This is a genomic window from Streptomyces sp. NPDC051105 (assembly GCF_040682795.1).
Lineage (GTDB): Bacteria > Actinomycetota > Actinomycetes > Streptomycetales > Streptomycetaceae > Streptomyces.
On the sequence record NZ_JBFBBR010000028.1, the window covers coordinates 1 to 53,555 of the forward strand.

47 protein-coding genes, 1 rRNA gene, 2 pseudogenes and 1 riboswitch are annotated in these 53,555 nt (G+C 70.5%); of the genes and pseudogenes, 33 read left to right on the forward strand and 17 right to left on the reverse strand.

The features are described 5' to 3' along the window. From rrf to AB0N16_RS39880, 11 genes are all read left to right on the forward strand, one after another. Positions 1–95, forward strand: a 5S ribosomal RNA gene (rrf, locus tag AB0N16_RS39830); the annotation flags it as partial. A 112-nt stretch (positions 96–207) separates the two neighbouring features. Further along, complete coding sequence (locus AB0N16_RS39835) at positions 208–816, forward strand: CDP-alcohol phosphatidyltransferase family protein (RefSeq protein WP_365805646.1); 609 nt, start codon at positions 208–210, stop codon at positions 814–816. Positions 817–932: 116 nt separating this feature from the next. Continuing rightward, complete coding sequence (locus AB0N16_RS39840) at positions 933–3,428, forward strand: mannose-1-phosphate guanyltransferase (protein ID WP_365805648.1); 2,496 nt, start codon at positions 933–935, stop codon at positions 3,426–3,428. Positions 3,429–3,534: 106 nt separating this feature from the next. Then, positions 3,535–4,446: a DUF881 domain-containing protein gene (locus AB0N16_RS39845; protein ID WP_365805650.1), complete on the forward strand. Its 912-nt coding sequence runs from the start codon at positions 3,535–3,537 to the stop codon at positions 4,444–4,446. Further along, positions 4,443–4,775, forward strand: a complete 333-nt coding sequence (locus tag AB0N16_RS39850; RefSeq protein ID WP_046727248.1) for a small basic family protein — start codon at positions 4,443–4,445, stop codon at positions 4,773–4,775. The genes AB0N16_RS39845 and AB0N16_RS39850 overlap by 4 nt, the downstream gene beginning before the upstream one ends. A 5-nt stretch (positions 4,776–4,780) precedes the next feature. Further along, positions 4,781–5,617 carry a DUF881 domain-containing protein gene (locus AB0N16_RS39855; protein ID WP_365805652.1) on the forward strand — a complete coding sequence of 279 codons (837 nt, stop codon included), beginning with the start codon at positions 4,781–4,783 and terminating at the stop codon, positions 5,615–5,617. 190 nt (positions 5,618–5,807) lie between these two features. Beyond that, a complete protein-coding gene (locus AB0N16_RS39860; RefSeq protein WP_365805654.1) occupies positions 5,808–6,638 on the forward strand; it encodes an FHA domain-containing protein in 831 nt (276 codons plus the stop codon). A 39-nt stretch (positions 6,639–6,677) separates the two neighbouring features. After that, the gene (locus AB0N16_RS39865) at positions 6,678–7,415 is read left to right on the forward strand and encodes a MerR family transcriptional regulator (protein ID WP_365805656.1); all 738 of its coding nucleotides are present in this window, start codon (positions 6,678–6,680) and stop codon (positions 7,413–7,415) included. Between the two features lie 91 nt (positions 7,416–7,506). Beyond that, the gene (locus tag AB0N16_RS39870) at positions 7,507–7,980 is read left to right on the forward strand and encodes a bifunctional nuclease family protein (protein ID WP_026253112.1); all 474 of its coding nucleotides are present in this window, start codon (positions 7,507–7,509) and stop codon (positions 7,978–7,980) included. Between the two features lie 269 nt (positions 7,981–8,249). After that, positions 8,250–8,894 (forward strand): MerR family transcriptional regulator, encoded by a 645-nt coding sequence (locus tag AB0N16_RS39875; protein ID WP_351712443.1) that lies wholly within the window; start codon positions 8,250–8,252, stop codon positions 8,892–8,894. Between the two features lie 98 nt (positions 8,895–8,992). Continuing rightward, the gene (locus AB0N16_RS39880; RefSeq protein ID WP_365805658.1) at positions 8,993–10,351 is read left to right on the forward strand and encodes a DNA polymerase IV; all 1,359 of its coding nucleotides are present in this window, start codon (positions 8,993–8,995) and stop codon (positions 10,349–10,351) included. A 156-nt stretch (positions 10,352–10,507) separates the two neighbouring features. Here AB0N16_RS39880 and AB0N16_RS39885 read toward each other — a convergent pair whose 3' ends face one another. Beyond that, entirely contained in the window at positions 10,508–10,888 is a 381-nt protein-coding gene (locus tag AB0N16_RS39885; protein WP_365805660.1) for a PRC-barrel domain-containing protein, read from the reverse strand. Between the two features lie 114 nt (positions 10,889–11,002). Then, positions 11,003–11,097: riboswitch (glycine riboswitch) on the forward strand. A 174-nt stretch (positions 11,098–11,271) separates the two neighbouring features. Between AB0N16_RS39885 and gcvP the strand changes: the two genes are divergently transcribed. Beyond that, complete coding sequence (gcvP, locus tag AB0N16_RS39890) at positions 11,272–14,157, forward strand: aminomethyl-transferring glycine dehydrogenase (RefSeq protein WP_365805662.1); 2,886 nt, start codon at positions 11,272–11,274, stop codon at positions 14,155–14,157. Between the two features lie 85 nt (positions 14,158–14,242). Here the strand turns inward: gcvP and AB0N16_RS39895 are convergent, their stop codons facing one another. The 5 genes and pseudogenes from AB0N16_RS39895 to AB0N16_RS39915 form a co-directional block, all read right to left on the reverse strand. Next, positions 14,243–15,475 (reverse strand): ABC transporter ATP-binding protein, encoded by a 1,233-nt coding sequence (locus AB0N16_RS39895; protein WP_365805664.1) that lies wholly within the window; start codon positions 15,473–15,475, stop codon positions 14,243–14,245. Further along, entirely contained in the window at positions 15,472–16,320 is an 849-nt protein-coding gene (gene modB / locus AB0N16_RS39900) for a molybdate ABC transporter permease subunit (RefSeq protein ID WP_365805666.1), read from the reverse strand. Before modB ends, AB0N16_RS39895 begins: the two co-directional genes overlap by 4 nt. Continuing rightward, entirely contained in the window at positions 16,317–17,141 is an 825-nt protein-coding gene (gene modA, locus AB0N16_RS39905; RefSeq protein WP_365805668.1) for a molybdate ABC transporter substrate-binding protein, read from the reverse strand. Before modA ends, modB begins: the two co-directional genes overlap by 4 nt. A gap of 317 nt (positions 17,142–17,458) precedes the next feature. Next, positions 17,459–17,785, reverse strand: a pseudogene (locus AB0N16_RS39910) (molybdopterin cofactor-binding domain-containing protein); the annotation flags it as partial. A 180-nt stretch (positions 17,786–17,965) separates the two neighbouring features. Continuing rightward, on the reverse strand, positions 17,966–18,361 hold the full coding sequence (locus AB0N16_RS39915) for a helix-turn-helix transcriptional regulator (RefSeq protein WP_365805670.1): 396 nt from the start codon (positions 18,359–18,361) through the stop codon (positions 17,966–17,968). Positions 18,362–18,475: 114 nt separating this feature from the next. On the opposite strand from AB0N16_RS39915, the gene AB0N16_RS39920 reads away from it, so the two are divergent. After that, entirely contained in the window at positions 18,476–18,679 is a 204-nt protein-coding gene (locus tag AB0N16_RS39920; RefSeq protein WP_365805672.1) for a hypothetical protein, read from the forward strand. 24 nt (positions 18,680–18,703) lie between these two features. Here AB0N16_RS39920 and AB0N16_RS39925 read toward each other — a convergent pair whose 3' ends face one another. Further along, complete coding sequence (locus AB0N16_RS39925; protein ID WP_365805674.1) at positions 18,704–19,225, reverse strand: hypothetical protein; 522 nt, start codon at positions 19,223–19,225, stop codon at positions 18,704–18,706. Positions 19,226–19,338: 113 nt separating this feature from the next. Further along, complete coding sequence (locus AB0N16_RS39930) at positions 19,339–21,294, reverse strand: amino acid transporter (protein WP_365805676.1); 1,956 nt, start codon at positions 21,292–21,294, stop codon at positions 19,339–19,341. Between the two features lie 918 nt (positions 21,295–22,212). On the opposite strand from AB0N16_RS39930, the gene AB0N16_RS39935 reads away from it, so the two are divergent. Then, on the forward strand, positions 22,213–22,449 hold the full coding sequence (locus tag AB0N16_RS39935; protein WP_365805678.1) for a hypothetical protein: 237 nt from the start codon (positions 22,213–22,215) through the stop codon (positions 22,447–22,449). 7 nt (positions 22,450–22,456) lie between these two features. Here AB0N16_RS39935 and AB0N16_RS39940 read toward each other — a convergent pair whose 3' ends face one another. Further along, entirely contained in the window at positions 22,457–24,016 is a 1,560-nt protein-coding gene (locus AB0N16_RS39940) for a Na+/H+ antiporter (protein WP_365805720.1), read from the reverse strand. 182 nt (positions 24,017–24,198) lie between these two features. On the opposite strand from AB0N16_RS39940, the gene AB0N16_RS39945 reads away from it, so the two are divergent. Beyond that, positions 24,199–26,697 (forward strand): ATP-binding protein, encoded by a 2,499-nt coding sequence (locus AB0N16_RS39945; protein ID WP_365805680.1) that lies wholly within the window; start codon positions 24,199–24,201, stop codon positions 26,695–26,697. Beyond that, complete coding sequence (locus AB0N16_RS39950; protein ID WP_365805682.1) at positions 26,687–27,055, forward strand: hypothetical protein; 369 nt, start codon at positions 26,687–26,689, stop codon at positions 27,053–27,055. Before AB0N16_RS39945 ends, AB0N16_RS39950 begins: the two co-directional genes overlap by 11 nt. 6 nt (positions 27,056–27,061) lie before the next feature. Here AB0N16_RS39950 and AB0N16_RS39955 read toward each other — a convergent pair whose 3' ends face one another. Continuing rightward, positions 27,062–27,580 (reverse strand): hypothetical protein, encoded by a 519-nt coding sequence (locus AB0N16_RS39955; protein ID WP_365805684.1) that lies wholly within the window; start codon positions 27,578–27,580, stop codon positions 27,062–27,064. A gap of 319 nt (positions 27,581–27,899) precedes the next feature. Between AB0N16_RS39955 and AB0N16_RS39960 the strand changes: the two are divergent. The 11 genes and pseudogenes from AB0N16_RS39960 to AB0N16_RS40010 form a co-directional block, all read left to right on the forward strand. After that, a pseudogene (locus AB0N16_RS39960) lies at positions 27,900–28,975 on the forward strand (APC family permease); the annotation flags it as partial. Between the two features lie 284 nt (positions 28,976–29,259). Continuing rightward, entirely contained in the window at positions 29,260–29,349 is a 90-nt protein-coding gene (kdpF, locus tag AB0N16_RS39965) for a K(+)-transporting ATPase subunit F (protein ID WP_016434100.1), read from the forward strand. Positions 29,350–29,356: 7 nt separating this feature from the next. Continuing rightward, positions 29,357–31,072, forward strand: a complete 1,716-nt coding sequence (gene kdpA / locus AB0N16_RS39970) for a potassium-transporting ATPase subunit KdpA (RefSeq protein ID WP_365805686.1) — start codon at positions 29,357–29,359, stop codon at positions 31,070–31,072. Between the two features lie 29 nt (positions 31,073–31,101). Further along, positions 31,102–33,192: a potassium-transporting ATPase subunit KdpB gene (gene kdpB / locus AB0N16_RS39975; protein WP_365805722.1), complete on the forward strand. Its 2,091-nt coding sequence runs from the start codon at positions 31,102–31,104 to the stop codon at positions 33,190–33,192. A gap of 24 nt (positions 33,193–33,216) precedes the next feature. Next, positions 33,217–33,885 carry a potassium-transporting ATPase subunit C gene (locus tag AB0N16_RS39980; RefSeq protein ID WP_365805688.1) on the forward strand — a complete coding sequence of 223 codons (669 nt, stop codon included), beginning with the start codon at positions 33,217–33,219 and terminating at the stop codon, positions 33,883–33,885. 8 nt (positions 33,886–33,893) lie between these two features. Then, positions 33,894–34,544 (forward strand): response regulator, encoded by a 651-nt coding sequence (locus AB0N16_RS39985; RefSeq protein ID WP_365805690.1) that lies wholly within the window; start codon positions 33,894–33,896, stop codon positions 34,542–34,544. A gap of 107 nt (positions 34,545–34,651) precedes the next feature. Further along, entirely contained in the window at positions 34,652–36,118 is a 1,467-nt protein-coding gene (locus AB0N16_RS39990; protein ID WP_365805724.1) for a glycoside hydrolase family 43 protein, read from the forward strand. Positions 36,119–36,266: 148 nt separating this feature from the next. Beyond that, positions 36,267–37,562 (forward strand): extracellular solute-binding protein, encoded by a 1,296-nt coding sequence (locus AB0N16_RS39995; protein ID WP_365805692.1) that lies wholly within the window; start codon positions 36,267–36,269, stop codon positions 37,560–37,562. A gap of 8 nt (positions 37,563–37,570) precedes the next feature. After that, positions 37,571–38,566, forward strand: a complete 996-nt coding sequence (locus tag AB0N16_RS40000; RefSeq protein ID WP_365805694.1) for a sugar ABC transporter permease — start codon at positions 37,571–37,573, stop codon at positions 38,564–38,566. Beyond that, positions 38,563–39,396, forward strand: a complete 834-nt coding sequence (locus tag AB0N16_RS40005; protein WP_365805696.1) for a carbohydrate ABC transporter permease — start codon at positions 38,563–38,565, stop codon at positions 39,394–39,396. The genes AB0N16_RS40000 and AB0N16_RS40005 overlap by 4 nt, the downstream gene beginning before the upstream one ends. 31 nt (positions 39,397–39,427) lie before the next feature. Next, complete coding sequence (locus tag AB0N16_RS40010; protein WP_365805698.1) at positions 39,428–40,480, forward strand: endo-1,4-beta-xylanase; 1,053 nt, start codon at positions 39,428–39,430, stop codon at positions 40,478–40,480. Between the two features lie 108 nt (positions 40,481–40,588). Here AB0N16_RS40010 and AB0N16_RS40015 read toward each other — a convergent pair whose 3' ends face one another. Together AB0N16_RS40015 and AB0N16_RS40020 are read right to left on the reverse strand one after the other, a co-directional pair. After that, complete coding sequence (locus AB0N16_RS40015; protein ID WP_089105610.1) at positions 40,589–40,795, reverse strand: DUF5999 family protein; 207 nt, start codon at positions 40,793–40,795, stop codon at positions 40,589–40,591. A 350-nt stretch (positions 40,796–41,145) separates the two neighbouring features. After that, positions 41,146–41,730 carry a hypothetical protein gene (locus AB0N16_RS40020; RefSeq protein WP_365805700.1) on the reverse strand — a complete coding sequence of 195 codons (585 nt, stop codon included), beginning with the start codon at positions 41,728–41,730 and terminating at the stop codon, positions 41,146–41,148. Between the two features lie 558 nt (positions 41,731–42,288). On the opposite strand from AB0N16_RS40020, the gene AB0N16_RS40025 reads away from it, so the two are divergent. Further along, positions 42,289–43,809, forward strand: coding sequence for a glutamate--cysteine ligase (locus AB0N16_RS40025; RefSeq protein ID WP_365805702.1), 1,521 nt, complete (start codon positions 42,289–42,291; stop codon positions 43,807–43,809). A 508-nt stretch (positions 43,810–44,317) separates the two neighbouring features. Further along, positions 44,318–45,118, forward strand: a complete 801-nt coding sequence (locus tag AB0N16_RS40030; RefSeq protein WP_365805704.1) for a type II CAAX endopeptidase family protein — start codon at positions 44,318–44,320, stop codon at positions 45,116–45,118. Here the strand turns inward: AB0N16_RS40030 and AB0N16_RS40035 are convergent. Both AB0N16_RS40035 and argG read right to left on the reverse strand, forming a co-directional pair. Continuing rightward, positions 45,108–45,920, reverse strand: coding sequence for a PhzF family phenazine biosynthesis protein (locus tag AB0N16_RS40035; protein WP_365805706.1), 813 nt, complete (start codon positions 45,918–45,920; stop codon positions 45,108–45,110). The two genes, AB0N16_RS40030 and AB0N16_RS40035, sit on opposite strands and share 11 nt — an antisense overlap. 537 nt (positions 45,921–46,457) lie before the next feature. After that, positions 46,458–47,906, reverse strand: coding sequence for an argininosuccinate synthase (gene argG, locus AB0N16_RS40040; RefSeq protein ID WP_365805708.1), 1,449 nt, complete (start codon positions 47,904–47,906; stop codon positions 46,458–46,460). A gap of 159 nt (positions 47,907–48,065) precedes the next feature. Between argG and AB0N16_RS40045 the strand changes: the two genes are divergently transcribed. Continuing rightward, positions 48,066–48,662 carry a PadR family transcriptional regulator gene (locus AB0N16_RS40045; RefSeq protein ID WP_365805710.1) on the forward strand — a complete coding sequence of 199 codons (597 nt, stop codon included), beginning with the start codon at positions 48,066–48,068 and terminating at the stop codon, positions 48,660–48,662. A 76-nt stretch (positions 48,663–48,738) separates the two neighbouring features. On the opposite strand, the gene AB0N16_RS40050 is transcribed toward AB0N16_RS40045, so the two are convergent. Next, positions 48,739–49,167 carry an SRPBCC family protein gene (locus AB0N16_RS40050; RefSeq protein WP_365805712.1) on the reverse strand — a complete coding sequence of 143 codons (429 nt, stop codon included), beginning with the start codon at positions 49,165–49,167 and terminating at the stop codon, positions 48,739–48,741. A gap of 113 nt (positions 49,168–49,280) precedes the next feature. After that, the gene (locus AB0N16_RS40055) at positions 49,281–49,475 is read right to left on the reverse strand and encodes a hypothetical protein (RefSeq protein ID WP_351734115.1); all 195 of its coding nucleotides are present in this window, start codon (positions 49,473–49,475) and stop codon (positions 49,281–49,283) included. Between the two features lie 199 nt (positions 49,476–49,674). Here AB0N16_RS40055 and AB0N16_RS40060 point away from each other — a divergent pair, with 199 nt between their 5' ends. Both AB0N16_RS40060 and AB0N16_RS40065 read left to right on the forward strand, forming a co-directional pair. Next, positions 49,675–50,250 (forward strand): Clp protease N-terminal domain-containing protein, encoded by a 576-nt coding sequence (locus AB0N16_RS40060; RefSeq protein ID WP_365805714.1) that lies wholly within the window; start codon positions 49,675–49,677, stop codon positions 50,248–50,250. A gap of 46 nt (positions 50,251–50,296) precedes the next feature. Beyond that, positions 50,297–51,274: an EamA family transporter gene (locus AB0N16_RS40065; protein ID WP_365805716.1), complete on the forward strand. Its 978-nt coding sequence runs from the start codon at positions 50,297–50,299 to the stop codon at positions 51,272–51,274. Between the two features lie 116 nt (positions 51,275–51,390). On the opposite strand, the gene AB0N16_RS40070 is transcribed toward AB0N16_RS40065, so the two are convergent. Further along, positions 51,391–52,068: a pyridoxamine 5'-phosphate oxidase family protein gene (locus AB0N16_RS40070; protein WP_365805726.1), complete on the reverse strand. Its 678-nt coding sequence runs from the start codon at positions 52,066–52,068 to the stop codon at positions 51,391–51,393. A gap of 57 nt (positions 52,069–52,125) precedes the next feature. Here AB0N16_RS40070 and AB0N16_RS40075 point away from each other — a divergent pair, with 57 nt between their 5' ends. Beyond that, a complete protein-coding gene (locus AB0N16_RS40075) occupies positions 52,126–53,460 on the forward strand; it encodes an aminotransferase class I/II-fold pyridoxal phosphate-dependent enzyme (RefSeq protein ID WP_365805718.1) in 1,335 nt (444 codons plus the stop codon). Positions 53,461–53,555 lie beyond the last annotated feature (95 nt).

Here is a 53,555-nt window from a genome sequence, read left to right on the forward strand (position 1 = left end):
AAACGCCCGGTTACATTCCGAACCCGGAAGCTAAGCCTTACAGCGCCGATGGTACTGCAGGGGGGACCCTGTGGGAGAGTAGGACACCGCCGAACTCCTTTTAGAGCTCTGGCTCTTGGGCAACATGCCCAAGAGCCAGAGCTTTTTTGCGTTGAGGTAGGGTCAGGGAGCAAAGTTGGCTCGTTTCCCATCACAGGAGGCCCCCGGGTGGAGGTCCAGGAGACCCGTGTCCAGACGGACCGGGTCCTCACCATCCCGAACATCCTCAGCATGGCGCGTCTCGTCGGCGTACCCGTCTTCCTGTGGTTGATCCTCAGGCCCGAGTTCGGCGGGCCCCAGAGCGACGTCTGGGCCCTGCTGGTGCTCGCCTTCAGCGGCATCAGTGACTACCTGGACGGCAAGCTCGCCCGACGCTGGAACCAGATCAGCAGCCTCGGCCGGCTTCTGGACCCCGCGGCGGACCGGCTCTACATCCTGTCGACGCTGGTCGGACTCACCTGGCGCGAGATCCTGCCGCTCTGGTTGACGGCCGTACTACTGCTGCGCGAGCTGGTGCTGCTGGTGATGGTGGGGATTCTCCGGCGCCACGGCTATCCACCGCCGCAGGTGAACTTCCTTGGCAAGGCAGCCACGTTCAATCTGATGTACGCGTTCCCGCTCCTGCTGCTCAGTGACGGAAGCGGCTGGATCTCGTCACTCGCTGCTATTTTCGGATGGGCGTTCGCCGGATGGGGTACAACGCTCTACTGGTGGGCAGGAGTGCTTTACGTGGTGCAGGTCCGCCGGCTGGTTCGTGCGGACGCCACAGCCGATTGAGCTCGGCGATTGTCCGGACGTAGTGCCTCGCGATGGCCCGCGACGGAAAAGTGCGGGACAATCGGGACGGGTGAAGTCGGCTAGACCGTCATCTCTTAGAGGAGGACGCTTCCGACATGAAGGCCGTAGTGATGGCCGGTGGTGAAGGCACACGCCTTCGCCCCATGACCTCTAGCATGCCCAAGCCGCTCCTTCCGGTGGTAAATCGCCCGATCATGGAGCATGTGCTACGGCTGCTCAAAAAGCATGGGCTCACCGAGACCGTCGTCACTGTGCAGTTCCTGGCATCGCTGGTCAAGAACTACTTCGGGGACGGCGAAGAGCTCGGTATGGAGCTCACCTATGCCAATGAGGAGAAGCCACTCGGTACCGCCGGAAGCGTCAAGAACGCCGAAGAGGCGTTGAAGGACGATGCTTTCCTCGTCATCTCCGGCGATGCGCTGACCGACTTCGACCTCACCGAACTCATCAACTTCCACAAGGCAAAGGGCGCGCTGGTCACGGTCTGCCTGACCCGTGTGCCCAATCCGCTGGAATTCGGCATCACCATTGTCGACGAAGAGGGGAAGGTCGAGCGGTTCCTTGAGAAGCCGACCTGGGGGCAGGTCTTCTCCGACACGGTGAACACGGGCATCTATGTCATGGAGCCCGAGGTGTTCGACTATGTCGAGGCCGACGTTCCGGTCGACTGGTCCGGCGATGTCTTCCCGCAGTTGATGAAGGAAGGCAAGCCGATCTACGGCTACATCGCCGAGGGCTACTGGGAGGACGTCGGCACCCACGAGTCGTACGTCAAGGCGCAGGCCGACGTCCTGGAGGGCAAGGTCGACGTCGACATCGACGGCTTCGAGATATCGCCGGGCGTCTGGGTGGCCGAGGGCGCCGAGGTGCATCCCGACGCCGTCCTGCGCGGACCGCTGTACATCGGTGACTACGCCAAGGTCGAGGCCGGCACGGAAATCCGCGAGCACACCGTCGTGGGCTCCAACGTCGTCGTGAAGAGCGGTGCCTTCCTGCACCGGGCCGTGGTGCACGACAACGTCTACGTCGGCCAGCACAGCAATCTGCGGGGCTGTGTCGTCGGCAAGAACACCGACATCATGCGGGCCGCCCGGATCGAGGACGGTGCGGTCATCGGTGACGAGTGCCTGATCGGTGAAGAATCGATCGTGCAGGGCAACGTCCGGGTCTATCCGTTCAAGACCATCGAGGCCGGTGCGTTCGTCAACACGTCCGTGATCTGGGAGTCCCGCGGCCAGGCGCATCTCTTCGGCGCCCGTGGTGTCTCCGGAATCCTGAACGTGGAGATCACGCCGGAGCTGGCCGTACGGCTCGCCGGCGCGTACGCGACCACCCTGAAGAAGGGCTCCACGGTCACCACGGCCCGTGACCACTCCCGGGGTGCCCGTGCGCTCAAGCGGGCGGTCATCTCCGCGCTCCAGGCCAGCGCCATCGACGTACGCGACCTGGAGAACGTGCCCCTTCCGGTGGCACGGCAGCAGACCGGGCGCGGCAGCGCCGGCGGCATCATGATCCGGACCTCGCCCGGGGTGCCCGACTCCGTCGACATCATGTTCTTCGACGGGCAGGGCGCGGACCTCTCCCAGGCCAGCCAGCGCAAGCTGGACCGGATCTTCGCCCGGCAGGAGTACCGGCGTGCGTTCCCCGGTGAGATCGGCGACCTGTACTTCCCGGCCAGCGTCTTCGACTCGTACACGGGTTCGCTGCTGCGGAACGTCGACATCACCGGGATCGCCGAGGCCGAACTGAAGGTCGTCGTGGACGCCTCCAACGGCAGTGCCGGGCTCGTTCTGCCCAGCCTGCTCGGGAAGCTCGGCGTGGACTCGCTGACCATCAACCCCGGTCTCAACGAGGCCAGGCCCACGGAGACGGCGGATCAGCGGCGGTCGGGGCTGGTGCGCCTCGGCGAGATCGTGGCGTCCTCCCGGGCCGCGTTCGGTGTGCGATTCGACCCGGTGGGCGAGCGGCTGTCCCTGGTGGACGAGAAGGGCCGCATCATCGAGGACGACCGCGCGCTGCTGGTGATGCTCGACCTGGTGGCCGCCGAGCGGCGCAGCGGCCGTGTGGCGCTTCCGGTCACCACGACCCGGATCGCCGAGCAGGTGGCCGCGTACCACGGCACCCAGGTCGAGTGGACGACCACCTCGCCCGACGACCTCACGCGCGTGGGGCGTGAGGAAGGCACCATCTTCGGTGGCGACGGCAAGGGCGGATTCATCGTCCCCGAGTTCAGCAGCGTCTACGACGGTACGGCGGCCTTCGTGCGCCTGATCGGCCTGGTCGCGCGGACACAGCTCACGCTCAGCCAGATCGACGCCCGGATCCCGCGGGCGCATGTCCTCAAGCGGGACCTGGCGACCCCGTGGGCTGTCAAGGGCCTGGTCATGCGGCGTGTCGTCGAGGCGGCCGGTGATCGCTTCGTGGACACGACCGACGGGGTGCGGGTCGTCGAGACGGACGGGCGCTGGGTGATGGTGCTGCCCGACCCGGCCGAGGCGGTCACCCATCTGTGGGCCGAGGGACCCGACGACGCCTCCGCGCAGGCCCTGTTGGACGAATGGTCGGCGATCGTGGACAGCGCGGGACGCTAGATCCGCCGCACGCGCGCGTGCCGGACAAGTGTCCCCGAGGGGGCCTGTCCGGCACGCCGGTGGGGCCGTTCGGAGGTACCGGTCGCAACGTGCGACGATGTGCGGCATGCCGCAGCAACCCCCCGTTCGGAGCAGCGCCACCCGGCCGCAGCGCCCGGACGCCTCCATGTCGTTGATCACCAACGTCATGGACCACAGCCTCGACGACGGGTACGCCGAGGCGGCGGCACGTAAGCGGGCGCAGGGGGAGGCCGGCGGCATGCCGAAGACCCTCCGGGCCAGGCTGGGCCTCGCCGGCGGTCTGGTGCTCGCGGCCCTGGTGGTGACCGTGGGAGCGGCGCAGGCACGTGTGACGGCCCCTGTCGTGGCCAAGGAGCGCCAGGAGCTCATCGACCGCATCGACCGCGAGACGGCCGCAGCCGACAAGCTGGAGACCAATGTCGACAAGCTGCGGGACGACGTCAGCGCCCGCCAGCGTGCGGCGCTCAAGGAGAGTGGCGGCAGTGGTCAGGCGGACCTGGTGGGCATCCTGTCGGGTGCCACGGCGGTGCACGGTCCCGGCGTGAAGCTGGCCGTGAACGACGCCAAGGAGGCCTCCTCGGGCGGCGACGCCGGCAATCCGCGGGAGACCTCTGGGTTCTCCGACACCGGCCGGGTGCGTGACCACGACATGCAGCGCGTCGTGAACGGGCTGTGGGCCTCGGGCGCCGAGGCGATCTCCATCAACGGGCAGCGGCTCACCGCCCTGTCCGCGATCAGGGCCGCGGGAGACGCGATACTGGTCGACAACAGGCCGCTGGTACCGCCGTACACGGTGCTGGCGGTGGGGGACGGGGAGAGGCTCAGCTCCAGGTTCCAGGACAGCCCCGACGGGCTGTATCTGCATGCGCTGGAGGAGAACTTCGACATCCGGGCGACGATCTCCACGGAGAGTGACGTCCGGCTGCCCGCCGCACCCAGCGTGATCGTACGTACGGCCCAGCCGTACACCGAGAAGACGGAGAAGGGCACATCGTGATCGCCGTACTTGGCCTCGTCGTGGGCGTCGTGGCCGGACTGTTGGTCCGTCCTGAGGTTCCGGCGGTCGTCGAGCCGTATCTGCCGATCGCCGTCGTCGCGGCGCTCGACGCCGTCTTCGGCGGTCTGCGGGCCATGCTCGACGGGATCTTCGACGACAAGGTCTTCGTGGTGTCGTTCCTGTCCAACGTGGTGGTGGCCGCGCTGATCGTGTTCCTGGGCGACAAGTTGGGCGTCGGGTCCCAGCTGTCCACGGGGGTCGTGGTGGTCCTCGGTATCCGTATCTTCTCCAACGCCGCGGCGATCCGGCGACACGTCTTCCGGGCGTGAGCGGCATGAGCGAGCACGAGAAGCAGCCGGAACACCGGCTGCGCAGAGAACTGCCGGACGAGGTGCCCGCCGCGGCGCCGGAGACCGGATCCGCGGCCGAGCCGAAGCCGCAGGCCGGGCTGACCGGCCGTCGGCGGCTGATCGAGGGACTCTGGCCGCCGCGGGTCAGCCGGGCCCAACTGATCGTCGCCGTGCTGCTGTTCGGGCTCGGATTCGGGCTCGCCGTGCAGGTGGCGTCGAACAGCGACAGTGACAGCGCCTTGCGCGGGGCCCGCCAGGAGGATCTTGTTCGCATCCTCGATGAACTGGACGACCGTACTCAGCGTCTTGAGGACGAGAAGACAGGACTTGAAAAGCAGCGCCAGGAGTTGCAGAGCAGTTCCGACCAGGCGGCGGAGGCCCGCAGGCAGACGGCCGAGAAGGAGAGGCAACTCGGCATTCTGGCGGGCACCGTCGCGGCGCAGGGTCCTGGCATCACGATGACGGTCGACGACCCGAAGGGGACGGTACAGGCGGACATGCTGCTCGACGCGATCCAGGAGCTGCGCGCGGCCGGCGCGGAGGCGATCCAGGTCAACGGGGTGCGAGTGATCTCCGGCACCTACCTCACCGACTCCGGGAAGAGTGTGAGCGTCGACGGGAACAAGATCACCCAGCCCTACGTTTTCAAGGTGATCGGGAAGCCGCAGGATCTCGAACCGGCTCTCAACATCCCCGGAGGCGTGGTGCAGACCCTGGAGAAGGAACAGGCGACTGTGACCGTCGAGCGGTCGACCAAGATCGTGGTGGATGCCTTGCGACCGGCGAAGCAGCCTGACTACGCTCGGTCGTCCTCACAGTGAACCGGCGGTGCATGCGGGACGTCCGGCGAGGGCATGAGGATGCGGGGGGTCGGCGCACCGGTGAGCCGGTGCGTGGTGGAAACTGTCTGGTGGATACGGACGTTGTGAGGTTGTCCGGGTCGGCCGGTTTATTCAGTCAGGGTTCGTCCTGCCCCACGGGCGGGTCTGTTTCGGTCAAGGGGAATCGCCCGTGAAGTTGTTTTCGAAGTTGTTCGGCAAGAGCGCGCGAGAGGGTAGCGACAACGCGACCGCCCGTCATCGCGCACAGCCCGACGCGGACGGTCAGCGCCCGCTGTTCCGGGACCAGGTGGCTGGTCCGGGGGGTGACATTTCGGGAGGTCAGGGCGCGCGGTCAGTTGACCCGTCGCAGTCCGGCGGCATAGGTTTCGGGCAACCGTCAACCTCAGGTGCGGGTGGAGGGTTTACCTCCGACCCGTACGCGTCCAACGCCCCGGCGGGGCAGCCGCGGCAGGAGGATCCGTCCATGTCGGCCCTGGTTTGTACGAGGTGCGGTAACCGCAACGCGGAGAACGCCCGCTTCTGTTCCAACTGCGGTGCCCCGCTGCGCGCGGGCGCCGTCCCCGAGCGGGCGTCGGAGACGACGTCCACGATCTCGATCTCCGGCCTGGAGGCCTACGACGCCGAGGTCACCGGCCAGACCCAGGCGCCGGCGCTCTCGCCCGAGGCGCAGGCGGCCGTCGACGCGCTGCCGCTGGGCTCCGCGCTGCTGGTCGTGCGCCGCGGCCCGAACTCGGGCAGCCGCTTCCTGCTGGACAGCGACCTGACCACGGCCGGTCGCCACCCGCAGAGCGACATCTTCCTGGACGACGTGACGGTCTCGCGCCGCCATGTGGAGTTCCGCCGCCAGCCGGACGGCTCGTTCACGGTGGCCGACGTGGGCAGCCTCAACGGCACCTACGTCAACCGGGAGCGCATCGACCAGGTCGCTCTGTCGAACGGTGACGAGGTGCAGATCGGCAAGTACCGGCTGGTCTTCTACGCGAGCCGGCACGGCATCTGACCCTCCGGACCTCGTCCGGGGACCCAGGGAAGAAGGTCCATGCTGCACACACCGAGCGGCGGTACCGGTCACGGCACCGCCGCCACGGAAACCGGGCTGATGAGCATCGGCACGGTGCTGAACGTGCTGCGCGACGAGTTCCCCGAAGTCACCATCTCCAAGATCCGCTTCCTGGAGTCGGAGGGGCTGATCGAGCCGCGCCGGACCCCGTCCGGGTACCGCAAGTTCAGTGCCGGGGATGTGGAGCGGCTCGGACACGTTCTGAGGATGCAACGGGACCACTACCTGCCGCTGAAGGTCATCCGGGAGTACCTGGACGCCATGGAGCGCGGTGAGGCCGTCCAGCTGCCCGTGCTGGGACGGCAGCGGGACGGCGAGGCGGTGCCGATGGTCGCCGAGGTGCCCACGGTGGCGCGGATCGGCCGGGACGAGCTGCTCGCGGCCGCCGAGATCGACGAGAACTCCCTGGCGGAGTGGGAGTCGTACGGGCTGCTCGCTCCCCTGGAGGACGGCGTGTACGACGCCGAGGCGGTCACCGTGGCCGCGCTCGTGACCGAGCTGGGCCGGTTCGGGATCGAGCCGCGCCATCTGCGGGTCATGAAGGCCGCCGCCGACCGTGAGGCGGGTCTGGTGGACCAGGTGGTGGCCCCGCTCAAGCGGCACCGCAATCCGCAGACCAGGGCCCATGCCGAGGCCCGTACGAAGGAGCTGGCGGCGCTCACGGTGAGGTTGCACGCCGCACTGGTGCAGACCGCGCTCGGGGTGCGGCTGCCGTGACCATCGTGACAGGACCCGGGCGGAGGCCGGATCGGGCGCGCGTTCCGGGCCCGACTACCCAAACGTCCCGGGCACGGCCTAGGGTTGCTGTGTGAACGAGCTCGATGTCGTAGGTGTCCGGGTGGAAATGCCCTCCAACCAACCGATCGTGCTCCTGCGCGAAGTGGGAGGCGACCGTTACCTCCCCATCTGGATCGGGCCGGGGGAGGCGACGGCGATCGCGTTCGCCCAGCAGGGCATGGCCCCTGCGCGACCGCTGACCCACGACCTGTTCAAGGACGTGCTGGAGGCTGTCGGTCAGGAGCTCACCGAAGTACGCATCACGGACCTGCGTGAGGGTGTCTTCTACGCGGAGCTGGTCTTCGCCAGCGGTGTCGAGGTGAGCGCCCGTCCGTCCGACGCCATAGCGCTGGCGCTGCGCACCGGAACGCCGATCTACGGGAGCGACACGGTGCTGGACGACGCCGGCATCGCGATCCCGGACGAGCAGGAGGACGAGGTGGAGAAGTTCCGCGAGTTCCTCGACCAGATCTCGCCCGAGGACTTCGGCACCAGCAGCCAGTGAGGGACCCGAGCGGTCCGTCACCCACCCATCAGAGGCCGGTGACGGGCCGGTTCACGGCTGGTCGGGCTCGAATTCATGGGCAATTGCCAGCGGCCATTGAGAGCGTCCTACGCCTTCCCGCCAGAGCATTCGGCTAGCCTTTCCCCGCGGTGGGGCACGGGAAACCACTCCTAGGGTGATTATCACTCGGCGTGCCGAGTGTGGCGATCGTTGACGCACCCCTGGTGACTGCCTACCGTCGAGAGGGCAGGTCAAGGACGGAGGTCGGCGTGAGAAGCAGCGGCGACGGTACGGCTGGGGGTGCCCCGGGACGCGGTCTCGGGGAGAGTGGTCCGTATCGGCCTCACGGCAGCACTGCCGGTCACGCTCCGCAGCGGCCGACGGCAGTGCCGAGCGGCGGAGGGGCGGCGTCCATGACGACCGAGGAGATCGGCTACCGGGGGCCCACGGCCTGTGCGGCGGCCGGCATCACCTACCGGCAACTCGACTACTGGGCCCGCACCGGCCTGGTCGAGCCCAGTGTGCGGCCCGCCTACGGGTCGGGCACCCAGCGCCTGTACAGCTTCCGGGATGTCGTCGTCCTGAAGATCGTCAAGCGGTTCCTGGACACCGGGGTGTCCCTCCAGAACATCCGCACCGCCGTCCAGCACCTCAGGGAGCGCGGTTTCCGCGATCTGGAGCGCATGACCCTCATGAGCGACGGCGCCACGGTGTACGAGTGCACCTCGCCAGACGAGGTGCACGCCCTGCTCCAGGGCGGCCAGGGCATCTTCGGGATCGCGGTCGGCGTGGTCTGGCGGGACGTGGAAAGCGCGCTCTCCCAGCTGCACGGTGAGCGGGTCGACACCGGCGAGACCCTGATCGGGCCCAACCCCGCCGACGAGCTGGCCCGGCGCCGCAACCGGGCGGTCTAGGTCCCGGCCCGACCCCCTGAAACTCCTGAGCCCTTGGTGATGCCCCGGCACGGTTGCGTGCCGTGGCATTGTCAGTGGCGTGGTGCAGCATCGGAGATGTGAGAAACGCGCCCACGATCCTGCATCTCGACATGGATGCCTTCTACGCCTCGGTGGAGCAGGCATCCAAGCCGAGTCTGCGTGGGAAGGCCGTGGTCGTGGGCGGGCTCGGGCCGCGCGGTGTGGTGGCCACGGCGTCCTACGAGGCCCGGGTGTTCGGGGTGCACTCCGCGATGCCGATGGCACAGGCGCGCAGGCTGGCGCCGAATGCCGCGTATCTCGTACCGCGCTTCGGGCTGTACCGGTCGATCAGCGAGCAGGTGATGGCGCTGCTGCACGAGCTGTCGCCCCTGGTGGAGCCGCTGAGCCTGGACGAGGCGTTCGTGGACCTGGAGGCGGGTGAGGTGGCCTGGGACGCGGGCTCGGCTCGGCTGGTGGGGGAGAAGCTGCGCGCGGACATACGGGCCGCCACGGGGCTCGCCGGTTCGGTCGGGCTCGCCGCCTCCAAGATGCTCGCGAAGATCGCCTCCGAGCAGGCCAAGCCGGACGGGCTGGTGCTGATCGAACCGGGTACGGAGCGCGCGATGCTCGGGCCGATGACGGTGCGGACCCTGCCGGGCGTGGGGCCGGCGACCGGGGACCATCTGCGGCGGGCCGGGATCACCACGGTCGACGAGATCGCCGAGGCGGGCGAGGACGAGCTGGTACGGCTGCTCGGCAAGGCCCACGGGCACGCGCTGTACGCGATGGCGCTGGCGCACGACGAACGGCCCGTGGTCGCCGAGCGGGAGGCCAAGTCGGTCTCCGTCGAGGACACGTACGACGTGGACATCCATGACCGGATGCGGGTGGGGATGGAGGTGCAGCGGCTGGCCGACCGGTGTGTGCGCAGGCTTCGGGGGGCCGGGCTGTCGGGGCGGACGATCGTGCTGAAGGTCCGGCGGTACGACTTCTCGACGCTCACCCGGTCGGAGACGCTCAGAGGGCCGACCGACGATCCGGCGGTGGTGCGGGAGGCGGCCGCGCGGTTGCTGGACTCGGTGGACACGACGGGGGGCGTGCGGTTGCTGGGCGTGGGGGTGTCGGGGCTGGCCGACTACACCCAGGAGGATCTGTTCGCGCAGGCGGCGGGGGAGGCGGCGGAGATCCTCGCGGAGGAGGAGGCTGCCGAGCCGGTCGCCGTGCAGGAGGCGGTCGTGGAGCGGAGATGGCCCGCGGGGCATGACGTCCGGCATGCCGAGTACGGGCACGGATGGGTGCAGGGGAGTGGTCTGGGGCGGGTGACGGTGCGGTTCGAGACGCCGTGGGCCGTCGAGCCGGGGCGGGTGCGGACGTTCCGGGTCGATGACCCTGAGCTGGAGCCGGTGGAGCCGCTGCCGCTGGTGCCGACGATTCCGGTGGACGGGGTGGGTGCTTGACCCGGCGTGGGGCTGGGCGGAGGTGGGGTCGCCTAACGGCGCTTGCGGGGTGCCGCCCGCGCCCACCCGTGCCGCCCCGGGGGCACCTCCCAGGCTCTCAAGGCACTGGGGAAGGCACGACTGCCCGCGGCCGGAGAAAGCGCGCACCGTCGGCCGTCAGGCATCCGCGTCCTCCGTTCCCGCCAGTTTGCCGAAGTCGTGGTCCGGATGGTCGGGGGGTGGGGCGGTCGTGTCCAGGCCGTAGTGGTGGTAGAGCTGGAGTTCCTGCTCCGGGGACAGATGGCGGCCCACGCCGAAGTCGGGAGCGTCTTTGATCAGGGCGCGGTCGAAGGGGACCTGGAGGGTGCCCTCGACCAGTTCGCTGGGCTCCAGGGGCACGAAGGCGTCCCGGGAGAACAGGCCGGTGCGTATGGCCGCCCACTCCGGCACGCCGGTCGCGTCGTCGAGGTAGACCTCGTCGATCGTGCCGATCTTCGTGCCGTTGCGGTCGAACGCCTTGCGGCCGATCAGGTTGCGCGGATCGATGTCCGTCTGCACGGGCCCTCCACTTGGTCGCAACTCATCCGTAAGCACTACAAAAGAGCACATTGAGGGAGGCGGCCACTCGAAGGCCCGTGCGTTGCCCTCGCTGGTAGGCTGGCAAGCGGCTGCTGACCCCGTGCGGGAGAGTCCTCCGGACAGACCGGAGGCGCCGAAGGAGCAAATCCTCCCCGGAATCTCTCAGGCTCACGTACCGCACGGACGAGGTCACTCTGGAAAGCAGGGCGGGCGTCGACGACATCCGCCCTCACCGACGGTGCAAGCCGGATCCCCTGGGCGTCCGGCGAAGCTCTCAGGTTGAGATGACAGAGGGGGAGGCCGTCGGGGTGCCCGTGCCGGGGTACCCCTCGAAGGTCGCGTCAGACCAGGAGGCCTCCGCAATGACCGCCCAGCGTGTTCCGCTCTCCGAGCTCGAACAGGGAATCCCCTTCGAGCAGCGCCATATCGGGCCCGACCACGAGGCCCGGGCCAAGATGCTCGCCCAGGTCGGGTACGGCTCGCTAGACGAGCTGACCTCCGCCGCCGTGCCGGACGTCATCAAGAACGCCGACACCCTGGAACTGCCGGGCGCGCGCACCGAGGCCGAGGTACTGGCCGAGCTCCGGTCGCTGGCCGACCGGAACCAGGTGCTCGACTCGATGATCGGGCTGGGCTACTACGGCACCTTCACGCCGCCCGTCATCCTGCGCAACGTGATGGAGAACCCCGCCTGGTACACGGCCTACACGCCGTACCAGCCGGAGATCTCCCAGGGGCGGCTGGAAGCCCTGCTGAACTTCCAGACCATGGTCGCCGACCTCACCGGACTGCCCACCTCCGGCGCCTCGCTGCTGGACGAGGCCACGGCCGCCGCGGAGGCCGTGGCCCTGTCGCTGCGCATGGGCAAGAACAAGAAGGGCGTCTTCGTCGTCGACGCGGACGCGCTCCCGCAGACCGTCGCCGTGATCCGGACGCGGACCGAACCGACCGGGGTCGAGGTCGTCGTCGCGGACCTGAGCGACGGGATCCCGGCGGACCTCGCCGCCCGTGAGATCAACGGCGTGCTCGTCCAGTACCCCGGCGCCTCCGGTGCCGTACGCGACATCAAGCCGCTCGTGGAGCAGGCGCACGAGCTGGGCGCGCTGGTCACCGTCGCCGCCGACCTGCTCGCGCTGACCCTGCTGACCTCGCCGGGCGAGCTGGGCGCCGACATCGCCGTCGGGACGACCCAGCGGTTCGGGGTGCCGATGGGCTTCGGCGGGCCGCACGCGGGCTACATGGCGGTGCGGGAGAAGTTCGCGCGCAGCCTGCCCGGCCGGCTCGTGGGTGTCTCCGTGGACGCCGACGGGCACAAGGCCTACCGGCTGGCGCTGCAGACCCGGGAACAGCACATCCGCCGTGAGAAGGCCACCAGCAACATCTGCACCGCACAGGTGCTGCTCGCCGTGATGGCCGGCATGTACGCCGTCTACCACGGGCCCGAGGGGCTGCGGGCCATCGCTCAGCGGACCCACCGCTACGCCACGATCCTGGCCGCGGGGCTCAGGGCCGGCGGGGTCGAGCTCGTACACGGCGCCTACTTCGACACCCTCACCGCGCGCGTGCCCGGCAAGGCCGCCGAGATCGTCGCCACCGCCCGGCAGAGCGGCGTCAACCTGCGGCTCGTGGACGCCGACCACGTCTCGATGGCCTGCGACGAGACCACCACGCGGGCCCAGCTGGGTGCCGTGTGGACGGCGTTCGGGGTCGAGGGCGACGTCGAGGCGCTGGACGCGGTCGCCGCGGACACGCTGCCCGAGGGGCTGCTGCGCGGCGACGGCTACCTGGGCCACCCCGTCTTCCACGAGCACCGCTCCGAGACCGCGATGCTGCGCTATCTGCGCCGGCTCGCCGACCGGGACTACGCGCTGGACCGGGGCATGATCCCGCTGGGCTCCTGCACCATGAAGCTCAACGCGACCACCGAGATGGAGCCGGTCACCTGGCCCGAGTTCGGCCAGCTGCACCCCTTCGCGCCCGCCGAGCAGGCGCAGGGCTATCTGACGCTCATCCGTGAGCTGGAGGAGCGGCTCGCCGAGGTCACGGGCTACGACAAGGTGTCGCTCCAGCCCAACGCCGGGTCGCAGGGCGAGCTGGCCGGGCTGCTCGCCGTACGCGCCTACCACCGTGCCAACGGCGACGAGCAGCGCACCGTGTGCCTGATCCCGTCCTCCGCGCACGGCACCAACGCCGCCAGCGCCGTCATGGCCGGGATGAAGGTCGTCGTCGTGAAGACCGCCGAGGACGGCGAGGTCGACGTCGAGGACCTGCGGGCGAAGATCGAGCAGCATCGCGACCAGCTCGCCGTGCTGATGATCACCTACCCGTCCACGCACGGCGTGTTCGAGGAGCACGTCGCGGAGATCTGCGGTCAGGTGCACGAGGCCGGCGGCCAGGTGTACGTCGACGGGGCCAACCTCAACGCCCTGGTCGGGGTCGCCAAGCCCGGGCACTTCGGCGGCGACGTCTCGCACCTGAACCTGCACAAGACCTTCTGCATCCCGCACGGCGGCGGCGGTCCGGGTGTCGGTCCGGTGGCCGTACGGGCCCACCTGGCGCCGTACCTGCCCAACCATCCGCTCCAGCCGGCCGCCGGGCCGGCGACCGGAGTCGGGCCGATCTCGGCCGCGCCGTGGGGCTCCGCCGGGATCCTGCCGATCTCGTGGGCGTACGTCCGGCTGATGGGCGGCGAGGGGCTGAAGCGCGCCACGCAGGTGGCCGTGCTCAGCGCCAACTACATCGCCAAGCGGCTGGAGCCGCACTACCCCGTGCTCTACACGGGCCCCGGCGGGCTGGTCGCGCACGAGTGCATCATCGATCTGCGGCCGCTGACCAAGGCGACCGGAGTGAGCGTCGACGACGTCGCCAAGCGGCTCATCGACTACGGGTTCCACGCGCCGACGATGTCCTTCCCGGTGGCCGGCACGCTGATGATCGAGCCGACCGAGTCCGAGGACCTCGGTGAGCTGGACCGGTTCTGCGAGGCGATGATCGCCATTCGGGCGGAGATCGACAAGGTCGGGGCGGGGGAGTGGCCCGCCGAGGACAACCCGCTGCGGGGCGCGCCGCACACGGCCGCCACGCTCGGCGGGGAGTGGGAGCACGCGTACTCGCGTGCGGAGGCCGTCTTCCCGGCCGGGGTGTCCGCCGCCGACAAGTACTGGCCGCCGGTGCGCCGGATCGACCAGGCCTTCGGAGACCGGAACCTGGTGTGCTCGTGCCCGCCGCTGGACGTGTACGAGGACTGATCCGCGGTACGGCTAGGACAGCAGAGGCCCCGCTTCGGCGGGGTCTCTCGCGTGTGGCCTCGCGTGTGGTCCCTGGTGTGTGGCTTTACGCCGGGTACGCGTGGGTCCCCGTCGCCTTCACCGTCGCCCAGACCGGGGTGCCCGGGTGCAGGTCCAGTTCGGCGGCGGCGACCGTGGTGAGGTCGGCGGCGAGGGGGAGTTCTCCGGTCAGGTCGGCGCGGATCCGGTCGCCGTGGATCTCCAGGCCGGCGACCTCGCAGCGCCACAGGTTGCGGGCGCTGGTGCCGGTGGGGCGGTCCCGGAAGAGGGTCACGGCGCTCGGCGGGAAGGCGACGAACACGTCGCCGGCGAGGTTCTCCGTGGTGGCGATGGCGGGGCCGGTGTCCAGCCTGACCAGGTGGCCCTCGGCCGCGGCCCGGCCGCGGTAGAGGTTCAGGCCGACCAGGTGGGCGATGTAGTCGGTGCGCGGGTGGCGGGCGATGTCGGCGGGGGTGCCCTGCTGGACGATCCGGCCCTGCTCGATGACGATCAGACGGTCGGCCAGCACCATGGCGTCCAGCGGGTCGTGGGTGACCAGTACGGCGACGGCCTCGAACTCGGCCAGATGGCGGCGGAGTTGGGAACGTACGTCCAGGCGGGTGCGGGCGTCGAGGGCGGCGAGGGGCTCGTCCAAAAGCAGCAGGCGGGGGTGGGTGGCCAGGGCGCGGGCCAGTGCGACGCGCTGGGCCTGGCCGCCGGAGAGGCGGCGGGGTTTGGCGCCGGTCTGCTCCGTGAGGCCCATGCGGTCCAGCCAGGCGGCCGCCTGCGCGCGGGCCTCGGTCTTCGTCGCGCCGTGGCAGCGGGGGCCGAAGGCGACGTTGTCGAGGGCCGTGAGGTGGGGGAAGAGGAGGTAGTCCTGGAAGACGACGCCCACCGGGCGGGATTCGGGGGGCGTGCGGTCCAACTCCGTGCCGTCCAGGCGGAGATGGCCGGCGGTGAGGGGGGTGAGGCCGGCCAGGGCCCGGAGGGCGGTGGTCTTGCCGGCGCCGTTGGGGCCGAGGAGGGCGACGACCTCGCCGGGAGCGGCGGTGAGGGTGATGTCGAGGTGGAAGGCGGGTCGGGTGACGACGAGGTGGGCGTCGAGGCCGTCCGTGCGGTGCGGGTGCGGGTGCGGGTGCGGGTGCGTGGGGGCCGCCCGGCCTCCGGCCGGGTTGCTTTTCCCACCCGCACCACCCGTGCGGGCATCAGTGTCAGGTGCGGGCGGCCCCTGCGGGGGCTGTGCGCCGTCGGCGGCCGCGGGTGATGTGTGGGATCGAGGCGCGGGATCGTGGTGGGTCATGAGGCCGTCATCCAGCGGTCGCGGAGGGCCGCCAGTACCGCGATCGACACCGTCAGCAGTACCAGGCTGAGGGCGATCGCCGCGTCGGGGTCGTTCTGGAGGGCCAGGTAGACCGCGAGCGGCATGGTCTGGGTGCGGCCCGGGAAGTTGCCGGCGAACGTGATCGTCGCGCCGAACTCGCCGAGCGCGCGGGCCCAGGCCAGGACCGAGCCGGCCGCGATGCCCGGGGCGATGAGGGGGAGCGTGACCCTGCGGAACGCCGTGAAGCGGGACGCGCCCAGGGTCGTCGCCGCCTCCTCGTAGCGCGGGTCGGCGGCGCGCAGCGTGCCCTCGACGCTGATCACCAGGAAGGGCATGGCCACGAAGGACTCGGCGATCACCACGGCGGTCGTCGTGAACGGGAGCGTGATCCCGAACCAGGAGTCCAGCCACTGCCCGACGACCCCGTTGCGGCCCAGGGCGAGGAGCAGGGCCACACCGCCGACCACCGGGGGGAGCACCAGGGGGAGCGTCACCAGCGCTCGTACCAGGCCTCGGCCGGGGAACTGTGTGCGGGCCAGCAGCCACGCCAGCGGGACGCCGAGCACCAGGCTCACGGCCGTCGCCGCGGTCGCGCTGAGCAGCGAGAGCTGGAGGGCCTGCCACACCTCCGTGCTGGTCAGCAGCGACGGGAGGCTGCCCCAGGGGGCGCGCAGGAGCAGGGCGATCAGAGGCAGGAGGAGGAAGACCAGGGCTACCGCTCCGGGGAGGAGGAGCGGTAGCGGCACGGTCGACCGGACGCGCCGGCGCCGTGGGCCGCCCGTGACGGCGACGGTCCCGGCGTCCGGCTCGTCGATCTTCGTCACGGCTTGAGGAATCCGGCCTGGTTCAGGACCTGCCGGCCCTCGGTGGACTGCACCAGGGCGATGAACGCCTTGGCCAGCGTCGGGTTCGGGGCGTTCTTCAGCAGGGCGATCGGGTAGTCGTTGACGGCGTCGGCGGACTCGGGGAACTCCACGCCCTCCACCTTGTCACCCGCGGCCTTCACATCGGTCTTGTAGACGACCGCGGCGTCGGCCTCCTTGAGCACCACCTTGTTGAGGGCGGATTTCACGTCCTCCTCATAGGAGACCGGGGTCAGTTTGAGCTTGCTGGCGTCCAGGGCCTTCTGCGCGGCGGCGCCGCACGGCACCGTCTTGTCGCAGAGGACCACCTTCAGCGAGGACTTGGTCAGGTCCTTCAGCGAGGCGACCTTGTCGGGGTTGCCCGGCAGGGTGGCGATCTCCAGTTGGTTGCGGACGAAGGTGGCCGGCGTGGTGGCGGTGTCCTTCTTGTCCGTCACGATCGCCATCGTCTTGGGGCTGGCGGCGGCGAAGACGTCGGCGGGGGCCCCGCTGGTGATCTGCGCGGCGAGGGTGTCACTGCCGCCGAAGCTGAAGTTGACCTTCGTCCCCGGGTGGGCCTTCTCGAAGTCCGCCTTCAGGGTCGTGAAGCTCTCCTTGAGGGAGGCCGCCGCGAACACGGTGATCGAGCCCGACAGCTTGGGCGACGCCGACGACGAGGTGTCCGACTTCGTCGTCGAGGAGTCGTCGTCCGAGGAGGAGCAGGCGCTCAGGGCCAGCAGGGCCGCGACCGAGGCACCGGCCACCTGGAGCGTCCGCCGGGTCCGGCGCGCGGAACGGGTCATCACGAGTGAACTCCTCTGAAACCAGATGAAAAAGCTGTCGCGCCCTGTCGCGACCTGGATATCGGCCGCCAGGTGATGATACTGCCGCACTTGCCAGGCGGAAGTCTCCTGTCGCATCGCATGAGCTGCACGCTTATGGATCGAACCTGGCATGTGCGTTTGTACGGAGGTGCGTCGCGGGTACCGTCATCCGGGAGGGGACCGCACATGACGCTCGCCGAACTCGACCTCACCGGGAACCTGGCACGGCCGGCCCGGCTCACCGTGTCCGACCTGGGTGGACGGGGGCGTACGCTGGCTGGCCTCCAGCGCCCGCACACCCGGTCACGCGTCAGCGGCAACTCCGTGAACCGCACACAGGTCGCGTCCCGCACTGCGTTGGCCAGCGCCGGGCGATCGGTGGAACGGGCTCTGGCTCATCGACTCGGTGCCCAGCGGGCCGACGGCGTCGGCGGTCTCATGAAGTGCACCTCGGTACGCGGGATGTCCGCGTACTGCGGGAGCCGGTAGCGGCGGAAGGCCGCCGTCTCGGCCGCGCCACGCGCGTCCAGCCGTACGTTCTCGAAGAGCGTGGCGCCGAGCGCCTGTGCCACCCCGCCCTCCACCTGGCCACTACCCCGCACTTCACCGGGCGCGACCTGTCCCGGCTGAGCGACCGGCTGGACCTGTGGGCGGCGCTGATGTGCCGGTGACGGTGGCGGCGGGGGGCCGGTACGGGGGTCGGCCGGGGGGAGCCGGTACGGGGGTCGACCGGGGGCGCGCCGGGAACGGCGTCTGCCCGGGTGCGCCGGTGAGGCTCTCGGAGGCGGTCGCCGGTGACGGGGTCAGGCGCGGTCGATGTGCACGTTCGTCGACTTCACCCGGGCGGTGGCCTCCATGCCCACCTCCAGGCCCAGTTCCTCGACGGCCTCGCGGGTCAGCAGGGAGACCAGGCGGTGCGGGCCGGCCTGGATCTCGACCTGGGCGGCGACGTCACCGAGCTTGATCGCGGTGACGATACCGGGGAAGGCGTTGCGGACCGAGGTGTAGGAGGCGTCCTCCTCGACGGTGCCGGCCCTGGCCAGTTCGACGGAGAAGGCGGCGAGGTCCTTGCCGTCGATGAGCCGCCGACCGCCCTCGTCGCGATGGGTGGTCACCCGGCCCGCGTCGGCCCAGCGGCGGGCGGTGTCCGGGCTGACGCCGAGCAGCCGTGCCGCCTGGCCGATCGTGTAGGACTGCATGGGGTCACGATAGGGCCGGTCGGCGGGGCCGGCGGACCAGACATCCGCCGAAGTCGACCTGCCGAGGAACTTCGGCCTGGAGGTATGTCAGTCGCGGGTGGCAGCATCCGGCGTATGACGACCACAGGGGCGAGCCGGAGCCTGGACAAGCTCCGCTACCGGTACATTCCCCTCTGCACACTGACTGTCGTGCGGAACGTGTCACCTTCCGAACTGCTGACCCGCATGGGGGTGGACCCGGAGACCCTCACGTTGCGCGACGCCGGCACCGTCGACGACGGGCGCTGGAGCGGCAGGCTGCGCCCCCTGCCGGGGTGAACGGCGCGGCAGCGCCGGTGGCGGTCAGGTCAGGCCCGATGCCCTGAGGACCGCGAGCGCGTTGGTGTCGTCGATCTCGTGGCCGAGCTGTGCGAGTACCTCGGCGCCCCGGCGCAGGGTGCCGTGGGCAACGGAGCGACGGACGCCGGTGTCCAGTTCGTGCCAGAGCAGCGGATTCGCGTGCAGGACGTTCGGGTCGAGTTCCAGCCGGTTGCCGGCGGTGTCACGGAGCACCAGATGGGCGCAGACGTCACCGTTCCGGCCGACGTAGACGAGGGAGTCGGTACGGACGGTACGCCGGCGCAGGGGCCCGCGAACGGCCAGCCAGCCGGGGCCCGCCGTGACCCGGGCCGGCAGCAGCATGACGAGGATGGCGGCCGACAGGGTGACCCAGAGCAGGACGCGGACCGGGGTGAGGGTGCCGGCGTTCCAGTCCACCGCGAGCGTCAGGCCGCCGAAGCCGAGGGCACAGCCGACGGCCAGCCGTGCACTGCCGCGCCAGGTGCGGTCGTCGGCTGCCCGGCCCCTGCGTCCTCTGTCCTCCATGAGGCAGACGCTAGGGGCCGGTGGCGGCTCGGGGACGGCTGCTGACGGGGTTCTTATGCGGACCGAGCGGTAATTGACGGGATTCTTACGACCGGGTCGTTTCCGGTGGGCGGTCAGCCCGTGTGGACGCGTGGCCGTCGGGAGCGGTCCGGCTCCGCCTCACGCAGTACCTCCCGGGTGACCGGGGCGACCTCGCCCTGGCCGAAGAGGAAGAAGCGCAGGAAGTTGGCGAACGGGTTGCCCTCGGTCCACTCGAAGTAGATGTGCGGGATGCAGCCGGTGTCGTCGCGGACGTGCAGCAACAGCGCGGCCAGCGCGTTGGGGATGGAGGCCGACTCCAGGGTCAGGACGCGGTAGCGGTTGTGCAGCACCTCGCCGCGCACGGTCAGGCCCGCCTCGAACTCGGAGGGGTCGGTGACCGTGACCTCCACGAAGACGAAGTCCTCCTGCTCGGGCATGTCGTTGTCGGCCCGGATCTGCTCGATCTTGTCGCGGTACTCGGCCTTGTCGCGCCGGTCCGGCTCATTGGCGATGAACCGCATCCGGCGGCTCGCCATGTCCCGGATGAACCGCTCCGCCATCGGGTCGAGGCTCACGCTCGTCACGCGCAGTTCGAAGGCGCGGGCGAGGCGGGAGAGCAGCGATACGAGGATGATGCCGACGATGAAGCAGGCACCGATCTTCACACCGTCGGGCCGCTCGATGACGTTCACGACGGTCGTGTAGAGGAACACCGCCGAGATGACCCCGAACCCGATCGTCCACTTGCGCTGCCCGGCCTTGTGGGCGGCGATGGTCACCGCGACGGCGGCGGAGCTGATCAGCACCAGCACACCGGTGGCGTAGGCGCCCCCCTGCGCGTCGACGTCGGCGTCGAAGATCCAGGTGACCAGGAAGGCGATGAGGGTGAAGACGATGACCATCGGGCGCACCGCGCGGGCCCAGTGCGGGGCCATGCCGTAGCGGGGCAGGTAGCGCGGCATCAGGTTGAGCAGGCCGGCCATCGCGGAGGCGCCGGCGAACCACAGGATGCAGATGGTCGAGACGTCGTACACCGTGCCGAAGGCGTTGCCGAGGTACTCGTGTGCCAGATAGGCGAGTGCGCGGCCGTTGGCGTCGCCGCCGGACTTGAACTCCTGCTCCGGGATCAGCAGCGTGGTGATGAAGCTGGTCGCGATCAGGAAGCAGCTCATGATCAGTGCGGCCGTGGTGAGCAGCTTCCTGGTGTCCCGGATCCGGCCGGTGGGCCGCTCCTCGGTGTCGCCCGGGTCGCCCTGGACGTGCGGCATGACCGCGACGCCGGTCTCGAAGCCGGACAGGCCCAGCGCCAGCTTGGGGAAGACGATCAGGGCCACGCCGATCATGACGAAGACGTTGCCGTGTTCCGTGGTGAGGGCGCTGGTCCAGTCGGTGATGACGTGCTCGGCGGTGATGACGTGGTAGACGCCGACGATCACCACGACGACGTTCAGCGCGAGGTAGATGCCGACGAGGGCGACCGCGACGCCGATGGCCTCCAGGAAACCCTTGAGGAAGACCGCGCCCAGCAGCGCCACCATGATCAGCGTGATGATCATCTGCTTGCCCTGGAGGAAGTCCGTCAGATGCGGGTTCTCGACCAGGTGGGTGGAGGCGTCGGCGGCCGACAGGGTGATGGTGATGAGGAAGTCCGTGGCGGCGAAGCCCAGCAGGGTGAGCACGAAGAGCTTGCCCTGCCAGAAGGAGAGCAGCCTCTCCAGCATGGCGATGGAGCCCTCGCCGTGCGGGCTCTCCGCGGCGACGCGCCGGTAGACCGGCAGGGCGCCGGCCAGGGTGACGATGACCAGCACGATGGTCGCGATCGGCGACAGCAGTCCGGCCGCGAGGGCCGCGATGCCGGGCTGGTAGCCGAGGGTCGAGAAGTAGTCCACACCCGTCAGGCACATCACCCGCCACCAGCGCTGGCCCTTGTGCGCGGGCTCCGGCTGCGCGTGGGGCCCGGTGTGGCCGCCGCTCTTGCCCATGTCGGACAGCCCCTCCAGCATCCAGGCGCGCAGGCGACTGGGAGGGGGGTGTTCGGTCGTGGCCATCGGTCGGGCTCCTGGTGTCCGGCGCGCTGAGTACGGGGCAGTTCGATTCCGGCCATCACGCGGACGGCGGCACCAGCGTATGCAGAGAGTGACGCGTGGGCCCACGGATCAGCGGGTGCTGGGCGTCAAGCTTGCGTTAAGAATCGCCAGGCAGGGGGTGGTGCGGCAGCAAGAAGAGGGGGCCTGTAGGCCAGAGCAAGGCGTTCGGCTGTACGGGGGACGACGGGTGGGTGCGGGGGGCCGGACACCGAGCGTTATCCCGTTGGAGCGGGGGAGGGGCCTGATGCACGGAGACCGGGGACAGGGGCTTTTCCCTGTCCCCGGCCGTACCGGCAGCGGCGCTGGCGCTGACCGGCCTTCGAGCCGTGGTTGGCCTTCTTCTTGCGGCGGGCCTTCTTCTTGCGGGTTCGCTTGGACATGCCTGTCAACTCCGTTCCAGCGATGGGGCGTTCAAGCGGTGCGGCCGACCAGCAGGTCGGCGAGCCTGTTGGGTCGCCGGACCGTGCTGGTTCCATCCGGGGGTGCGGGCACGCGGCACCGTCCCCGGCGGGGGCGGCGGCGGGCGTGCAGGGTGTAAGGAAAGAAAGAGGGGGTGCCGGACCAGGTCAGGTCCCTTGGCGAGAGGGCGAGGGCCGGCGCCCCGTGGGGCACGGAAGCCGCGTCAGCGGGACGCGAGGGCTTCCGGGCAGCGCGACGGCCGACGCGACGGCCGAGCGGTACTCGGCGGCCGGTCGAAGAGGAGCCAGGCGCTGTTCACAGGTTTCATGGAAGCGGTTCCGGGGACCCCGGACAAGCCGAAGTGCCTTTCTCTGACACGCCTCTGACGTGCGCATACGGGCCTTTGACGGACCGTTCGGCCGAACGGGCGAGGCTCAGCCGAGGCCGGGCACCGCCGAGATCACAAGGTCGATCAGCTTGATGCCCGCGAACGGCAGCACCAGCCCGCCGAGCCCGTACAGCAGCAACGCGCACTTCGGCGCGTGGATGACGGCGCTGGACCAGGTGACCGACCTCAACCGCGCCCACTTCACCTCGTCCGTGGCGGCGGGCCGCGCCGAGCTGACCGGCCGGCTGCCCTGGGCCTGCGCCCTGCTGATGCTGGCCGTGGGACTGACCGGACTGGGGCTGCGGCCCAGGCTGGCGGAGTTCCGGTGACGGGACGTCACGCGTCCGTCAGCCGGGCCTCCTCCAGATCCAGGGACCGCTGGAGTCGCCTTCGGGTGGTGTCACTGATCGCGTGCTCGTCGTACAGCCGCCGCAGCTCCGCCGACTCGACCGCTATCAGGTCACGGCGCAGCTGCCGGTAGACCAGGTCGGCGGACTCGGCCGTGCTCTCGGCGAGGCGGTCCCGCGCGTCGTCGAGGCGGGCGTGGAGACCGCGCCGGAGCCGGTCGAGGACCACCTCGGGCACGGCCTCCAGCTCGGACAGCTCGTCCAGACGCCGGATGCCCGCGTCGGCCAGCCGGCAGCGGGCGGCGGCCTCCTCGCGCTCGGTGTGGTCGGGCTCCAGGGCTATGCCGGAGCGGCGCACGACGGAGGCAAGGGAGAAGCCCTGCACGACGAGGGTGACCACGACGACCGAGGTGGTCAGGACCAGGACCAGGGGGCGCTCGGTGAGGGGCGAGCCGTCCTTCGCCACCACCGGGATGGACAGCGCCGCCGCCAGCGGCACCACGCCCCGGGTGCCGGCCCAGGTCAGCACCACCGGCACCCGCCAGTTCGGCCGCTGGATGCCGCCCTTGCGCTGCACCACCGCCGACAGCGGCGCCAGCCACAGCAGCCGTACCGCGATCAGCGTGCCGGCCACCGCCAGCGCGTACAGCGGCCACGCCCGGTCGCCGTCGGACAGGGCCCGTACCTGGGCGGGCAGGGCCAGCCCTATCAGGCTGAACACCACGCTCTCCAGCAGGAAGACCACCGTGCCGTAGACGGCGTGCAGCTGGAGCCTGATGCGGGCGTTGGTGAGCCGGTCGCCTCGGCCGCCCAGGACCACCCCCGCCACCACGACCGAGGTCACCCCGGAGGTGTGGGCCGCCTCCGCGAGGACGTAGGCCGCGTAGGGGGTGACCAGGGAGATCACCGTCTCCAGGACCGGGTCCTCGGTGCGCCGCCGGATCAGTACGACGACACCGGCCAGGACCGCGCCGATCAGGGTGCCGCCGCCCGCCAGCACCAGGAACTCGCCGCCCGCCGCCCCCCAGTTCGCCGCCGCCGACGCCACCGCGACGCTCACCGCGACCCGGTAGAGCACCAGGGAGGTCGCGTCGTTGAAGAGGCTCTCCGCCTGGACCAGCATCTGCACCTTCGGCGGCAGCGCGAGCCGGCGGCCGAGCGCCGTCACCGCGACCGGGTCGGTGCTGGCCAGGATCGCGCCGAGGACCAGCGCCATCTGCCAGGACAGCGGGGTGACCATGGAGGCGACCATGCCGACGGCCGCGGCGGAGGCCAGCACCAGGCCCACCGCGAGCACCCCGACCGGCTTCCAGACGGCGCGCAGCTCCCGCCAGGACAATTCCTCCGCGCTGGCGTAGAGCAGCGGCGGCAGGACGACCAGGCCGATGACGTCCGGGCTGATCTGGATCGTCGGGGTGCCCGGCAGCAGGGCCACGGCAAGGCCCGCGACCACCAGGAGGGAGGGGGCGGGTATCCGCCACCGGCGGGCGAAGGTCGCCACCACCGTGGCCAGTACCACGAGTGAAAGAACCGTACCCACACTGCGCATGCCGTCCCCCTGGGGCTGTACAGGAGCCACGGTGGCTCCCCGCCGACCAGACTTCCCGGCACACCGCCTTCACCCTATCCGGCCCATGGCCGTCAAGACAGTGTCAACGTCCTCGTCAGCGGCGCCAGAGACGCGTCAAGACGCCGCTCCCCGGGCCGTCCGGCGCGCTTGTCTTTGAGGTGATGAACGACGTACCGCGTGGACGACTCAAGGTCTACCTCGGTGCCGCCCCAGGGGTCGGCAAGACCTACCGCATGCTCGACGAGGCTCAGCGCCGCGCGTCCCGGGGCGCGGACGTGGCCGTGGGGTTCGTGGAGTTCCACGGGCGCCCCCGGACCGCGGCCATGATCGACGGCCTGGAGGTGGTGGCACGCCTGCGCTGCGACTACCGGGGCGGCGAGTTCGAGGAGATGGACGTCGCGGCCGTGCTGGCGCGCAGCCCGAAGGTGGCGATCGTCGACGAGTTCGCCCACACCAACATCCCGGGCGGCGGCCGGCACCCCAAACGCTGGCAGGACGTCGAGGACCTGCTCGCCGCCGGCATCGACGTGATCACCGCCGTCAACATCCAGCATCTGGAATCCCTCAAGGACGTCGTCGAGAAGATCACCGGGGCGCCGCAGCACGAGACGGTGCCCGACGAGGTCGTCCGGCGGGCCGAGCAGATCGAGCTCGTGGACATCCCGCCGGAGGGCCTGCGCCGTCGCATGGCGCACGGCAACATCTACGCCCCCGAGAAGGTCGACGCGGCCCTCGCCAACTACTTCCGCCCCGGTAACCTCACCGCCCTGCGCCAGCTGGCCCTCCTCTGGGTCGCCGACCGGGTCGACGAGGCGCTCCAGTCGTACCGCGCCGAGCACGCCATCGGCGGGGTGTGGGAGACCCGGGAGCGGGTCGTGGTCGCGCTGACCGGCGGTCCGGAGGGCGACACGCTGGTACGACGGGCCGCCCGCATCGCCGACCGGTCGGCGGGCGGCGATCTGCTCGCCGTGCACGTGGCCCGCAGCGGCGGACTGGCCGCCGGTGTCTCCCATGCGTCGCTGGCCCGGCAGCGCCGGCTGGTCGAGGACCTCGGCGGCAGTTACCACTCGGTGGTGGGCGACGACGTGGCCACGGCCCTGGTCGAGTTCGCCCGCGCCGAGAACGCCACCCAGCTCGTCCTCGGCACCAGCCGCCGGGGCCGCCTCGAACGCTTCCTCACCGGACCGGGGACGGGCGAGACCGTCACCGCCCTCTCCGGCGACATCGACGTGCACCGCGTCACCCATGAGCGCGCGGGCCGCGGCACTCTGCTGCCCTCCCGCCGCCGCACCCTCTCCCCCCGCCGCCTGATCGCGGGACCGGTGGCAGGGCTGGTGCTCCCGGTGCTCCTGACCGTCGCCCTCGCCCAGGTCCGCGGCACCGTCAACCTGACCAGTGAGGCCCTGCTCTTCCTGCTCGCGGTGGTCGGCGTGGCCTGCATAGGCGGGGTCACCTCCGCCGTGATCGCCTCCGTCACCGCGTCCCTGCTGCTCAACTACTGGTTCATACCGCCCATCGGCCAGTTCACCCTCGACGATCCCAACGCCCTGCTGGCGCTGGGGGTGTTCGCGGTCGTGGCCGCCACCGTCGCAGGGGTCGTCGACCGCTCGCTGCGGCTGTCCCGGCGCGCGGCCCGGGCCGCCGCGGAGGCCGAGACCATGTCGTCGCTGGCCGGGAGCATCGTGCGCGGCGGCCAGACCATCCCGGCCCTGCTGGAACGCACCCGCGAGACCTTCGGCATGGATTCCGCCGTGCTCGTCGACGAGCCGCCCGACGGTGCCGACGTCACCACCGTGCCGGCCGGCCCCGGCAACTACCTGGTCCTGCGCGGTCGTACCCCCTCCGCGTCCGAGCGGCGGGTGCTCGGCGCCTTCGCCGCGCACGTCGGCTCGGCCGTGGAGAGGGCCCGGCTGGCGCAGGCCGCGGCCGAGGTCGAACCGGTACGCGCCGCCGACCGCATGCGCACCGCGTTGCTGCGGGCCGTCGGCCACGACCTGCGCACCCCGCTCGCGGCCGGCTGGGCGGCGGTCACCTCGCTGCGCAGCCGTGAGGTGGAGTTCTCCCCGGAGGACCGGGACGAACTCCTCGCCACCGCCGAGGAGTCCATGGCCCGGCTGAGCCGGCTCATCGACAACCTCCTCGACCTCAGCCGCCTGGAGGCCGGCGTCCTCACCCTCAACCTCCGGGCCACCGCCCTGGAGGAGGTGCTCCCGGCGGCCCTGGCGGACACGCCGACGGTCGACGTGCACGGCGAGCCGGAGAACATGCCACCGCTGCTGGCCGACCCGCCCCTGCTGGAGCGCGTGATCGCCAACCTGGTCGGCAACGCGGCCCGCTACAGCCCGCCCGGCAAACGGGTGCTGGTGACGGCGAGCGCGCTGGCCGGGCGCGCCGAACTCCGGATCATCGACCGGGGCCCCGGTCTGCCTGCCAACGGCCGCGACCGCCTCTTCGAGCCCTTCCAGCGGCTCGGCGACACCGACAACACCACCGGCCTCGGTCTCGGCCTCGCCCTCGCCCGCGGGCTGACCGAGGCGATGGACGGCACCCTGACCCCCGAGGAAACCCCGGGCGGCGGCCTGACCATGGTCGTCTCGCTGCCCCTGGCCGATCGGGCTCAACCTTCCCTGACACCGCAGCGCGTAGGAGGTGCCTCATGACCACCACAGCCGGTCCCGGACCGACACCGTCGTGGACCACGTGCGCGGCGAACTGACCGGCCTGCTCGGTCTGTCCGGGTGCCGCTTCGAGTACGGCACCCTGCTGGGCCGACCGTCCCGGCTGGGCAAGGACGGCGGGATCACCGTCGGACTCCGGGCCTGGGACGTGGACCGCGGCGGCTGGCCGGAGGGGGAGATCGAGCTGCGCGCGTACGGCAACGGGCACTGCCTCGGCCGGTTCATGCTCACCCCGGGATCCGGGCCGGTGCCTCCGTTGCAGGCGCGGCTGGTCGCGGTGACGCCGGCCGACCGGACCGGGGGCCGCGCTGGACAGGCGGGGCCGGTGCGCGGGGGCTGACCGGGGTTATTCGAGCCCCGAGGCCTTGAAGACACCCAGGGCGTTCTCGTGTTCGACGCGTTCGGCGAGGCGGCTCAGCGCGGTCGCGCCGCACAGCAGGGTGCCGGCCGCGGCCGACCTGCGGGCGCCCTCGTCGACGTAACGCCACAGGCCCGGGTTGTCGATCAGGACCTGTGGGTCGATGCGCAGCCGGTCGCCGGACGAGTCCCGCAGCAGCAGCCGGGGAGAGATGCCGTCGAGGCAGCGGACGGAGACCAGGAGGTCCGTGCGGACCCTGCGGGTGCGCAGCAGCCGGCGGGAGGTGAGCCAGCCGTCGCCGGCGCGGACCCTGGCGGGGCTCAGGGCGGCGAAGAGGAGCAGGGCGACGGTGGTCCAGAGAGTGCCGCGCCACCAGGAGACCGTCCCTGCCCCCCAGTCGATCAGGAGGAGCAGGGCGAGGAGGACGCCTGCGCAACGGGCAGACGCGTAGACGTCCTTGGACCAGCGGTGGTCCTCGGCGGGGCGGGCTTCTTCGCCGTGCTGCATGGGGTGAAGGTAGGGAGCGGTGGGGCACGGCGTCAGCAGGTGCGGCATGTCTTTGATGGGACTCTGACGGTCGTGGGTCCGTGCGGCCCGGTGGGGACTGGCCGCGCCCACGCGGCGGTGGCCGCACATCGATACAGCCGCGCGCCCCACGGGCGCGCCGCAGTCACGCCTGTCAAGAAGACATCAAAGTCGAACCCTCCCGCGCGAAGAACGCGCAAGGAATTGCCGGTCCTGGCTGAAACGGGACAGAACCTGGTCGCATCGCGCGCGGTACCACCGCGCGCGAAGGCATATCCCGTTCGTTAAGGAGCACCCTCGCATGTCCGTTCTGACCGCCGAACCGGGCGCCGTGCCCGCCGGTGAGGAGCCGCCCGATACCGGCGAGCGGCACCGGCTCACCGCCGTCACCGGCCTCGCCTCGCTGTCGCTGGACGCCATGGCGTGGGTGGCGTACGGGCCGGAGGCCATCGTGCTGGTGCTGGCCGCCGCCGGTGCGCACGGGCTCGGCTTCACGCTGCCGGTCACCCTCGCCATCGCCGCCCTGCGGGCGGTGCTCGTCGCCTCGTACCGGCAGGTCATCGCCGCCTTCCCGGACGGAGGAGGGTCGTACGCGGTGGCCCGGACGCATCTCGGTGCGCCGCCGCATCCCTGGTGCTCGATTACGTCCTCAACGTCGCCGTCGCGGTCACGGCCGGTGTCGCCGCGCTCACGTCCGCCTTCCCGGCGCTGTACGCCGACCGGCTGTGGCTGTGTCTGGCCGTGCTGGTGTTGATCACCGGTGTGAACCTGCGGGGCATCGTGGAGTCGGCCAAGGCGTTCATCGTGCCGACCGTGGTGTTCGTGGGGTCCGTCTTCGTGCTGATCGTCGTGGGGCTCTTCCGGTCCGCACCGGCCAGCACCGCCACCGCCGCCGGACATGCCTCGGTACTCGCCGACAACGCCTCCGGCGTCGCCGCCCTGCTCCTGCTGAAAGCCTTCGCCTCCGGTTGTGCCGCGCTCACCGGTGTCGAGGCCATCGACAACGCCGTGCCCTCCTTCCGGGCGCCGCGCGTCAGGCGGGCCCAGCACGCGGAGATCGCCCTCGGGGCCGTGCTCGGCGTGATGCTGACCGGGCTGTCGGTGCTGATCTCCCGCTTCCACCTCCAGCCGGTCGCGGGCGTGACCGTCCTCGCGCAGCTCGCCGACGCCTCGCTCGGCACAACTGGGGCTTCTACGTCATCCAGTTCGCCACGATGATCCTGCTCGCCCTGTCCGCCAACACGTTCGTTCGGCGGGCTTCCGGTGCTGCTCAAGCTGCTCGCCCGGGACAACTACCTGCCGCATGTCTTCGCGCTCAAGGCCGACCGGCAGGTGCACCGGCACGGGGTGCTCGCCCTGGCCCTGGTCTCGGCGGCGTCTGAGGCTCGCGTTCCCCCTGTTCAGGGGGTTTCTGAGGCTGAACGGCGGCTGCCGGTCGCGGGTTGGTCGAGGCCGCGTAAGAGTCCCGTCAAAGGCGCGAACACCGCCGTAAGGGACCCGTCAACGGCGGCTGGATCCGGCCAGAAAGACGCTTTCCTCTAACCGTCAGAGTCCTTTCCGAACCTCATCCAGGAGTTCACGATGGCCGATCTGGCCTTCGTCGTCACCGTGCTCGCGGGTTTCGCGCTGGTGGCCCTCATCGCCAAGGGGGTGACCAAGCTGTGACCGCCGAGAACATCGTCGGCCTCGTCGTGGCCGTCGCCCTGCTGGGCTATCTCGTCCTCGCCCTGATCTTCCCGGAGAGGTTCTGAGACACCCATGGGTCCCGTAACCGCCGCCGTGCTCCAGCTCGCCGCGCTCATAGGCGCGCTGGCGCTCTGCTACGTCCCCTTCGGCAACTACATGGCCAAGGTCTACTCCTCCGACAAGCACTGGCGCGTCGAGAAGTGGATCTACAAGGGCATCGGCGCCAACCCCGACACCGAGATGCGCTGGCCCGCCTATCTGCGCGGGGTCCTCGCCTTCTCCCTGGTCGGCGTCCTCTTCCTCTACCTGCTGCAGCGGCTCCAGGGCATCCTGCCCGGCTCGCTCGGCTTCTCCTCGGTCAACCCTGCGCAGTCGTTCAACACGGCCGTCTCCTTCGTGACCAACACGAACTGGCAGTCGTACTACGGCGAGCAGACCATGGGCCACGTCGTGCAGACCGCCGGTCTGGCCGTGCAGAACTTCGTCTCCGCGGCCGTCGGCATCGCCGTCGCCGTGGCGCTGGTGCGCGGGTTCGCGCTCCCCCACTCTCGGCTTCGCTCGAGCGGGGGGACCCCCATGCGCACCGGTGAGATCGGCAACTTCTGGTCCGACCTGGTGCGCGGTGTCATCCGCATCCTCGTGCCGTTCTCCGTGCTCGCCGCGATCATCCTGGTCGCCTGCGGTGCCATCCAGAACTTCTCCGGCATCCACGAGGTCGGCCAGTTTTTCAATGGGCACAGCATGGGCGGCTCGCAGCAGTGGAACGGCGGCGCGGTCGCCTCCCAGGAGGCCATCAAGGAGCTGGGCACCAACGGCGGTGGCTACTTCAACGCCAACTCCGCCCATCCCTTCGAGAACCCGACGCCCTTCACCAACTTTTTCGAGATCTTCCTGCTCCTGCTGATCCCGTTCGCGCTGACCCGCACCTTCGGTGTCATGGTCGGCTCGGTGAAGCAGGGTTACGCGATCCTCGCGACGATGTTCACCATCTGGCTGGGCTTCGTGGCCCTGATGATGTGGACCGAGTTCGCCCACCACGGCCCCGCGCTCCAGATCGCGGGCGGCGCGTACGAGGGCAAGGAGGTCCGCTTCGGGGTCGGCGGCTCGTCGATCTTCGCGGTGTCGACCACCCTGACCTCGACCGGCGCGGTGGACTCCTTCCACTCCTCGTTCACCGGCCTGGGCGGCGGTATCACCCTGCTCAGCATGATGCTGGGCGAGATCGCCCCCGGTGGTACCGGCTCCGGCCTCTACGGCATCCTGATCATGGCGATCATCGCGGTGTTCATCGCCGGTCTGATGGTGGGCCGCACGCCCGAGTACCTGGGCAAGAAGATCGGCGCCCGCGAGATCAAGCTGTCGGCGATCTACATCCTGATCACCCCGGCGCTGGCGCTCGTGTTCGCCGCGATCTCCATGGCCCTGCCGACCCCGCCGCACTCCATGCTCAACCCAGGAGCGCACGGCTTCTCAGAGGTGCTGTACGCCTTCACCTCGGCGGCCAACAACAACGGCTCGGCCTTCGCCGGCCTGAACGCGAACACCGACTGGTACAACACCATGACCGGACTCGCGATGCTGTTCGGCCGCTTCCTGCCCATGGTGTTCGTGCTGGCGCTGGCCGGCTCGCTCGCCGAGCAGCGGCCCGTCCCGGCCACGGCCGGCACTCTGCGCACCGAGAAGCCGCTCTTCACCGGCCTGCTCGTCGGCGCGATCCTGATCATCACCGGTCTGACCTACTTCCCGGCCCTGGCGCTGGGCCCGCTGGCCGAGGGGCTGGCGTCGTGAAAACCCGAACGGAAGCCCACGAGGACACCATGTCCACACCCACCCTTGCGCCCCACCAGGACGCGCCGACGGGGCACAAGCCCGCCGAAGGCCGCGTCGGCGCGGGCCTGTTCCACCCCAAGCAGCTGATCAGGTCCCTCCCCGAGGCCTGCCGCAAGCTGGACCCGCGGGTCATGATCAAGTCGCCCGTGATGTTCGTGGTGTGGGTCGGCTCGATCCTGACCACGGTCTTCTCCTTCAAGGACCCGGGTGACTGGTTCGGCTGGACCATCAGCGCCTGGCTGTGGCTGACCGTGATCTTCGCCAACCTCGCGGAGGCGGTCGCCGAGGGCCGTGGCAAGGCCCAGGCGGACACCCTGCGCAAGGCCAAGACCGACACCGTCGCCCGGCGACTGGTCGGTGACACCGAGGAGCAGGTGCCCGGCACCGAGCTGAAGATCGGTGACCTGGTGGTCTGCGAGGCCGGCGACATCATCCCCGGTGACGGTGACGTCATCGAGGGTGTCGCGTCGGTCGACGAGTCGGCGATCACCGGTGAGTCGGCTCCGGTCATCCGTGAGTCCGGCGGTGACCGGTCCGCGGTCACGGGCGGTACCAAGGTGCTGTCCGACCGGATCGTCATCAAGATCACGACGAAGCCGGGCGAGACCTTCATCGACCGGATGATCGCCCTGGTCGAGGGCGCCGCCCGGCAGAAGACGCCGAACGAGATCGCGCTGAACATCCTGCTCGCCTCGCTGACGATCGTCTTCCTGCTGGCCGTCGCCACCCTCCCGCCCTTCGCGGACTACGCGGGCACCCACCTGACGATGGTCGTGCTGGTCGCCCTCCTCGTCTGTCTCATCCCGACCACCATCGGCGCGCTGCTCTCCGCGATCGGCATCGCCGGCATGGACCGCCTGGTGCAGCGCAACGTGCTCGCCATGTCGGGCCGCGCCGTCGAGGCCGCCGGTGACGTCTCCACGCTGCTGCTGGACAAGACCGGCACCATCACCCTCGGCAACCGCCAGGCCTCCGAGTTCCTGCCGGTGCGCGGGGCCACCGAGCCCGAGGTCGCCGACGCCGCCCAGCTGTCGTCGCTGGCCGACGAGACCCCCGAGGGCCGCTCCATCGTCGTCCTGGCGAAGGAGAAGTACGGGCTGCGCGAGCGGCACCAGGGCGAGCTGGCGCACGCCGAGTGGATCGCCTTCACCGCCCAGACCCGCATGTCGGGTGTGGACGTCGACGGCAGGAAGATCCGCAAGGGTGCGGCCGGTTCGGTCATGGCCTGGGTCCGCGAGCAGGGCGGCACCGTCGCCGAGGGCGCCGACACCCTCGCAGGCCGCATCTCCGAGGCCGGTGGCACGCCGCTCCTGGTCGCGGTCGAGGACGCCGAGGGCGCCCGGATCCTGGGCGTCATCCACCTCAAGGACGTCGTCAAGGACGGCATGCGCGAGCGGTTCGAGGAACTGCGCCGCATGGGCATCAAGACCGTCATGATCACGGGTGACAACCCGCTGACCGCCAAGGCGATCGCCGACGAGGCGGGCGTGGACGACTTCCTCGCCGAGGCCACCCCCGAGGACAAGATGGCCCTCATCAAGCGGGAGCAGGCGGGCGGCAAGCTGGTCGCGATGACCGGTGACGGCACCAACGACGCCCCGGCGCTCGCGCAGGCGGACGTCGGCGTGGCGATGAACACGGGTACGTCGGCCGCGAAGGAGGCCGGCAACATGGTCGACCTCGACTCCAACCCGACCAAGCTCATCGAGATCGTCGAGATCGGCAAGCAGTTGCTGATCACCCGCGGTGCGCTGACCACGTTCTCCATCGCCAACGACGTCGCGAAGTACTTCGCGATCATCCCGGCCATGTTCGCCGTGGTCTACCCGGGCCTGGACAAGCTCAACATCATGCACCTGTCCTCGCCCAGCTCCGCGATCCTGTCCGCGGTCATCTTCAACGCGCTGATCATCATCGCGCTGGTGCCGCTCTCGCTGCGAGGCGTCCAGTACAAGCCGGTCAGCGCCGACAAGATGCTCCGCCGCAACCTCGGGATCTACGGCCTCGGCGGCCTGATCGCGCCCTTCATCGGCATCAAGATCATCGACCTGCTCATCTCCCTCATCCCCGGGCTGTAATTTCTTGAAAGCGTGCTGAAGGCCATGAACAACTCCGTAAGCAACACAGCCCGGTTGCTCTGGGCGGGCCTGCGCGCCCTCCTCGTGCTGACCCTGGTGACGGGCGTGATCTACCCCCTGGTCGTCACCGGCATCGCCCAGGCCGCGTTCAGCGACAAGGCGAACGGCTCCGAGGTCAAGGCGGACGGCAAGGTCGTCGGCTCGTCCCTGATCGGGCAGTCGTACAACCTGCCGCTGAAGAAGGGTCAGGAGACCCCGGATGCGGCCCTGCAGTGGTTCCAGGGCCGCCCGGCCAACGGGCTCGGCAGCAACAGCGTCAACACCCAGTACAAGCTGCTCCTTTCGGGTGCGACCAACCTCGCCGCCGACAACAAGGTCCTGATCCAGCAGGTGAAGGACGCCAAGGCCGCGGTCGTCAAGGACAACTCGGTGCCCGGCTACTCGGTCACGCCCGCCCAGGTGCCGGCCGACGCCGTCACCTCCTCGGGCTCCGGCCTGGACCCGGACATCTCCCCGGCCTACGCCGAGCTCCAGGTCCACCGGGTCGCGGCGAAGAACCACCTCTCCGTCGACCAGGTGGAGAAGCTGGTCAAGGACCACACCGACGGCCGCACCCTCGGCTTCATCGGTGAGCCCCGGGTGAACGTCCTCGAACTCAACATCGCGCTGAAGGACCTGACCAAGGGCAGTTGAGAGAGCCGATGACCCGAGTGCTGGTCGTGGAAGACGACCCACAGCTCGTACGGGCACTCGTGATCAACATGCAGGCACGCCAGTACGGAGTGGACGCGGCGCCCGACGGCGCCACGGCCCTCCGGCTGGCGGCCGCGCGTCAGCCGGACGTGGTGATGCTCGACCTCGGACTGCCCGACATGGACGGTGTCGACGTCATCAAGGCGCTGCGCGGCTGGACCCGTGTACCGATCCTGGTGCTGTCGGCGCGACAGGCCTCCGACGAGAAGGTCGCCGCGCTGGACGCGGGCGCCGACGACTACATCACCAAGCCGTTCAGCATGGACGAACTGCTCGCCCGGCTGCGGGCGGCCGTCCGCCGTACCGAGGAGGTCCCGCTCGCCCCCGAGACCACCCTGGTGGAGACGCCCGACTTCACCATCGACCTGCTCGCCAAGAAGGCCGTACGGGCCGGCCAGGACGTACGGCTCACCCCCACCGAGTGGCATCTGCTGGAGATCCTGGTCACCAACCGCGGCGCCCCGGTACTCCCCGGCTCCCGCAACGCCGAGCGCTGGCAGGACGTCGAGGAACTGCTGGCCGCCGGGATCGACGTCGTCTCCACGGTCAACAGACCACACCTGGAGTCGCTGTGGTCTGCCTGCTCCCGTACCGCCTGAAGCTCTGGCACACCGCCTTGTCGGGCCTCGGACAGCCCCTTACAGTGCGCCTCGTAATGTTCGCCGAGCTCGCCGAAACTTTCGGCGACGCCTGGGAGGGCACCCGCATGCGGACGTACGACAACCCGGTCATCCCCGGATTCCACCCCGACCCGAGCGTGTGCCGGGTGGGGGAGGACTACTACCTGGTGTGTTCCAGCTTCGAGTACTTCCCCGGTGTCCCGCTCTTCCACAGCCGGGACCTCGTGCACTGGCGGCAGCTCGGCAACGTGCTGGACCGGCCGACCCAGTTGACGCTGCCGGACGACACGCCGGCGTCGGGCGGTGTGTACGCCCCGACGATCCGGTACCACGACGGGCTCTTCCACGTCGTCACCACCAATGTCAGTGCGGGCGGCAACCTGCTGGTCACCGCCGAGCGTCCCGAGGGACCCTGGTCCGACCCGGTGTGGATCGACGTCCCCGGCATCGACCCCGACCTCGCCTGGGACGAGAACGGCGACTGCTGGTGTGCCGTGGCGGGGGTGGCGGTGGCCCGGATCGACACCCGGACCGGGAAGGTACTGGAGGGGCCGCTGCCGATGTGGTCCGGGACCGGGCTGCGCGACCCCGAGGCGCCGCACCTGTACCGGGTCGGGGAGTGGTGGTACCTGCTGGTGGCCGAGGGCGGCACCGCACTCGGGCACGGGGTGTCCGTGGCCCGCGCCCGCTCACCGCGCGGGCCCTGGGAGACCGCGCCGGCCAATCCGCTGGTCTCCCACCGGGGCACCGGGGAGCCGGTCCAGTGCACCGGCCACGCCGACCTGGTCCAGGCCGCCGACGGCAGTTGGTGGGCGGTGCTGCTGGGCACCCGCCCGCGCGGCTGGTTCCCGGAGTTCCACGTCCTCGGCCGCGAGACGTTCCTGGCGCCGGTGGAGTGGGCGGACGGCTGGCCGCGCATGGGGCGGGTGCGGGAGCGGGAGCAGGCCCCGGCGGTCTGGCATCCGGTCGAACGGCCGCCCGTGCGGGACGACTTCACGGGCACCGGCCTCGCACCGCACTGGATCTCCCCGCGCAGCCGGCCGGACGGCTGCTGGTCGCTGGCCCAACGGCCCGGGTGGCTGACGCTCACGGCCACCGGGGACAGCCTCGACCGGGCCGGGCACACCTTCGTCGGCCGCCGCCAGCAGCACCCGGACTGCCGCGCCGCCGCGCTGCTCGACCCCGGCACGGCACGCGCGGGTCTGTCGGTCCGTATCGACGAGGCCCACCACTACGACCTGGAGGTGAGCGGGGGAGCGGTGCGCGCGGTCGCCCGGATCGGGCCGCTGCGGCAGACGATTTCCGAACACCCCGTGCCAGCAGGGCCGGTGACCCTGGTCGTCGAGACCCACACGACCGGGGCCGGTCGCGGAGGGCCCGATGCCGTGGCCCTCTCGGTCGAAACGTCCGACGGGGTCGTTCGGCTGGCCGAACTCGACGGGCGGTATCTCTCCACGCAGGTGGCGGGCGGGTTCACCGGCCGGGTCATCGGCATGTACGTCACCGAGGGCCGGGCCGCCTTCGACTGGTTCGCATACGTGCCCATGAGCTGATGCGCGACACCTTGACGCTCCTGATGCGCCTTTCTAGAGTCGCCGTTCGGAACGTTCGGTGAAAACACCGAATGTTTCGAAAACGGCGACCCGAGAGCACCACCGAACCAGGACGGCGTCGGTCGTCCCGTACCCCAAGGAGCGCATCATGGGCGACCCGGCACTGTCCCGTCGCGGTTTTCTGGCGGCCACCGCGGCCGCCGGACTGGGCATGACCGCCCTCAGCGGCTGCGGCGGAGACTCGGACGGAGGCTCGTCGGGGGGAAACACCACCATCGAGTGGTGGAACATCTCCACGACCAGCCCGACGAAGGGCGTGTGGGCCGCTCTCGCCAAGAAGTTCGAGGCGCAGAACCCCAAGGTCAAGGTAAAGATCGTGCAGTTGGAGAACGACGCCTACAAGTCGAAGATGACCGCGCTGACCGCCTCCGGGAAGCTCCCCGACATCTTCCACACCTGGGGCGGCGGAGTCCTCCAGCAGCAGGTCGACGCCGGGCTCGTCAAGGACCTCACCGACCCCACCAAGTCCTGGGCCGAGGGGCTGCTCCCGGTCGCCAAGGAGCCGTACCTCCTGGACGGCAAGACGTACGGCATCCCCTTCGACATAGGCATGATCGGCTTCTGGTACAACAAGGCGCTCTTCAAGAAGGCCGGGGTCAGTACACCCCCCACCACCTGGAGCGCCTTCCTCGACGCCGTGAAGAAGCTGAAGGCCGCCGGTGTCACCCCGCTCGCGCTGGCCGGCAAGGAGAGCTGGACCGGCATGTACTACTGGGCGTACCTGGCGATGCGCACCGCCGGGATCGACGCCCTCAAGAAGGCCGACGACGACAAGGACTTCACCGGCGACGGGTTCGTCCAGGCCGGACAGCATCTGAAGGACCTGGTCGCCCTGGAGCCGTTCCAGAAGGGCTTCCTGGGCGCCGCCTACTCCAGCCCGACCGGGCAGGCCGCCACCGTCGGCAACGGCAAGGCCGCCATGGAGCTGATGGGCCAGTGGGCCCCGGTCGTCGAGGCCGACTCCGGCAAGGGCGTCGGGGCGAACCTGGGCTTCTTCCCGTTCCCGGCCGTCGACGGCGGAAAGGGCACCATCACCGAGGTGTTCGGAGGCGGCGGCGGACACGCGCTGCGCGTCGACGCCCCGCAGGCGGCCGTCGACTTCCTGAAGTTCTTTGCCTCCGAGACCACGGACGCGGAGCTGGTGAAGAAGACCGGCGTACTGCCCGTCGTGCCCGCCGCCGAGAGCGCGCTGACCGACGCCAACCTGAAGCTCGTACAGGCCCAGTTGAAGGCCGCCACCGGCTTCCAGCTCTACCTCGACCAGGCCTACGCGCCCGCCGTCGGCCAGCAGGTCAACGACAGCGTCGCCGGTCTGATCGCCGGATCCAAGTCGCCCGAGGACGTCACCCAGGCGATCACCAAGACCGCGAAGGAAGAGCAGTAGGCCGGCCGATGACCTCGACCTACCTGTCCGACAAGCGGTCCGGACCGGACGCCCCGCCCCAGCCGCCCCCGCCCTCCGGCCGGACCCGCTCCCGGCGCCGGCTGCTGCACTGGCTCACCGCGATGGGCTTCCAACTGCCCGCCCTGGTCCTGTTCGGCGTGCTCGTCCTGCTGCCGATCCTGTTCGCGATCTACGCCTCGTTCTTCCGCTGGGGCGGCTTCGGCATGCCGTCCGACTACACCGGCACCGACAACTTCACCCGGCTCTTCCAGGACGACGTCTTCCTGGGCGACCTGTGGCGCTGTCTGCTCCTGGTGCTGCTCTCGCTGGCGCTGCAACTGCCGTTCGCGCTGGCCATGGCGGTCCTGCTCAACCAGCGGATCCGGGGCCGGGCCGTCTACCGGATGCTGTTCTTCGCGCCCTACGTGCTGTCCGAGGCGATCACCGGTGTGCTGTTCGGCATGATCTTCGCGCCCGACCAGGGGCTCGCCGACCATGTGCTGGGCGCCGTCGGGCTCGACGGCCTCGGCGGGGAGTGGTTCTCCGACCCCTCCACCGTGATGGCCACCCTCTTCCTGGTCATGACCTGGAAGTACTTCGGCTTCCACATGATGCTTTACCTGGCCGGACTCCAGTCCATCCCGGCCGAGTTGACCGAGGCGGCGACCGTCGACGGCGCGAACCCCTGGCAGCGCTTCCGTCATGTCACCCTGCCGCTGCTCGCCCCGACCCTGCGCATCAGCGTCTTCCTGTCGGTCATCGGCTCCATCCAGCTCTTCGACCTGGTCTGGGTGATCACCGCGGGCGGCCCCGACCACCACTCCGAGACCATGGCCGTGACCATGTTCCAGTACGGCTTCAAGCGCTACCAGGTCGGCTACGCCAGCGCGATCAGCGTGGTCATGTTCGCCATCAGCCTCGTCTTCGCCCTCGCCTACCAGCGGTTCGTGCTCCGCCGCGACCTGGCGGGCGCCACCACGAACATGAGGGGAGACGGCGCATGAGCGGCCGTAGGACGACCGGACGGAACCTGCCCCTGCACCTGGTCCTCGTCGTGGTCGGCGCGATGATGGTCGTACCCCTGCTGTACGCCGTGCTGTCCGGGTTCAAGTCGACCGACGAGCTGTCCCGCAACCCGGTCGGGCTGCCCGGCTCCTGGATCGTCTCCAACTACACCGACATCCTCGGCTCCGGCGCGTTCTGGCGGCTGGTCGGCAACAGCACGCTGATCGCGGTGGGCACGACCGTGCTGGTGGTCGCGGTGTCGGCGCTCGCGGCCTTCTCCTTCGCGCGGTTCGCCTTCCGGGGCCGTGAGGTGCTGTTCACGGTGTTCACGATGGGGCTGATGTTCCCGTTCGCGGTGGCGGCGCTGCCGCTGTTCCTGCTGCTGCGCTCGATGAACCTGCTGGACAACCCGCTGGGCGTGATCCTCCCGCAGGCCGCGTTCGGACTGCCGATGACCATCATCATCCTGCGCGGCTTCTTCCGGGAGATCCCCGGCGAGCTGGAGGAGGCGGCCACCCTGGACGGCTGCGGCCCCTTCGCCTTCTTCTGGCGGATCCTGCTGCCCATGGCCCGGCCCGCCCTCGGCACGGTCTCCGTGCTCGCGGTGGTCACCAGCTGGAACAACTTCCTTCTGCCGCTGCTGGTCTTCACGGACTCCACGTGGTGGACCATCCCGATCGGCGTGCAGCAGTTCCAGGGCCAGTACTCCGCGGACACCGCCCGGGTCTTCGCCTATCTGGTCCTCGCCATGGTCCCGGCCCTGGCCTTCTACTCGGTCGCCGAGCGCCAGCTCGTCGGCGGCCTCACCGCCGGCGCCACCAAGGGCTGAATCCGCACTCCCTACTGATCGGAGTCGCACGATGTCCCGCACCCGTCTCAGACTCGCCGGTGCCCTCGCGGCCGTGCTCGTGGCGGCGGGGGTGGCCACCGGCCCCGCCGCCCAGGCCCACGGCCGGCCGGTCACCCTCGCCGAACTGGCCCAGCGCCACGGCCGCTACTTCGGCAGCGCCACCGACAACCCCGAACTCACCGACACCGCCTACACCAAGCTGCTCGGCAGCGAGTTCGACATGATCACACCCGGCAACGGCATGAAGTGGTACGCCACCGAGCCGCAACAGGGCGTCTTCGACTGGACGAACGGCGACCAGATCGTCGACTCGGCCCGCAGGAACCACCAGCGGGTCCGCGCCCACACCCTGGTCTGGCACAGCCAGCTGCCCGACTGGCTCACCTCCCGCGCGTGGACGGCCACCGAACTGCGGGCGGTGCTGAAGAAGCACATCCAGACCGAGGTGCGGCACTACCGGGGCAAGGTCTACTCCTGGGACGTCGTCAACGAGGCCTTCAACGAGGACGGCAGCTACCGCGAGACCCTCTGGTACAAGACGCTCGGCCCCGGTTACATCGCCGACGCGCTGCGCTGGGCCCACCAGGCCGACCCGCACGCCAGGCTCTACCTCAACGACTACAACATCGAGGCCACCGGCCCGAAGAGCGACGCCTACTACGCGCTCGCCCAGGAGCTGAAGGCGGAGCACGTGCCGCTGAACGGCATCGGCTTCCAGGCCCACCTCGCCCTCCAGTACGGCTATCCGGCCACCCTGGAGGAGAACCTCCGCCGCTTCTCCCGGCTGGGCCTGGACACCGCGCTCACCGAGGTGGACGTCCGGATGCAACTGCCCGCCACCGACGGGAAACTGGCCGAGCAGGCGACCTGGTACGCGGATCTGACCAAGGCGTGCCTCGCGGTACGGCGGTGCGTGGGCGTGACGATCTGGGACTACACGGACAAGTACTCGTGGATCCCGGCGTTCTTCCCGGGCGAGGGCGCGGCCCTGCCCTGGGACGAGCAACTCGCTCCCAAACCGGCCTACTTCGCACTGCGCCAAGCGCTCGGCTACAGGGGGTAGTCACCCCTGGACGCACGTCGGGGCCGGTGCGCACCAGGTGTGTGCGTCCGGCCCCTGCTGGTCACCGGGCGGAGCGGCGGGGCCGCCCGGGGGTGGTGCGGTGTTCTGTCAGGCGGCGGTCACCACGCGGCCGGCACCGAGCGGGCGGTGCGGCGCGATGATCTGGCCGTCGGGCAGAAGCTCACCGGTGTCCTCGAAGAGCAGGACGCCGTTGCACAGCAGGCTCCATCCCTGCTCCGGGTGGTGCGCCGTCAGGCGGGCGGACTCCCGGTCGGCGGATTCTGCTGTCGGGCACGGTGGCTGGTGCTGGCACATGAGTGGGGTCTCTCGCTCTGTGGTGGTCATCTCGGTCCCCCGTGGTGTCGAGTCGGTCGGAAACCAGTGTTGCCCTCCGGGCGGTGTTCCGCAGGGATTTGGCCGCACCGCTTCTCACAGGTTGGAGACGCGTCACTCGCGCGGACGGTTCATCTCGACCGGGCTGCCAATTCGGATGGTTTCGCGTGGCCGGATGGAGCTAGTCAGGTCGCCGGAGAAGGGTTATCGGGCTCTTAGGAGCAGTCAATTGCTCGTACGAGCGTCTCCCGGTGTCCCAGGTATTGACTTGTGGAAATACGAACGTACCCCGTCACTCGTTCAAGGGTGACGGGGTACGACGGGTGACGGTCTCAGGCGGGTGTGATGAGCAGGGGTGCCGGGGTGACCCGGTGGGTCAGCACGGGGAGCAGCTCGGCCACGGGGTGTGGCCGGTGGGCCGCGATGCCGGGCGGGGCCGGGGCGAGCGGGACGAGCAGGTCGTTGGCGGCCGGGTGGCCCTCGGCGCCGTCCGCGGTGCGGTCGCCGTGCAGCCACAGGGTGAGCATGTAGAGGCCGGGCAGGGACAACAGACGTGGCTGGTACGTCTGCTGCAAGGCCTCGGCCTGGTGCAGGGCCCGCTCCGTGGAGGAGATGTAGGGCCCCTCGAAGAAGTGTGAGAAGGCCCAGCCGTCCGGGGTGAGCATCGTCTCGGCCGCGGCCACCGCGCGGTCGCCGCAGCGGATCAGGAAGCGCCAGCCGGCCAGCCGGGTGGCGGACACGCCCTCCGGGGCGATCCGGTCCAGGACGTGCACGGGCAGGGGGAGTTCGGGGGTCGCGGGTCCCTGGGCGGTGCGCAGGGAGGGGGTACGGGCCTCGCTGACCGCGGTGGGGGAACCGAGGGCGGTGAGGACGGAACGCAGGGCGGGCGCGGGCGCAGGAGGGAATTGCAGCGGCATGGTGGGTCGCCTCTCATTCGACAGGCGCGGCGGCGCGAGGGCAGGGGCGGACGGCGCTGTCAGCTCACAGGGGGGTCAGAGAGGCGGGGGCCCGGCTCGGTGAAGAGAGGTGCGGGCGTTGTCGGCCGCACGTCATTCAGAGGGCAGGAACCAGACCGTGGGCGCCAGCCTTCTGCCTTGTTCGCGGAGTTTATACGACGCCTGTTCAGACGGTGTTTCACCGGGTCGTTTCACAGAAGTGAACAAGGCGCAATTCGGCCGTTGATACGTGCGGAATCCTCCCGATTTCCGGCCCGCCGCGCCCGTGCTGACCTCGGAATACGGGGTTCTCGCGGTCGGCCGAATGTCGTCGGCGTTTTTCACGAGGACATCGGGGAACCCGAAGTTGCATGATGCCCCATGCCCCGTGAATGTGCCGCAGGACACATTCCAACAGACTAGCGGCTACCAGTGCCGCGCGCGACGTTATCGATCGCTTCCGGTGGGCATCATCCCACCTGGACCCGGGACCACCGGCGGCCGGAACCCCGGTCCGCCCATTCGAGGAGGGACGCTTCGATGGGGGAGAAGGTCGTGGCGGGCCGGTTCGACCTGTCCGATCGCCAGCGCTACCGTGAAAAGCTCCGCGACTGTCTGTCGGGGCTGGAGCGACTGCTGGTGGAGAAGCGGTTCGACCGCCCCAAGAACCTCATGGGCGTCGAGATCGAATTGAATCTCGCCGGTGCGGACGGCATGCCGAGAATGCTGAACGGACAGGTCCTCGAACGTATCGCGAGCCGAGATTTCCAAACAGAACTCGCCATGTTCAATCTGGAAGTGAACATAGCTCCACACCGGCTGGGCGGCCGGGTATTCGACCAGCTCGACGAGGAACTCCGGACGTCCCTGGCGTACGCCGACCGCAAGGCGGGCGAGGTGGACGCCGGGATCGTGATGATCGGCATTCTGCCCACGCTGGAGCGGGACGACCTGGTCTCCGCGAACCTCTCCGAGGTCGACCGGTACACCCTGCTCAACGACCAGATCGTGGCCGCCCGGGGTGAGGACTTCGTGCTCGACATCGAGGGCGTCGAGCACCTCAGGTGCACGTCGAAGTCGATCGTCCCGGAGGCCGCCTGCACCTCCGTGCAACTGCACCTCCAGGTCACCCCGGCCCGCTTCGCCGACGTGTGGAACGCGGCGCAGGCGGCCTGCGCCGCGCAGATCGCCGTGGGCGCGAACTCCCCCTTCCTCTTCGGCCGCGAACTGTGGCGGGAGTCCCGGCCCCCGCTGTTCCTCCAGGCCACGGACACCCGGCCGCCGGAGCTCCAGGCCCAGGGCGTACGGCCGCGCATCTGGTTCGGCGAGCGCTGGATCAGCTCCGCCTACGAACTCTTCGACGAGAACCTGCGCTACTTCCCGCCGCTGCTGCCGATCTGCGACGAGGAGGACCCGCTGGCCGTGCTGGACGCGGGCGGGGTGCCGAAGCTCGCGGAACTCGTCCTGCACAACGGGACGGTGTACCGCTGGAACCGGCCGGTGTACGGCGTCGCCGACGGTGTCCCGCACCTGCGCGTCGAGAACCGTGTCCTGCCGGCCGGCCCGACCATCACCGACGTGATCGCCAACGCGGCGTTCTACTACGGCCTCGTCCGCGCACTCGCGGAGGAGTCACGACCGGTGTGGACGCGGCTGCCGTTCGCCGCGGCCGAGGCGAACTTCGACGCGGCGTGCCGGCATGGCATCGACGCGCGGCTGGTGTGGCCGAGGAGGGGCCGGTACGGCGGCGGTACGACCGAGGTGGACGCGGTCACCCTGGTCCGCGACGAGCTGCTGCCGCTGGCGGCGGCGGGACTGGACGCGTGGGGGGTGGAGGCCGCCGACCGGGACTTCTACCTGGGCGTGATCGAGGAACGGTGCCGACGACGGGTGAACGGGGCGTCCTGGCAGGCGGCGACGTTCCACCGGGCGGTGGAGCGGGGGCTGCCCAGGGACGAGGCGCTGGCCGCGATGACGCGGCGTTACGCGGAGCTGATGAATTCGGGGGAGCCGGTGCATACGTGGCCTGTGGGGTTATTGGAACCGGTGCTGATGGGGTGAGGGGCGCGGGGTGAGGAGAGGCGCCGAGGGGTGTTGCCGTGCGCCGATCTGGGACGGGTCGTCGACCTGGTGGTGAGCCACCCGCCGCCTCGGCTGTCGACCGGACGGCCTCCTCCGTCGAGGCGCCCGGGCCCGGGGCGATGACGTTCAGCGGGACCGGCCGTTCCGGGTTTCCCGGTGTGCACAGCCCGGTCGGCAGCGCTGTGCGCGTCGAAGCTGTGTGCGCGTCGAGGGAGATCAGACCCGTCTGCACGGCGGCCGCGGAGCCATCGGCGACGACCAGGACCAGGTACGTCACCAGGGCGATCGTGCGGCGGCGGGCCGGGGGGCGGGGGTCGGCCGCGATCGCCTGATGTTGATCGGGCAAGCTGTGACGTCCCATGACAGTGGTGTGCTCTCCCTGTCCCACCCGACAGCCCGGCGCGCACGGTCTTCCCTCGTGACTGCTTTCGAGACAGTGGCGGGGTGAAGATGGGCATGGGGCGGGAGTGCCCAACTGGAGTCAGGAGTGCAGGTGGAGGCTGGGCAGGTGGCCGATTCATACCCACTGGAGCGGCCCTCGCGGCGCATGCTCAGAGACGAGACGCTGCTCGTGCTGGGGCTTTCGCTCGGTGCGAGTGGAGTGTCCGCCCTGATCAGCTTCGTCGGATCGGTCACCAAACCGGGCGGGCTCAAGGACCAGGCGGCGACCCTCAACGCGTCCGCCGCGCCAGGCCGCCCATGGCTGGATCTCGCCTGGCAGTTGTTCGGCATCGCCAGCGCGCTCGTCCCCGTTCTCCTGGTCGCCCATCTCCTCCTGCGCGAGGGCGCGAGCCTGCGCACGCTCGGCTTCGACCGTACCCGCCCCTGGCCCGACCTCGGGCGCGGAGCGGGGATCGCGGCGGTGATCGGCAGCACCGGAATCGCCTTCTACCTGGCCGCACGCGGCCTCGGCTTCAACCTCACGGTGGTGCCCGAGGCGCTGCCGGACGTGTGGTGGAAGTACCCCGTGCTGATCCTCTCCGCGATGCAGAACGCGATCCTCGAGGAGGTCATCGTCGTCGGCTATCTGCTGCGCCGCCTCGACCAGTTGGGCTGGACCGCCGGCACGGCGCTGGTCGCCAGCTCCGTACTCCGCGGCTCGTACCACCTCTACCAGGGGATCGGCGGCTTCGTCGGCAACATGGTGATGGGTGTGGTCTTCGTCTACCTGTACCGGCGGTGGGGCCGGGTCGGTCCCCTGGTGGTGGCGCACTCCCTGCTCGACATCGGCGCGTTCGTCGGCTACGCGGTGCTGGCGGGCAAGGTGGGCTGGCTGCCTACGGCGTGAGCAGTTCCCCGTCGATCACGGTGACGGCCCGTCCGGTGAGCAGGGTGCGGTCGTCGCGCAGCGAGGTTCGGACGAAGCCGGTACGACGGGAGGCCTGGAGCCCGGTCAGATCGGGCCTGCCGAGCCGGGCGGTCCAGTGCGGCGCGAGGGCGGTGTGTGCACTGCCGGTCACCGGGTCCTCGTCGATGCCGACGTTCGGGAAGAAGCAGCGGGAGACGTAGTCGTAGCCCTGGGCGGGGTCCGCGGCGCGGGCGGTGGCGATGATCCCGCGTGCGGAGTGGGCGCCGAGGGCCCTGAGGTCGGGGGAGAGGCCGAGCACGGTCTTCTCGTCGGCGAGTTCGACCAGCAGGTCGCCTACGTTCGGCCCGGTGTCGAAGACGGCGACGGGTTCGGCGCCGAGCGCGTCGGCGACACCGGCGGGGGTGTCGACGCGGGTCAGCGGGGCGGTGGGGAAGTCCAGGGTGATCGCTCCGTCCGCGCCGGGCGTAGCGATCAGCACTCCGCTGCGGGTGGCGAACCGCACGGGCCCCGACTGCGCGCCCGTCGTACCGATCACATGGGCGGTGGCGAGCGTGGCGTGCCCGCACATCGCGACCTCCGTGACCGGGGTGAACCACCGCAGCGCCCAGTCGGCGTCCGCGCCCTCGGGCAGGGGGTGCGCGAACGCGGTCTCGGCGTGGTTCACCTCCATGGCGACGTTCTGCATCCACCCGTCATCGGGAAAGCCGTCCAGCAGCACGACCCCGGCCGGGTTCCCGGCGAAGGCCCGCTCGGCGAAGGCATCAACGATTCGAATCCGCATGGCCCAGACGCTAGGCCTTCCACGAACCGACCGCCCAAGGCCAATCCGCCCCCGCTGGACCGATTTCCCTCCACTGGCCCTGACACCGCCGACGACCACGGACACCCCGCAAGAGACGCGGTGCGTCGCGGGCCACGGCGGCGCGGCCCCTTGGGGGCGCGGGGAACTGCGCGAGCAACCACGGCGGTGCCGCACCGGTTGTGTGTCGCCAGCCACGGCGGCGCGGCCCCTTGGGGGCGCGGGGAACTGCGCGAGCAACCACGGCGGTGCCGCACCGGTTGTGTGTCGCGAGCCACGGCGGCGCGGCCTTTAGGGGCGCGGGGAACTGCGCGAGCAACCACGGCGGTGCCGCACCGGTTGTGTGTCGCGGGCCACGGCGGCGCGGCCTTTAGGGGCGCGGGGAACTGCGCGAAGCCGTGCAACGGCGCCGCACCGGCCAGCCGACCCTCGGCTTCCACGGCGCCCGTGCCCGCTGTCGCCCCCCCCAACGGGAAAAGGGGCCGACCCGTGACGAGTCGGCCCCCCTGAGCGGAACGCTCAGTCCGTGCCCAGCTCCATCGCCGCCCGGTCCAGCAACTCGTCGGCGTCCGGCGCAGCCTCCCCGCGGGACGCGATCGCCTCGGCGCCGCCCTCCGGCATGGTGCCGATCAGGCCCGTCGCCGCGGCCTGCGCCGCACCGATCGCCGGGTTGGCGGAGCCGATCAGGCCGAGGCCCGCGTACTGCTCCAGCTTCGCGCGGGAGTCGGCGATGTCGAGGTTGCGCATGGTCAGCTGGCCGATCCGGTCCACCGGACCGAACGCCGCGTCCTCGGTCCGCTCCATCGACAGCTTGTCGGGGTGGTAGCTGAACGCCGGACCCGTCGTGTCGAGGATCGAGTAGTCCTCGCCGCGCCGCAGCCGCAGCGTCACCTCACCGGTGACGGCCGCGCCGACCCACCGCTGGAGCGACTCGCGGATCATCAGCGCCTGCGGGTCCAGCCACCGGCCCTCGTACATCAGCCGGCCCAGCCGCCGGCCCTCGTTGTGGTACTGGGCGACCGTGTCCTCGTTGTGGATCGCGTTGACCAGCCGCTCGTACGCAGCGTGCAGCAGCGCCATGCCCGGCGCCTCGTAGATCCCGCGGCTCTTCGCCTCGATGATCCGGTTCTCGATCTGGTCGGACATGCCGAGCCCGTGCCGGCCGCCGATCGCGTTGGCCTCCATGACCAGCTCGACGGCGGTCCCGAACTCCTTGCCGTTGATCGTCACGGGACGGCCCTGGTCGAAGCCGATCGTCACGTCTTCGGGCAGGATCTCGACCTCGGGGTCCCAGAACCGCACGCCCATGATCGGGTCGACGGTCTCGATGCCGTTGTCCAGGTGCTCCAGGGTCTTCGCCTCGTGCGTGGCGCCCCAGATGTTGGCGTCGGTGGAGTACGCCTTCTCGGTGCTGTCCCGATACGGCAGCCCGTGCGCGAGCAGCCACTCGGACATCTCCTTGCGGCCGCCGAGTTCGGTCACGAAGTCCGCGTCCAGCCAGGGCTTGTAGATCCGCAGGTGCGGGTTGGCGAGCAGGCCGTACCGGTAGAACCGCTCGATGTCGTTGCCCTTGAAGGTCGAGCCGTCGCCCCAGATCTGGACGTCGTCCTCCAGCATGGCCCGCACCAGCAGCGTGCCGGTGACGGCACGGCCCAGGGGAGTGGTGTTGAAGTACGCCCGCCCGCCCGAGCGGATGTGGAACGCGCCGCAGGTCAGCGCGGCCAGGCCCTCCTCGACCAGCGCGGCCCGGCAGTCGACCAGGCGCGCGATCTCGGCACCGTAGGTGTGTGCGCGGCCGGGTACCGAGGCGATGTCGGGCTCGTCGTACTGGCCGATGTCGGCGGTGTACGTGCACGGGACGGCGCCCTTGTCGCGCATCCACGCGACCGCGACCGAGGTGTCGAGCCCGCCGGAGAAGGCGATGCCGACGCGCTCGCCGGCGGGAAGGGAGGTGAGGACCTTGGACATAGGAAGAGTATGCATCACAACGCATGATCATGCAACGTCATGCACAGGTTCGTGGTTTGACGGATTGTCGAACGGGGTTGTCATCCGAGCGATCTCGATATATCGTTGACCCATCGCGAACGATACGCGACAGATCAACGATGGAATGGAGTGATGGTGATGCGTTCCCACGGACACGAGCGTGGACACGGACAGCGACAGGGGCGCCGGGCGGCGTTCGGGCCCTTCGGGCCGGGCGGCCCCGGCTTCGGTCCCGGCGGACCCGGTTTCGGACCGGGGCACTGGGGGCCGCGAGGGCGTGGAGGTCCCAGGGGAAGGGCGCGGCGCGGTGACGTCCGGGCCTCGATCCTGGCCCTGCTGAAGGACCGCCCGATGCACGGCTACGAGATGATCCAGGAGATCGCCGAGCGCAGCGGCGGTGCGTGGAAGCCCAGCCCCGGCTCGGTCTACCCCACCCTCCAGCTGCTGGAGGACGAGGGCCTGATCGCCAGCGAGAGCGAGGGCGGCAAGAAACTGTTCTCCCTCACCGACAGTGGCCGTACGGCCGCCGACGAGGGGCCGGACGCCCCCTGGGAAGAGGCTTCCCGCGGGGTCGACTTCGAGGCCCTCGGTGAGATCCGGCAGGCCGGTTTCGGTCTGATGGAGGCCTTCGGGCAGGTCTGGAAGACCGGCAGCAAGGAACAGCGCGAGAAGGCGCTGGCCGTCATCAACGAGACCCGCAAGAAGCTGTACCTCATCCTCGCCGACGAGGACTGACCCTCGTGGGCACGGCGAACAGGGCGCCCCGTGGAAGTGATCCGCGGGGCGCCCTTCCGGCTGCCCGGGGCGGGGCTCAGGCCACCAGCCCGGCCAGCTTGCGCAGCGACTCGTTCAGGGCGGCCGTCGCCGAGTCCTTGAGCTTGCCCGCCATCAGTGACACGGCCGCGCCCGTGAACTCGCCGTCGATCCGCACCCCGGTCGCGTCCCCGTCGGGGGTCAGCGTGTAGCGCGTCGCGACGGTCACCGCCATCGGGCCCTTGCCGCGGATCGCCAGCACCCGCGCCGGCTCCAGCTCCTCGATGGTCCACTCGACCTCCGCCGGGAAGCCCATCAGCTTCATGTTCTCCTGGAAGGTCCCGCCCACCGCCAGGTCCTGCGGGCCGCCCTTGGGGAAACTGGTGTGGGTCGCGTTCCACTGCCCGTACGCCGGCCAGTCGGTGAGCTGTGCCCACACCTTCTCGGCCGGTGCCTGGATGCGTGACTCCGCGCTGACTTCGGCCATGCGACCACCCCTTCGTATCGGGCTACGGTGTCGCGGAACGTAGCCGCAGGGCCTCCAACATTCAATACTGATGAACCGTCAGGAAATGTGCGGATCCCCGGTCGCCCGGAGCCTCAGCCCACCCGCCGTATCTCCGCCGCGTCGAACAGGTCCCAGGCCCGCGGGAACGCGCTTTCGTCGTGGCAGTGCCACGCGTCCCAGAACAGGTCCGCGAGCAGCGCGTCCTCCGGCGCGTACACCCGGTACACGTACTGCCTGCCGTCGACCGCAGGCAGCGCGACCAGCCAGCAACCGCACCCGCTCTCCATAACGACGAGAGACGTACGACCGGTGCGCGGCGGTTGCGCACGGGGCGCGCGGCATGACGGCGCGCGCCCTTGCGGGGGAATCGGCCTGATCTCATCCGTAAGGAGGAGATTCCGGCCGTCGCCATCCACTCTGCGTGGGACGCGAAGATGCTTCCCCTCGGCGATGACTCAAGCGCTTGCGGTTGATGAGGTAGGGGATGTGCAACCCCGTATTCCCCGCCAGCCCGTCCAGGACCAGGGCGGCATCCACGCGGACGACGATGCCGGGCTCGGTGCCGAGCTGGCGGCGGTGGTCGCCGGTGCCCGCCGCCGGGCGGTGCGGGACGGGGACCGGCAGGTCGACACCGCCCATCTGCTGCACTCGCTGATCGAGTACGACCCCGAGGTCCGCGCCGTCATCGGCGACGCCCCGCAACTCGCCAGGCTGCTCGCCTACCTCGTGCAGCGCAGCATCGGCTACGGCCTGCGCTGGCAGAGCGGCATCGAGGACTCCGGCGCGCTGCCGGCCGTTCCGCAGGCCGGGGCGAAGGAGGACGGGGCCTGGTCGCCGGTGGCCGCGGCCGCCCTGGAGTACGCCCGCAACCGCGCCCGGCGCCGCACCGCCGGCCGGGCCGACGGCACCGATCTGCTGGCGGGACTCGTCGTGGACCCGGAGTCCCGGGCCGTGGAGGTGCTGGAGCGGGCCGGAGTGGCCGCCCGTGCCCTGGCCGTGCGGGTCGACGGGGACAGCGGAGTGCGGGACGCCGAGGCGGAGAGTCGCACGTCCAGCCGTTGAGACAGGGGTCAACCGGGGTGACGCTCATGTCGTCCCCTGCCATCATGTGCCGGTGCGTATCACTGACAGCAACCCTGGCAGGGGCCTCGGGCTCCCCCTCGCCCTCGGATCGGCGCTCGCCTTCGGCGGCTCCGGCGTCGCGGCCAAGCCGCTGATCGAGGCCGGCCTCGACCCGCTGCACGTGGTGTGGCTGCGGGTGGCGGGCGCCGCCCTGGTGATGCTGCCGCTCGCCGTCCGCCACCGTGACCTGCCGCGCCGCCGGCCCGCGCTGCTCGCCGGGTTCGGCCTGCTCGCCGTCGCCGGTGTCCAGGCCTGCTACTTCGCCGCGATCTCCCGCATACCCGTGGGAGTGGCGCTGCTCGTGGAGTACCTCGCCCCCGCGCTGGTGCTCGGCTGGGTCCGCTTCGTGCAGCGCCGGCCGGTCACCCGTGCCGCCGCGCTCGGAGTCGCGCTCGCGGCCGGCGGTCTCGCGTGCGTCGTGGAGGTGTGGACGGGGCTGAGCTTCGACGCGCTGGGGCTGTTGCTGGCACTGGCGGCGGCGTGCTGTCAGGTGGGGTACTTCGTGCTCGCCGATCACGGTGGCGGAGACGGCGTCGATCCCCTGGGGGTCATCGCGTACGGGCTGCTGGTGGGGGCCGGTGTGCTGACGCTCGTGGCGCGGCCGTGGACGATGGACTGGTCGGTGCTGGCCGGCTCCGCGCCGATGAACGGGTCGACGGTGCCGGCGTTCGCCCTGCTGGGGTGGATCGTGCTGGTCGCGACGGTCGTCGCCTACGTCACCGGTGTGCTGTCGGTACGGCGACTGTCTCCGCAGGTCGCGGGGGTGGTGGCCTGTCTCGAGGCGGTCGTGGCGACCGTGCTGGCCTGGGTGCTGCTGGGGGAGCGGCTGGCGGCGCCGCAGGTACTGGGCGGGGCCGTCGTGCTGCTGGGCGCGTTCATCGCGCAGTCCTCGACGCCGGCGAAGGAGTCGGTGGTGGATCTGAGCGTGGTGGAGGGGCGGGTCGCCTCGAAGTCGGCGGGGTGACCGGTGCGTCGGCGGGCGCGGGTCATCGGTGGCTCGTCGCGCCCACGCGGTGGCCATCGCACCTCGATACGGCCCCGCGCCCCTGACGGGGCGCGTTCCCCTTGCCGGAACTGGGATCAGACGCCCTTCAGGTACGGCGGAACCGGTATGTCCGCCGCCAGGTCGCCGTTGGCGATCGGAGTGCCGTACCCCTTGCGCAGCGGCACCACGCCCGCCCAGTACGGCAGGTCCAGGTCCTCGGGCTCGTCGTTGGCGCCGCCCGTGCGGGTCTTGGCCGAGACCTCGTCCAGGTCCAGGCGGATCACCGCCGTCGCGGCCAGTTCCTTCCGGTCGGCCGGGCGGGAGTCGGCGGAGCGGCCCGGCACCACGTGGTCGACCAGGGCGTCCAGCGCGAGACGCTTCTCCTCGGGGTCGGTGACCTGGTGGGCGACGCCGTGCACCACGACCGAGCGGTAGTTGATCGAGTGGTGGAAGGCGGAGCGGGCCAGCACCAGGCTGTCGACATGGGTGACCGTCACGCACACCGGGAGCCCGGGGTTGGCCTGGCCGGTCATCCGCAGCGGGCGCGAGCCCGTCGAGCCGTGCACGTACAGCACCTCGCCGACCCGGGCGAACAGGGTCGGCAGCACCACCGGCGCGCCGTCGCGCACGAAGCCGAGATGGCAGACATACCCCTCGTCGAGGATCGAGTGCACCACGTCCTTGTCGTACGACGCCCGCTGCGCGGAGCGCGTCGGGACGGTGCGGTCGGACGGGGTGTAGGCGGCGGGCTGCGTCGGTACGGTCCCCTGCACGGCGGGCTCGGCGGTCTCCATTGCGTATCTCCATTGCACTAGTGCATAATCTGCTTTGTGCTAGGAGAATATCGGATCGAAGGCCGGGGTGCAGCTGAGATTGCGGCCAGCGTCGAGCGCGCGGTGGGTACGGGAGAGCTGGAACCGGGACAACTGCTGCCGCCCATGCGGGAGTTGGCGGGCCAGCTCGGGGTGAATCCCAATACGGTCGCGGCCGCCTACCGCACCCTGCGCGAGCGCGGGGTCATCGAGACCGCCGGCCGGCGGGGCAGCCGTATCCGGTCCAAGCCGGCCACTACCGGACGGGACCAGATCCAGCTGGACGTCCCGGCCGGCGTGCGCGACCTGGCCTCCGGCAACCCCGACCCGGCGCTGCTCCCCGCCCTCGCCCCGGCCCTGACGTCCCTGGCGGCCGACGAGGGCGAGCGCGCCCCGGTCCTCTACGGCGCCGACCCCGTCGAGCCGGAGCTGGAGCGGATCTCGCGCGCCGAACTCACCGCCGACGGCGTGCCCGACGGGCCGTTCACCGTCACCTCCGGCTCCCTCGACGCCGTCGAGCGGGTCCTGCTGACACACCTCAAGCCGGGCGACGCGGTCGCCGTCGAGGACCCCGGATGGGGCCGCACGCTCGATCTCGTCCCGGCAGTGGGGCTGCGCGCCGTCCCGGTGGCCGTCGACGACGACGGACCGCGCGCCGACGGCCTGCGCCGGGCGCTGGAGTCCGGGGCGCGCGCCCTGATCGTCACCGCCCGGGCGCACAACCCCACCGGCGCCGCGGTGAGCGCCGCACGCGCGCGTGCGCTGCGTGCCGTGCTGCGCGACCACCCGCACACCGTGCTGATCGAGGACGACCACGGTCACGGCATCGTCGACCTGCCCCTGCACCCGCTGGTGGGCACCACCCGGCACTGGGCCTTCGTCCGCTCGGTCGCCAAGGCCTACGGCCCGGACCTGCGGCTGGCCGTCATGACCGGCGACGAGGTCACGGTCGACCGGGTGCGGGGCCGGCAGCGGCTGGGGCCGGGCTGGGTGAGCCGCCTGCTCCAGCGCACGGTGGTCCGGATGCGGACGGGCGGGGCGGTGCACGGCCCGCAGGTGGCGGCGGCCTACCGGGCCCGCCGTGAGCTGCTGATCGACGCGCTCGCGGACCACGGCATCGAGGCGCACGGCCGCAGCGGCATGAACGTCTGGGTCCCGGTCCCGGACGAGACGGGCGCGGTGTCCCGTCTGCTGCACGAGGGGTGGGCGGTGTCCCCGGGGGCGCGGTACCGCCTCGCCTCCCCGGCCGGCATCCGGATCACGGTCTCGACCTTGACCCCCGAGGAGACCGGCCCGCTGGCCGCGGCCGTGGCGGCGGCGGTCACACCGGCGAGGGGCCGCATCCAGGCCTAATAGGACTCCGTTAGGTCTTCCTATCGGTGCTGATCACGAGCATGTTGGATGTGTGGACGCACACGAAGTGAGCCGGGTCCGGGCCAAGTTGGCGT

Excerpts from the sequence above, each read along its gene's own strand:
- AB0N16_RS39865 (WP_365805656.1), top strand. The coding sequence starts at position 6,678 with ATGCTGCACACACCGAGCGGCGGTACCGGTCACGGCACCGCCGCCACG.
- modA (WP_365805668.1), bottom strand. The coding sequence starts at position 17,141 with ATGACCCGTTCCGCGCGCCGGACCCGGCGGACGCTCCAGGTGGCCGGT.
- AB0N16_RS39845 (WP_365805650.1), top strand. The coding sequence starts at position 3,535 with ATGCCGCAGCAACCCCCCGTTCGGAGCAGCGCCACCCGGCCGCAGCGC.
- AB0N16_RS40015 (WP_089105610.1), bottom strand. The coding sequence starts at position 40,795 with ATGTGCCAGCACCAGCCACCGTGCCCGACAGCAGAATCCGCCGACCGG.
- AB0N16_RS39990 (WP_365805724.1), top strand. The coding sequence starts at position 34,652 with ATGCGGACGTACGACAACCCGGTCATCCCCGGATTCCACCCCGACCCG.
- kdpB (WP_365805722.1), top strand. The coding sequence starts at position 31,102 with ATGTCCACACCCACCCTTGCGCCCCACCAGGACGCGCCGACGGGGCAC.
- AB0N16_RS40050 (WP_365805712.1), bottom strand. The coding sequence starts at position 49,167 with ATGGCCGAAGTCAGCGCGGAGTCACGCATCCAGGCACCGGCCGAGAAG.
- AB0N16_RS39915 (WP_365805670.1), bottom strand. The coding sequence starts at position 18,361 with ATGCAGTCCTACACGATCGGCCAGGCGGCACGGCTGCTCGGCGTCAGC.
- AB0N16_RS40055 (WP_351734115.1), bottom strand. The coding sequence starts at position 49,475 with ATGGAGAGCGGGTGCGGTTGCTGGCTGGTCGCGCTGCCTGCGGTCGAC.
- AB0N16_RS39940 (WP_365805720.1), bottom strand. The coding sequence starts at position 24,016 with ATGCGCAGTGTGGGTACGGTTCTTTCACTCGTGGTACTGGCCACGGTG.
- kdpA (WP_365805686.1), top strand. The coding sequence starts at position 29,357 with ATGGGTCCCGTAACCGCCGCCGTGCTCCAGCTCGCCGCGCTCATAGGC.
- AB0N16_RS39985 (WP_365805690.1), top strand. The coding sequence starts at position 33,894 with ATGACCCGAGTGCTGGTCGTGGAAGACGACCCACAGCTCGTACGGGCA.
- AB0N16_RS40045 (WP_365805710.1), top strand. The coding sequence starts at position 48,066 with ATGCGTTCCCACGGACACGAGCGTGGACACGGACAGCGACAGGGGCGC.
- AB0N16_RS40035 (WP_365805706.1), bottom strand. The coding sequence starts at position 45,920 with ATGCGGATTCGAATCGTTGATGCCTTCGCCGAGCGGGCCTTCGCCGGG.
- AB0N16_RS39895 (WP_365805664.1), bottom strand. The coding sequence starts at position 15,475 with ATGACCCACCACGATCCCGCGCCTCGATCCCACACATCACCCGCGGCC.
- gcvP (WP_365805662.1), top strand. The coding sequence starts at position 11,272 with ATGACCGCCCAGCGTGTTCCGCTCTCCGAGCTCGAACAGGGAATCCCC.
- AB0N16_RS40005 (WP_365805696.1), top strand. The coding sequence starts at position 38,563 with ATGAGCGGCCGTAGGACGACCGGACGGAACCTGCCCCTGCACCTGGTC.
- AB0N16_RS40000 (WP_365805694.1), top strand. The coding sequence starts at position 37,571 with ATGACCTCGACCTACCTGTCCGACAAGCGGTCCGGACCGGACGCCCCG.
- AB0N16_RS39955 (WP_365805684.1), bottom strand. The coding sequence starts at position 27,580 with ATGCAGCACGGCGAAGAAGCCCGCCCCGCCGAGGACCACCGCTGGTCC.
- AB0N16_RS40010 (WP_365805698.1), top strand. The coding sequence starts at position 39,428 with ATGTCCCGCACCCGTCTCAGACTCGCCGGTGCCCTCGCGGCCGTGCTC.
- AB0N16_RS39980 (WP_365805688.1), top strand. The coding sequence starts at position 33,217 with ATGAACAACTCCGTAAGCAACACAGCCCGGTTGCTCTGGGCGGGCCTG.
- AB0N16_RS39925 (WP_365805674.1), bottom strand. The coding sequence starts at position 19,225 with ATGGAGGACAGAGGACGCAGGGGCCGGGCAGCCGACGACCGCACCTGG.
- AB0N16_RS39930 (WP_365805676.1), bottom strand. The coding sequence starts at position 21,294 with ATGGCCACGACCGAACACCCCCCTCCCAGTCGCCTGCGCGCCTGGATG.
- AB0N16_RS39995 (WP_365805692.1), top strand. The coding sequence starts at position 36,267 with ATGGGCGACCCGGCACTGTCCCGTCGCGGTTTTCTGGCGGCCACCGCG.
- AB0N16_RS39840 (WP_365805648.1), top strand. The coding sequence starts at position 933 with ATGAAGGCCGTAGTGATGGCCGGTGGTGAAGGCACACGCCTTCGCCCC.
- AB0N16_RS40020 (WP_365805700.1), bottom strand. The coding sequence starts at position 41,730 with ATGCCGCTGCAATTCCCTCCTGCGCCCGCGCCCGCCCTGCGTTCCGTC.
- AB0N16_RS40025 (WP_365805702.1), top strand. The coding sequence starts at position 42,289 with ATGGGGGAGAAGGTCGTGGCGGGCCGGTTCGACCTGTCCGATCGCCAG.
- AB0N16_RS39855 (WP_365805652.1), top strand. The coding sequence starts at position 4,781 with ATGAGCGAGCACGAGAAGCAGCCGGAACACCGGCTGCGCAGAGAACTG.
- argG (WP_365805708.1), bottom strand. The coding sequence starts at position 47,906 with ATGTCCAAGGTCCTCACCTCCCTTCCCGCCGGCGAGCGCGTCGGCATC.
- AB0N16_RS39945 (WP_365805680.1), top strand. The coding sequence starts at position 24,199 with ATGAACGACGTACCGCGTGGACGACTCAAGGTCTACCTCGGTGCCGCC.
- AB0N16_RS39935 (WP_365805678.1), top strand. The coding sequence starts at position 22,213 with ATGCCCGCGAACGGCAGCACCAGCCCGCCGAGCCCGTACAGCAGCAAC.
- AB0N16_RS39920 (WP_365805672.1), top strand. The coding sequence starts at position 18,476 with ATGACGACCACAGGGGCGAGCCGGAGCCTGGACAAGCTCCGCTACCGG.